The organism is Vicinamibacterales bacterium, from assembly GCA_036496585.1.
Taxonomy (GTDB): Bacteria; Acidobacteriota; Vicinamibacteria; order Vicinamibacterales; family 2-12-FULL-66-21; genus JAICSD01.
On sequence record DASXLB010000036.1, the window covers coordinates 1 to 57,671 of the forward strand.

Here is a 57,671-nt window from a genome sequence, read left to right on the forward strand (position 1 = left end):
GCAGGCGTTTTTCTTGACACATCCGTGTAACGGCGGCTAGTATTTCCACGGCGCTGGCGGGCCAGCGTCGAAAGCCGAGGCCGCGCACTCGCGGTCTTTTTTTATGTTCAGGCCCATTGCAAGGCAGGAAAAGTACGATGCGTATCACAGGCAAGGTCAAGTGGTTCAACAACGCCAAGGGCTACGGTTTCATTGAGCGAGACGGCGGCTCCGACGTGTTCGTGCACTTCTCGGCCGTCCAGGGAAACGGCTTCCGGACACTCGAGGAGGGTCAGGCGGTCGAGTTCGAAATCGTTGACGGCCCGAAAGGCCCGCAGGCCGGTAACGTGACCAAAGCCGCCTAGTTTCGCCCGGAGAGGCGGTGTCCACGCCGCCTCTCCCCTCCGACGATTCAGCCCTTCTCTCCGTCCTTCAAGCCCCGCACCGTAAAGTTTACCTTTCCTTCGCTGACCGTCACGCGGAAACCGACCTCGGCCGTGCCATCGGCGCGCACCTTGGTCACCTGATCCTTGACCAGCGCCGCGAAGCGATGGAACGGCACGATGTCGTCGCCGGCCTCGCGTCGCGCGTCCATGAGGGAGTCGTACAGGGACTGGAGCTTGTCCATCTCCCGCATCGGGTCCTGGAAGGACGTCGTGTGGACGACCTGCGCCTTCGACCTCTCCTCGCGCCGCGGCATTTTCGGCGGCGGCGCGGCAAACGGACCGGCGCGGCCTTCTTCGCGCGAGCGCAGTCCGCGGTCCCAGAGATCGACGAACGTCATGAAGCGGCGCTGCAGCGTGTCGAACTGGAACCGGTCCGCGGCGGTCTGGATGTGGCCGCGATCCCATTTCTTCACGAGTGCCTGGATGCGGTTGCGCGTCTCCAACGGCGGCCGCGCCAACCGCCCCGCGAAGAACATGTTGTATTCCGCCTCGAGCTGCTTGAGGCCGGCGGCGAGCAACTGCAGATCCTTCTGGACCTCGGTCAGCTCTGGCATCGCGCGTCACCGAATCAGGAACCAGATCAAGGGCAGCCACAGCTCGCGCGCGTGCGGCACCGCCTTGTCGTCGATCAGCACGTCGGTCGAGTCGAACCGGCCAACGATCTGAAACAGGTCGCGGAGCGCCGCGGCGTCCTTCGGGTAGAACCGCGCGCGGTGGCGCAGCCGATCCGCTGGACCGACCTCGCGGTATTCCGCCGAGGCGCGCGCCAGCGCCAGCGCCGCGTCGTAGTCGGCACCGCTGAAGACCGGGAACTCGAGCGTCACCGAAAACGGCAGCTTCGGGGTGCCGAAGAGCGCTTCGCTCAGCTCCGGGCTGAGCGCCGCAAGCTCCTCGTCGGTCGGCTGCTCCGACAGGTCGGCATAGGGCCAGAACCGCTCGATCGGCCGATAGTCGGGCACCGGCACGCGCGGCGGTTCGTTGGGGTCGGCGGACATGGACGTCGGAAGTCAGATGGTATCCTGAATATTTGGAAATTTGGAAATGTTGAAAATTGGAAATGTGGAGATGTGGGTCTGTCCGATTTCCGGGTGATCCCCTCCGTAGAACAACTGCGCCAGCGTGACTCGATGCACGCGCTCGAGACGCGCTACGGGCGCGCGGCGCTCGTGGACGCGCTGCGCGCCGAGACAGCCGACCTGCGCCAGGAACTGGCCAGCGGACTTGTCGCCGCGGTGACCGTGGAAGACGCGGTCGACCGCCTCGAGCGCGGGGCCGAGGCGCGCCTGCGCGCCGCGATGCGGCCGTCGCTGCTCCGCGTGATCAACGCCACCGGCGTGATCGTGCACACCAACCTCGGGCGCGCGCCGCTGGCCGAGGCGTCGCTGGCCCGCGTCCTCCAGGTCGCCGCCGGCTACACCAATCTCGAATACGATCTCGCCTCGGGGACGCGCGGACGGCGCGACACCCATGCCGAGAAGCTGATCGCCCGCCTGACCGGCGCCGAAGCGGCCGTCGTCGTCAACAACAACGCCGCCGCGACGCTGCTGCTGCTCGCTTCACTGGCGCACGGACGCGAGGTCATCATCTCGCGCGGCGAGCTGGTGGAGATCGGCGGCGGTTTCCGCGTACCCGACGTGATGGCGCAATCGGGGGCGATCCTGCGCGAGGTGGGGACGACGAACCGGACGCGCGCGGCCGACTATGCCGCCGCGATCAGCGACCGGACCGCGCTGATCCTGCGCGTCCACCCGTCCAATTTCAAGGTCGTGGGCTTCACCGAACGCGCCTCGCTCGAGGAATTGACGGCGCTCGGGCGGCGATTCGGCGTCCCCGTCGCCGAGGACCTCGGCAGCGGGTGGCTCGGCTGGCCCGATCGCGCCGACCTGCCAGAGGCGCTCCGCGACGAGCCCATCGTCTCGGCGAGCGTCGCCGGCGGCGCCGCCGTCGTCTGTTTCAGCGGCGACAAGCTGCTCGGCGGACCGCAGGCGGGGATCATCGCGGGACAGCGCGATGCGCTCGACACGATCCGACGCCATCCCTTGATGCGCGCGCTGCGCGTCGACAAGCTGACCTATGCGGCGCTCGAGGCGACGCTCGAGGAACACGCGATCGGGCGCAGCCACGACACCGTGCCGGTGCAGCGCATGCTGCGTATGAGCGCGGCGGAGATCGGGGCCCGCGCCGAGATGCTGGCGAGCACGCTCGCCGCGCGCGGCTGGCAAACACGCGTCGTCGACGGCATGTCGACCGTCGGCGGCGGCAGCGCGCCGGGCGCGGCACTGCCGACCAGGCTCGTCGAGCTGACGCGCGATGGCCTGACGGCGGATCACATCGAGCAGCACCTGCGGTCCCAGGACCCTCCCGTCATCGCCCGTATCTGCAACGACCGGGTCGTCCTCGATCTGCGCACCGTGCTGCCAGACGAGATCGACGCGCTCGCCGCGGTGCCCACCCCGTAGGCACCCGCTTTCCCTGGTCTAACCCAGCCCTCCGACCCTGCCGCTCCACGCTCTGAGCGCGCCCTCGCCGCTCCGCGTACACAAGAACGGGGGCGGCATCCTGAAGATGCCCCCCCGATCACTTCGTGTTCCCGATCCTTCGCGTCCTTCGCTGTCCTTCGCTTCCTTCGTGCTACCAATTGAATCGGAACACGAGCTGCACCGTTCGGCTGGTGTTCGTTCCGCTCAGCGCCGTCAACTGGTAGTTGGTCAGGGACGCAGCGTTGGTCGACGTCGTGCCGGTGCCGCCCGGCGTGAAGTTCGCGTGGTTGAAGGCGTTCAGCATCTCCAGGCGAAACTCGCCCGTCGTATGGCCCACGACCTTGGTGCGCTTCGCGACCGTGATGTCGTGCTGCTGGAAGAGCGGCCCGGCAACGACGACGCTGCCGGCGCCGCACTTGCCGACTCGCGAATTCTCGACCTCGATGCAGTCCGGTCCGTTGGCCGGCGCGAAGTAGCGGCCCGTCGGCGCCGTCCCGGCGTAACCCGAAGCGGACGTCGCGCTCACGTTGAACGCGTTGATCGTATTCGTGATGACGTCGGCCGGCAGCATGTAGACGAGACCGGCTCCTGACGGATCGAAGCGCAGCTGGACCATCTTCTGCACGTCGCTCGTCGACATGCCGACGAGGCGGACGTTGCCGAAGTCCACCAGCTGGCCGCTGTGGATGACCGACGACAGCGCCACCTGCCAGCCGCCGATCAGCCGATCCATCGCGCCGCCGGCGCCGCTGCCGAATCGCCGGCCCTGCCCGAACGGCAGATCGTAGCTCACCAGCGACTTGTACTGGTGCGTCAGGTCGCCTTCATTACCGGTCGGACGCCGATAGACGGCGCCGTTGACGAACCCGAGATAGGTGGTGGCCCACGCATGATCGAGCGAGTAGCTCACCTGGAACTGCAGACCCTGCGAGAAACGGCGGCGGAACTCGGTCTGCAGACCGTTGTAATAAGTCGAGTCGCGGTTGCCCTGCACGTTCGCGTTGGTGACGTCGGGATTCGCCTGGAAGTAATTGGCCGGGATGCCGGCCGTGAGGCCGTTGGCGCGGAACGTGGTGCTCCCTGCGAACCCGCTCGTCGTGTTGGTCGAGGCGAAGCCGAAGGGATTCGGGTTGTTCGCGGCCAGGAACGCCAGGAACGTCGTGCTGGCGAAGTTCGCGCTCGTATACGCGGCAGGGTTGCCCGCGTTCGACGCATTCAACCCCTGGAAGAAGCCGAGGAACGTCGGCAGCGGTGCCGTGCCCGGCGCGCCCGTGTAGGCGAACGTGCTGCCGCGGTTATTGGCGAGGTTCGCCTGCAGGTTTGCCTGAGCCTGACGGAACTCGCTCAGGAAACCGTTGCTGGTGATGTTCAACTGGTTGTAGTTGAAGTTGCCCCAAATGTCGTAGCCGTGCGTACCGACGTAGCGCACCTCGAGCGCCATGTCCTTGCCGATCGAGCGCGTGAAGCCCGTCTGCCAAGTGTCAGAGTACGGGATCTGGATGCCTTGATTGAACGCCGCGATCGAGTTGGTGTTGCTCGTCGGCGGGAATGGATACGACGGCGACGCCGGGAAGCCCGGCACCGGCAGCTGCACGAGCGGATTGCTCAGCAGGAGCGCGCCCACCGACGACTGACCGCCGTTGGCGAGAATCGTCGCCGCGCTCGGCTGGTTGGTCAGCCGGACGCCCGGGTTGGTGTTGAAGATCGCCGTGAAGTCGCCGATGGCGGGACGGCTGAACGAACGGGCGTAGCCGCCACGGACCACGAAATCGTTCGGGCCCATCAGCTTGCCGAGGAAGCCCGGACGCGACTGCGGCGTCCAGGCCATGCCGACGCTTGGCGCGAAGTTGTTCCAGTCGGTCTTCGCCGAATCGGTGCCGGCTGTGTACTGCTGCAGCACCGTGTGCTGACCCGGCATGACGCCAGGCTGGAACAGGTTGCAGGCGCTGTCCCCGTTCGCGCCGGAAACGCCGCACAGGTTCGCGGCGTCGACGTAGGAATAGATGCTGTTCGAGGCGCTGAAGGGCTGCTGCAGATCGTAGCGCACGCCCATGTTGAGGGTCAGGTTCGACTTCAGACGCCACTGATCCTGGATGTAGGCGGCCTGCTCATGCAGCGCCCCTTCCTGGAGACCGGTGCCCATGTAGGCGTACTGGCCGGTCGACGCGTCGATGCGCGCGTCGCCGAAGATGTTGCTGACCCGCCCGGTCAGCATCGAGAACAGCCCTTGCGCCGCGATCAGCTGCGAGCCCGAGGCGCCAGGAAAATTCGCCGTCGTGAAGAACGCCGCCGCCGGATCAGTCGATGGCAGGCCGGTCGTCGTCGTGCAGCACAGCGTCACCTGTGGCACCGCCGTCGAGTTCTTCGCCCAGATGCTGTAGGTCGACACCTGGCCGCCCATCGTGATCGAGTGGGAGCCCTTCAGCCACGTCAGGTTGTCGGTGATGTCGAGCGTATCGGCATTGCGCGACTGCGGCGCCGGGAAGGAAATAATCGGCGAGGTCAGGCTCGAGTCGACCGAGCCGAACCCGATCGCGTTGCCGTTCATGTTGGCCACGCTGCCGTTGAACTGGTCGACGCCCTCTTCCGGGAAGAACGAGATCGGCGCCCACGCGTAGGCGACGGTCGCTTCGTTGACCATGTTCCGGCTCAGCGTCGAGCGGAGGCTGTTGCTGAAGGCGAGTCGTTTCGAGGTCTGGCTCGCCGCCGAACCGGGGAAGCCGGGGAAGGCCGGCTCGTGCTGGTTCAGCGTGTCCGGGAAGTCATAGAAGTACTGATAGTTCACCGACGACGAAATGCGGTGATTCTGCGAGATGTTGTAGTCGACGCGGCCGGTCGGATAGCGGCGCAGCGACTGCACCGGGATATTGAAGTTGTAACTCTGCTGGTTGGCGTTGCCGTTGCCCGTCAGCGTGCCGGTCGAACCCATGGCGGAGTTCATGTCGCTCAGCAGCTTGGCAATCGTCGGGTCGATGTTGGACATCGGCGCGTTGAGCTTCAGCACGTTGACGCACGTCGAGCCATAGCAGTAGTTGCCCGTCTGCGCACCCTGGTTGAGCACGGTGCGCGTGCGCGACACGGCGGACGGCGCGTGGAACTCTTCGTAGTTGACGAAGAAGAACGCCTTGTTGTGGCCATCGAAACCCGGCAGCACGATCGGGCCGCCGAACCGGAAACCGGGCTGGTTCTGCTTGAGCGGCACCTTGGCGACACCCTTGGCGTTGTTGAACCAGGTATTGGCGTTGTACTTGTCGCTCCTGAAGTACTCGTAGGCGCTGCCGGTGAAGTTGTTGCTGCCGGCGCGGGTCACGAACTTGATCTGCGCGGCGCCGTCGGCATTCGCATCGGTGCCCTGCGCGGCGGTCGACACGGTCACTTCCTCCACCGCGTCGAGACGCGGGTTGACCTCGGCGAAGAAGCCGTCGTCGCCGCTCGTGCCCTTGTTGGTGTTGTCCTGGATGTTGACACCGTCGAGCGTGATGTTGATCGCGGTGCGCGGCAGGCCGTTGATGGAGGCCTGGCGGTTGCCGTTCGGCGTCGTGACGCCGGGCAGCAGGTTGACGAAATCCATCGCGCCGCGCGAGGTCAACGGCAGCTTGACGATCTGGTCGGCGTTCACCGTCTGCGCCACGCCGGCGGTCTGCGTCTGGATGATCTCCGACGACGAGGCCACCGTGACCTGCTCGGAGACGCCGCCCACTTCCATGGTCGCCTTGACGTCGGCGCCATGTCCCGATGTCAGTACGACGTTTTCGATGACGACGGTCTTGAAGCCCTGGAGCGACACGGTGACCGTATAGGTGCCGCTGGAGAGCGCCGGGATCGTAAAGATGCCGTCGCTGTTCGACACGGTGCTGTTGGCCACGCCTGTGCCGTTGTGTTTGACGACGACGTCGGCGCCGGGAATCACCGCGCCGGACGAATCGACGACCGTGCCCGAGAGGGGCTGGCTGGTCGAGCCCTGCGCAAAGGCCAGGCGGCCGCACGCACAGAACACCACCGCGAACAGGACGACGAGTCCCAGCCGCAACCTACTGCGATTCATTGAACCATCCTTCCACCGCCCGTCGGGGAGCGACGGGGGTTGCCACAGGGCCTGCATCCACTCTGTATCCACGGACAAACCGACGACCGGCCGTCACGGTTTGCCGAAGTCGGGCCCACTCCCAGCCCGACTCGCGGCCGCACAGTCCGAGAATGGGAAAACCTAAACTTGTGGACCTGTTCCGGTCAAGAACAGTGTTTTGGAGGGCTAAAATTCAAGACTTTGGATCTTGCTCTGGGGAGTATCTCGTGGTACCAAAAGTTCCCGCACCCACTTCGACCAGGACCGAGCAGCACGTGACGCCACCTTCAGCCTTGGCGAGCTCGACCGCCGGAACCGTGATGGTCGCCGCGCCCTGCGCCTCGAGACGCCGGCGCGTGGCCGGAAACGACGCCGCGCAGATCACGCAACCCCCGATCGCCAGCACGTTCGCCGCGTGCGGCTCCCCCGGATCCACTTCGAGGACGTCGAAGCCTTCGAAATGAGCGGCATCGATCCAGGCAGGGTTGAGCAGGATCGTCGGCAACGCCGCCGCCGCGCGCAGCCAGACCGCCGCGCTCTTCAGATGGAGGCACTCACGCACCGGCAGCGGCACGACGCGCACGCCGAACGGCGTCAGGATCGCTGCAAGCTGCCGAACGCCCTCCGCGTTGGTGCGGCCGCTGACACCCACGAACACCACGCCGGGCGTCTCGATCACGTCGCCACCGTCGAGCGTGCCGGGCGGCCGAATCCACGCGAGCGGCCGGTACACGGCGAGCGCCTTGGCGGTCGACGCCCGTTCCCCTCGCCGCGACGCCGCGCCCGGACGGGCGATGACCGCGATCCGATCGAACACGATCGCCGTGTCCTCGACGAACACGGAATCGGGGTGGTCCGGCAGCGGCGGCAACCGCTCGACGCGGCAGCCAGCCTGGCGCAGGACGTCCTCGTAGGCGGCGTGTTCGACGATCGCGCGCGCCCGATCGATCGGTTCCCGCTGCAGGTGCGTCAGCTCGCAGCGATCGATGGATGGCGGCACTTCCCTGGTGAACGCGACGAGCATCGGGTGCGGAGATTGTACGCCCGCCCGAACGACGATCGCGCCCATGATAATTCGCCGGAACTAGCCGCGCATCCGCGAGGCAGCGGCCGATCGATTGTCACGCGCAGGTGGCGCCGGTGTACTCAGTGGCTGACACGCACGCACTCGACAGATGTGGCAACGCCGTGGCAACGCGTGAACACGCAGCCCCTGAACGGGATACGGCCGGCTCACGGGAGCCCCGAAGCGGTGCGAGTCTTGCTCGCCACGACAGTGTTATCGTGTGCGCGCGCTCATCTTCGAAAAGGACTTGACATGTTCAGTTCGCGGCGACTCGTCTTCATCCTCTCGGCGCTCGGTGCGCTTGCCGCTGCCGGCTGCGGCTCGAGCTCGTCCGACACGTCTTCCTCGACCCCCACCACGCCGACGCCGACGGTCATCACCGAGACCTTCAACGGCACGGTCACCCAGAACAGCAGCACCGTCTTCAATTTCACGGTGAACACCAACGGCAACTCGCTGCTGGCCGGCTACACCAGCATCTCGCCGGCGACGGTGACGGCGCTCGGTCTGGGCATCGGCGCGTGGGACGCCTCGGCCCAGACGTGCGGCCTCAACCAGATGCAGAACGACGCATCGCGCAGCGGCAGCACCGCGATCACCGCCACCGCCGCCGCCGGCGCGTACTGCGTGCGTGTCTACGATGCCGGCAACGTCGGCCCTGGCGTCACCACCTCGTTCACAGTGCAGGTGCAGCACTATTAGATTGTGCCGGTAAGGTGACCGAGCCGCGGCACCGCAGCCGCCCGGTGATCAGAAAATCGTCTGGATCGACTGCAGCGCGTAGTCGAGGACGCGGGTCGGCAGCACGCCGAGATAGAAGGTCGCGGCGACAGCCAGCGTGAGCGCGATCATCGAGGGGGCCGAGATGCGCGGGCGCGGCGCGGCGACCGCTTCGTCGGTCATATACATCATCACCACGACGCGCAGGTAGAAGAACACGGACACGACGCTGGTCAGGACGCCGATGATGGCCAGGGCGAAATGTCCTTCCTGCACAGCTGCGTTGAAGATGTACCACTTGCCGATGAAGCCGGCGGTCGGCGGAAACCCGCCGAGCGAGAGCAGGAACACGGTCATCAGTCCGGCCAGTCCGGGACGGGACCGCCACAGGCCCGCGAAATCGCGCAGTTGATCGTGCTGGCGCTCCTCGGTGCCGAGCAGGGCCACGATGCCGAGCGCGCCGAGATTGGCGACCGCATAGGCGAGCAGGTAGAACAGGATGGCCGCCTTGCCCGCCGCGTTCGCCGAGACGATGCCGAGCATCAGGTATCCGGCGTGGGCGATGCTCGAGTAGGCGAGCATCCGCTTGATGTTGCTCTGCAGCACGCCCAGCACCGATCCGCCGATCATGGTCAACGCCGCGATGCCCGACAGCACCGGCATCCAGTGCCCCTGCAGGGGCTGCAGCGTCGACAGGAACACGCGGGCGAATGCCGCGAACGCCGCGGCCTTGACCGCCGTCGACATGAACGCGGTCACCACGGTCGGCGCCCCCTCGTAGGCGTCCGGCGTCCACATGTGGAAGGGGATGGCCGAGACCTTGAAACAGAAGCCGACCGTCAGCAGGCCGATCGACAGCAGCGCCAGCGTCCCGGTCGGGCCCGAGGCCATCGCCGTCGCCACCGCGTCGAGACGGGTCGAGCCGCTGATCGCGAACGCGAAGGCGATCCCATAGAGGAAGAACGCGCTCGAGAAGGCGCCGAGAAGGAAATACTTGAAGGCCGCCTCGGCCGACTGCGCGCTGTTGCGGCGGAGCGCCGTCAGCACGTAGACCGCCAGCGACAACACCTCGAGCGCCAGGAAGATCACCAGCAGGTCGACCGCCGCCGCCATCAGCATCATCCCGGCAATCGCAAACAGCGTCAGCGCGTAGTACTCGCCGGCGGGCAGGTTTTCCCGCTCCACCACGTCGTTCGAAAACACCATCGTCAGGATGCCGATGATGCAGAGGATGACGTTGACGAACAGCGCGAAGTTGTCGGCGCGGACCACGCCGAAGCTGACCGCGTCGGTGTCCCAGAGGAAGCAGGAGGCGACCAGCGCCCCGGTCAAGCCGATCAGGCCGAAGCCGGCGAGGTACATCCGTTCGCCCGGATGGCGGATCGCTTCGGCGAGCATCGCCGCGATCGCCGACAGGACGACGATCAGCATCGGGATGGTCGCGGCAAAGCCGTTCATCGGCCCATCCCGTGGATCAGATCGAGCACCCGGATGATCGAGGGCTCCATCGGCCGCAGGAAGATCGCCGGCGCCACCCCCATGAGGATGCACATCGCGATGGTCGGAATCATCATCGCCCATTCGCGTCCGGAGAGATCCGACAGCCCGCGATTCTTCTCGTTGGTGACCTCGCCGTAGTTGACCCGCTGGAACATCCAGAGCATGTAGACCGCCGACAGGATGACGCCGGTCGCCCCCACCGCGGTCAGCCACGGCCAGACGCGGAACGCGCCCAGCAGAATCAGGAACTCGCCGACGAAGCCGTTCATGCCCGGCATCGCGATCGACGCGAGCGTCACCAGCAGGAAGCACGCGACCAGGCGCGGCGCGACGGCCTTCAGCCCGCCGTACTCCGAGATCAGCCGGGTGTGCCGCCGATCCGAGAGCATGCCGACGATCATGAAGAGGCCGCCGGTACTGACGCCGTGGTTGAGCATCTGGTAGACGGCGCCCTGGACGCCGTTGACGTCGATCGCGCACAGCCCGAGCACGACCACGCCGAGGTGGCTGACGCTCGAATAGGCGACGAGCTTCTTCATGTCGGGCTGCACCATCGCGACGAGCGCGCCGTAGACGATGCCGATGACCGCGAGCCCCGCGAGATAGGGGGCAAAGTAGGCCGCCGCCGAGGGGAACAGCGGGAACGCAAAGCGCAACAGCCCGTAGGTGCCCATCTTCAGCAGCACCCCCGCCAGGATCACCGACCCGGCCGTCGGCGCCTCGACGTGCGCGTCGGGCAGCCAGGTGTGGAACGGGAACAGCGGCACCTTGATCGCGAACGCCAGCGCAAAGGCGAGGAAGAACCACTTCTCGGTGCTCCACGGCAGGTGCAGCTTGTAGAGATCGACGACGTCGAAGCTGGCCTGCCCGGTCGCCGCCTGCTGCGCCCAGGCCAGCCCGATGATCGCCAGCAGCATCAGCACGCTGCCGGCCATCGTGTAGAGGATGAACTTGACGGCCGCGTAGATGCGGCGGTCGTAGCCCCAGATCCCGATCAGGAAGTACATCGGGATGAGCATCGCGTCCCAGAACAGATAGAACAGGAACAGGTCGAGCGAGACGAAGACGCCGAGCATCGCCGTCTCGAGCGCCAGCATGAAGAACGAAAACAGCTTGACGCTGTTGTGGACGCCGGCCCACGACGAAAGCAGCGCCAGCGGCGTCAGGAAGCCGGTCAGCACGATCAGGAACAGGCTGATGCCGTCGACGCCGAGGTGGTAGCTGATGCCGAACTGCGGGAGCCAGACGTGCCGCTCGACGAACTGAAACTCGGCGCTGGCCGGGTCGAAGACCCACCACAGGTAGAGCGTCGCGGCAAAGACGACGAGCGAGGACACGAGCGCCACGGCGCGCACCGCGCCCTCGCGCTCCGGATTGTCGCCCCGTCCACCGGCCAGCAGCACGAATATCGCGCCGAGCAGCGGGAGAAAAACGATAGTCGATAACAGCATCAATCCCTGTAGGCGGACCTTCGGATCCGCCGGACGCCTTGTCTGAAGACCCGGCCTACCGCAGTAGGTACCATCCCAGAATCACCACTACACCCAGCAACAGCGACGCCGCGTAGGCCCGAATCGAGCCGCTCTGCAGTCGCCGAAGCGAACTGCTCGACCCGCGTACCAGCCCGCCGACGGCGTTGACGAGCCCATCGATCACCCCGGTGTCGATGCCTCTCCACAGGAGCAGCGTCGAGATCCCCTTGATCGGCTGGACGACGACCGCGTCGTAGATCTCGTCGACGTAGTACTTGTTGAGCAGCAGCGCGTAGACCGGCGTCGCGACGCGCGCCACGCGGGTCGCGGCGGCGCGGTTGCGCAGCCAGAAATAGGCAGCCAGCCCGATGCCGGCCAGCGCGAGTCCCGACGACAGCCCCATCAGCAGCAGCTCGGTGCGCGTGTCATCTTCCTGCACCGACCTGGACTCGTTCGGGAGCTCAACGCGGCGGTCCTCGGGACGCGCCTGCGTGACCTGGAACTCGGGGTTGGCGGGCGCCGTCTGGTGCGCTTCGAACGACGGCTCGAGGAACGCTTCGATCAGGTTGCCGCCGCCGAGCGAGTGCGGCACGCCGACGAAGCCGGCGACGACCGAGCCGATCGCGAGCAGGACGAGCGCGAGCGCCATCGCGGGGGGCGCATCGTGGAGAGGGTGCAAGTCGTGCTGAGAGTGCGAAGGGTGCCCGGCTTGCGCGGCGGGCTCTTCTTCTTCGGGATGCGCCGGCGCGGCGTCGGGAGCTTCATGACGCCGCTCTCCGTGGAACGCCAGGAAGACCAGGCGGAACATGTAGGTGGCGGTCAGCAACGCCGTGAGCATGCCGATCGTCCAGAGCAGGGTGTGGCCGCCGGCATAGGTGCGCCACAGGATCTCGTCCTTGCTGAAGAACCCGGCGAGCGGCGGCACGCCGGCGATCGCGATCGCCCCGATCAGGAACGTCCAGTAGGTGATCGGCAGGGCCTTCCTGAGCCCGCCCATGTTGCGCAGGTCCTGCTCGCCGTGCAGCGCGTGGATCACCGCGCCTGATCCAAGGAAGAGCAGCGCCTTGAAGAACGCGTGCGTGTAGAGGTGGAAGATGCCGGCCGCATAGGCGCCGACCCCCATCGCCAGGAACATGTAGCCGAGCTGCGAGACGGTCGAGTAGGCCAGCACCCGCTTGATGTCGTTCTGCACGAGGCCGATCGTGCCGGCCATCAGCGCGGTCGCCACGCCGATCCCGGCGACGACGGCCAGCGTGATCGGCGTATGGCTGAACAGCACCGCGTTCCGGCCGATCATGTAGACGCCCGCCGTCACCATGGTCGCCGCATGGATCAGCGCCGACACCGGCGTCGGGCCCTCCATCGCGTCGGGCAGCCAGACGTAGAGCGGAATCTGCGCCGACTTGCCGGTCGCGCCGAGGAACAGCAGCAGCGTCGCCGCGGTCAGCACGCCGAGCGACGCCTCTGGCGCGCGCGCGGTCACCGCCCAGCCGACCTCCTGGAAATCGAGCGTGCCGAAGGTGACGAACAGCAGCAGCATCCCGAGGATGAACCCGAAGTCGCCGATGCGATTGACGATGAACGCCTTCTTGCCGGCGTCGGCCGCCGACCGCTTCTTGAACCAGAAACCGATCAGCAGGTACGAGCACAAACCGACGCCTTCCCAGCCGACGAACATCACCGGGAACGTCGAGCCGAGCACCAGCACCAGCATGAACGCCGCAAACAGGTTCAGGTAGGAGAAATAGCGGGCGTACTCGCTGTCGCTCTCCTCCTGCATGTAGGCGGTCGAGTAGATGTGGATGAGCGAGCCGATGCCGGTGATCACCAGGATCATCAGCGACGACAGCGGATCGACGAGGAAGGCCACCGGAATCTGCAGGTCGCCCGATGCCAGCCAGCGGAAGAACGTCTGCTGCACGAAGTGCTCGGCGGCGCCGTGCGCGGCGACCACGCTCATCAGCGAGACGCCAAAGGCGCCGAGCATCGCCGCGCAGGCGACCCCCCCGGAGATCGACTTCGGCAGCCGCTTGCCGAGCAAGCTGTTGAGGCAGAAGCCCAGAAGCGGCAGTAACGGAATCAGTGCGAGCATCTCACCATTTCAGAGACGTGAAGGCGTCGGGGCTGAGCGTCTCGCGGTGCCGGAAGAGCGCGATCACCAGCGCCAGACCGACCGCCGCCTCCGCCGCCGCGACGGTCATGACGAAGAACGTGATGATCTGTCCGTCGACCGAGTTCTGGTAGCGTCCCACCGCCACGAACGTGACGTTGACCGCGTTGAGCATGATCTCGATCGACAGCAGGATCGTGATCAGGTTGTGGCGCAGAAACACGCCAGCCGTGCCAATCGAGAACAGCACCCCGGAGAGGACGAGGAAGTGGTTCAGCGTGGCCATCAGTGCTCTCTCCGCGCGACCACGACCGCGCCGACCATCGAGACCAGGATCAACACCGAGGTGACCTCGAAGGCAAACGCGTGCGTCGTGAACAGCGCCGTGCCGATCCGCGCGACGCTGCTGATCGACGCGGCCGCGCCGGGCTCCTGGTTGAAGCCGGTCGGCCCCAGGCGCGACAGAGCCCAGGCCACCTCGCCCGCCAGCAGGATCGACAGCAGCACCGCCGCGCGCAGGTTGATGCCGCGCAGCGACGCCGGCACGACATCCGGATCGTCCTCGCGATGCTGGTTGAGGAGCATGACGACGAACAGGAACAGCACCATGATCGCCCCGGCGTAGACGATGATCTGGGTGACCGCGGTGAACGGCGCGTCGAGCAGCACGTAGAGTCCGGCGAGCGCGCCGAACGACACGATCAGCAGCATCACGCTGTGCATCGGGTTGCGTGACGACACCACGCCGATCGACGCGACGACCGCGAGGGCGGCAAAGACGTAAAAAGCAACTAGTGACATAGGCCTGCCGGCCGGGTCAGCACGTCCGGCACGTGTGTCTCCGGCACCTTATCCTAACCAGATGACCAGCGCCGCCGTGGCGATGAGGTTCAGCACCGCCCCTGGCAGCAGCCATTTCCAGCCGAACTCCATCAACTGGTCGTAGCGGTAGCGCGGCAGCGTCCAGCGCATCCAGACGTAGAAGAAGAGCAGCAGCAGCACCTTGGCGATGAAGTACATCCAGCCGACGCCGAGCCGCTCCGAGAACGGGCCGAGCCAGCCGCCGAGATAGAGGCTGGTCGCCACCGCCGACACCGTCACCATGTTGATGTACTCCGCCATGAAGAACAGCGCGAAGGACATGCTGCTGTACTCGGTGTGGTAGCCGGCGACGAGCTCCTGCTCCGCTTCCGGAAAGTCGAACGGCGCGCGATTGGTCTCGGCGACCCCCGCCGTCATGTAGATGACGAAGCCGAACGGCTGCAGGAACAGGTACCACTTGGGGATGACGTGCCACCAGTAGCCCGCCTGATTGGTCACCACGTCGCGCAGCGACAGCGACCCGGCGAGCATGACCACCGCCGCCAGCGCCAGCCCGTACGACAGCTCGTAGCTGATCATCTGCGCGGCGCTGCGCAGGCCGCCGAGCAGGGAGTACTTGCTGTTGGAGCTCCAGCCGGCGAGCACGATGCCGTAGACGCCCATCGACGCCACCGCGAAGATCACCAGCACCGCGACGTTGACGTCGGTGGCCTCGAGGCGCAGCGGCTGATCCAGCAGCCCGAACAACGTCGTCTCGCCGCCGAAGGGCACCACCGAGAACGCCGCGAACGCCGTCGCGGTCGAGATGATCGGCGCGATCGCGAACAGGAAGGCGTCGGCCGCCTTGGGCTGCAGGTCTTCCTTGAAGACCAGCTTGATGACGTCGGCGAAGGGCTGCAGCAGTCCCGCCGGCCCGACCCGGTTGGGCCCCTCGCGGTCCTGGATGTAGGCGCACACCTTGCGCTCCATCCACACCATGAAGGCCGAAGTCAGGACCAGCGCCTGGAAGACGACGACGATCAGCACCACGTGTGCGATCAGCGCCTGGCTCAGTCCGAAATCCGCGAGTGTCAGTTGGCCCATGACGTCAGTGCGCCGCCGCCAGCGTTCCGCGCGATCGCCACTCGGCCGGCACCGTGCAGCGTCCCTCGCGGATGTGGGCCTCGTATTCGGCGCGGAAGTGCTTGAGGGTGGTCAGCGGCGGCGTCGCCTCGGCGTCGCCGAACGCGCACAGCGTCTTGCCGGCGATGTTGTTCGAGACGCTGGTCAGCAGATCGAGGTCGCGCATCTCGCCGTCGCCGCGCTCGATCTTCGACAGGATCTTGAACAGCCAGTCGCCCCCTTCGCGGCACGGCGTGCACTTGCCGCACGACTCGTGCTTGTAGAAGTGCATCAGGTTCATCGCCGCCCACACCATGCACGTGGTCTCGTCCATGACGATGATGCCGGCCGATCCCAGCATCGACCCGGCCTTCTGCACCGAGTCGAAGCTGGCCGGGATGTCGAGCTCGTGCGGCAGCAGGATCGGCACCGACGAGCCGCCCGGGATGACCGCTTTCAACTGGTGGCCGTCGCGGATGCCGCCGGCGCGCTCGAAGATCAGCTCGTTGAGCGTCGTGTTCATCGACGCCTCGAAGACGCCCGGCTTCCTGACGTGGCCGCTGACGCAGTACAGCTTCGGGCCGCCGTTCTTCTCGGGACCGAGCTTGGCGAACCACTCCGGGCCGTTGGTGATGATCGCCGGCAGGTTGCAGAGCGTCTCGACGTTGTTGACCGCGGTCGGCTTCTGATACAGGCCGGCGACAGCCGGGAACGGCGGCTTGATGCGCGGCTGGGCGCGCTTGCCCTCGAGCGACTCGATCAGCGCCGTCTCCTCGCCGGCCTCGTAGGCGCCGGCGCCGCGGTGAAGGACGATGTCGCAATCGAAGCCGGAGCCGAGGATGTTCTTCCCCGCGTAGCCCTGCGCGTAGGCCTTGGCCAGCTCCGCTTCCATCACCTTCTGCACGTGATAGAACTCGCCGCGGATGTAGATGTAGGCGACCTTGGCGCCGATCGCCCAGCACCCGATCAGGCAGCCTTCGAAGAGCAGGTGCGGGTTGCGCTCCATCAGCACGTGATCCTTGAACGTGCCGGGCTCGCTCTCGTCGGCGTTGCAGCAGATGTAGCGCGGCTCCGTCTTCTTGTCGACGAACTGCCACTTCAGGCCGGTCGGAAAACCGGCGCCGCCGCGACCGCGCAGCCCCGACGCCTTGACCGTCTCGATGACGTCGTTCGGCGGCATGGCGAGCGCCTTCTTCAGCGCCTGATAGCCCTCGTGCTTCAGGTAGAAGTCGAGCGCGTAGCCATTCGGCTCGCTTACGTACTTCGTGAGAATCGGGTCCATTGTTCACCTGGGCAGACCTAAAGGTCTGCGCTACAGCTCCAGAACGCGCCCGCCGCTGCCGTAGCGCAGGGCTTCAGCCCTGCCTCCGTTACCGCAGCGCAGAGCATCAGCCCGGCCGCCGCCGCCGTAGCGCAGGGCTTCAGCCCGGCCTCCGTTACCGTAGCGCAGGGCTTCAGCCCTGCCTCCGTTCGACATGCAGGTGGCAGCCAGACAGTGCGGGCAGGCCACTCGCTTTCAAATCATCCACCAGCTTCGAACAATTCTCGGGAGTCGCGCGCTCGTGCCAGTGTTCGTTGTTCACCATCACCACCGGCGCCCGGTCGCAGGCGCCGAGGCACTCGAACTCGAGCAGGGTGAACATCCCGGACGCGTCGGTCTCGCCGACTTTCAGTCCCAGCTTCTCGCTGAGCGACTCGGTCACGCGCTCGGCTCCCGCCAGCGCGCACGACAGCGTGCGGCACACCTGCAGCACGTAGGTGCCGACCGGCGCCTTGAAGAACATCACGTAGTAGCTGGCGACGTCCTCGACGTCGGCCGGCGTGATGCGCAGGAACTCGGCGACGTGACGGACGGCGCTCGCGGTGAGGGAGCCCTGCTGCTCCTGCACGAGGTAGAGCGCCGCCAGCACCGCCGACTTGCGCCACTCCGGCGGATACTGGCTGCAGATCTCCTCGAGGCGGGCGGCGCGTTCCGCGGTGTAGACGAACGGCGCGCCGGCCGCGAGCAGCACGCGCTCCGAGCGATGCCACCGATCGGTGCCGTACGGAATCAACGGATGGAAACTCATCGATCCACGTCTCCCATGACCACGTCGGTCGACCCGATCACCGCGATGACGTCGGCGATCATCCCGCCCTCGATCATCTTCGGCAGCGCCTGGCAGGCATAGAACGTCGCCGGCCGCATCTTGATCCGGTAGGGCCGGTTCGATCCGTCCGACACGATGTAGACGCCGTGCTCGCCGCGCGGCCCTTCCACCGGCACGTAGGCCTCGCCAGCCGGCACGGTGAACCCCTGCGAGTAGATCAGGAAGTGCTGGATCAGCGCCTCCATCTCCGTATAGACCTTGTCCTTGGGCGGCGGGACGATGCGATAGTCCTTGATGTCGAAGTCGCCGCGCGGGCTGATGCGGTCGAGCGTCTGGCGGCAGATCCTGACGCTCTCGCGCATCTCGGCGATGCGCACCAGGTAACGATCGTAGACGTCGCCGTTCTGCTGGACCGGCACGTTGAAGTCGTAGGTGTCGTAGCCGATGTAGGGAAACACCTTGCGGACGTCGTAGGGCACGCCGATCGCGCGCGCCATCGGGCCGACCAGGCCGTACTGGATATGGTCGCCCTGGGAGATCACGCCGACACCCTTGGTGCGCTTCAGCCAGACCTGGTTCTTGGTCAGCAGCTTCTCGTACTCGTCGACCCGGCCCGGGAAGAAGTCGAGGAAGGCGCGAACCGCTTCGTGGAACCCCTGCGGCAGATCCTCGCGCAGGCCGCCTACCCGGATGTAGCTCGGGAACATGCGGAACCCGGCGATCATCTCGTAGATGTTGAGGATCCGCTCGCGGTCGCTGAGGCAGTACATCAGCACCGACACCGCGCCGACCTCGAGCGCGTGCGTGCCGAGGCTCACCAGGTGGCTGGCGATGCGCTGGGTCTCGGCGAGCAGGATGCGGATGTTCTTCACCCGCTCCGGCATCTGCGGCTCGACGCCGAGCAGCCGCTCCACCGACAGGCAGAAGGCGAGCGAGTTCGACTGCGCGCCGAGATAGTCCATGCGCTCGACGAGCGGGATCACCTGCTGCCACTTTTTCTGCTCGGCGGTCTTCTCGATGCCGGTGTGCAGGAAGCCGATGGTCGTGTCCGCCTTGACAATCGTCTCGCCGGAGAGCTGCACCACGAGGTTCAGCACGCCGTGCGTGCTGGGGTGCTGCGGCCCCATGTTGACGGTCATCGTCTCTTGACGCAGTTCAGGCATTGGCCTCAATCACCTCGCACAGCACGTGCAGCAGGGTCTGATGCACCTCCTGCACGCGCTGCGTGTTCTGGTCCGGCACGTTCACGTGGATGTCGGCCACCCGACCGACGGTGCCGCCGTCGCGGCCGGTCAGCGCCACGGTCTTGAGCCCCTGGGTGCGGGCGGTCTGCAGCGCCGCGACCACGTTCGGCGACTCGCCGCTCGTCGAGATGCCGAGCGCGACGTCGCCCGGCCGCCCGAGCGCCTCGATCTGCCGCGCGAACACGTGCTTGAACGAATAGTCGTTGGCCACGCTCGTCAGCACGCTGGTATCCACCGTCAGGGCGATCGCCGGAAAGGCGGCGCGCTCCTTCTGAAACCGTCCCACCAGTTCCGCCGACAAATGCTGGGCGTCGGCGGCGCTGCCGCCGTTGCCGAACACCAGCAGCTTGCCGCCCGCCCGCAGCGCCTCGGCGATCGTCTGCGCGGCGAGCAGTGCCGGCCCGAGGTTGCCGCGCATCCGTTCGTGCAGTTTGGCGGCCGCCGCCAGCGCCTCGTCCGCGATCCGGGCGACGTCCATCAATTTCCTGACCCCGCCATGGTCAGTCCCGCTGCGCCCGATCGCGCTGCTGCTGCATGTTGGCCGCGAACTCCTGCGCCGTCACCTGCAGCGGCTCGTAGACCTTCGGCGTCATCTTGATCTGCACCGGATAGTCTTTGCGCGCCGGATGACCTTCCCAGTCGTCGGGCATCAGAATCCGGCGCAGATCGGGATGCCCGTCGAAGTGGATTCCGAAGAGGTCGTAGACTTCGCGCTCGGCCCAGTTCATCGACTTCCAGACGCCGGACAGTGTCGGCATGCGGGGATCGGCGCCAGACAGGCGGATCTTGACGCGCAGCCGCTTCGGCGTGTCGCCGTAGGGAGCGATGCCGAGCGACACGAGATGCACGACCACCTCGAAGCGCGGCTCGCGCGGCAGATAGTCGACCGCCGTCATGTCGACGGCCAGCGCGAACTGCAGCGCCGGATCGTCGCGCAGCGCCTGACAGACGGCCGGCGCGTGCGCGGCCGCGACGTCGATGGCCGGCATGCCGTCGGCCGCCGGCGCGGCCTGCACGGCGCCGTTGGGCACCAGGCCGCGCAGCGTCTCGAGGATGTGCGCGCTATCCATGACGGCGATCATCCATTGACAATCAGGGCTCGCCCGGGCAGGCGCGACGACTCGCTCGACAACTCGCCGAGCCGCTGCTGGTCGATCTTCTTCTGCAGCTGGACGATGCCGTAGATGAGCGACTCTGGACGCGGCGGGCAGCCGGGCACGAACACGTCGACGGGCACGATCTGATCGACGCCCTGCACCAGCGCGTAGTTGTCGAACACGCCGCCCACCGACGCACAGGCGCCCATCGACAGCACGTATTTCGGCTCGGGCATCTGGTCGTAGATGCGGCGCAGCACCGGCGCCATCTTCCGCGACAGCCGCCCGGCGACGATCATCAGATCCGACTGGCGCGGTGAGCCGCGGAAGACCTCGGCGCCGAAGCGCGCGATGTCGTAGCGCGACGTGCTCATCGCCATCATTTCGATCGCGCAGCAGGCGAGGCCAAAGGTGACCGGCCAGATCGATGACCGGCGCGCCCACTGCACCATCTTCTCGACGGTGGTGGTCAGAACGGGAATCTCGAACTCAGACATGGTTCACGCTCGTGGCTGCCGCTCGTGGCCCCAGTCGAACACGCCCTTGCGCCACACGTAGACGTAGCCGGTCAGCAGCAGCAGGAAGAACACGATCAGCTGGAAGAAGCCGACCCAGCGCAAGTCGCGCACGGCCAGCGCCCAGGGGTAGAGAAAGGCAATCTCGATGTCGAACAACAGGAAGATCATCGCCACCAGGTAGAACTTGACCGGGTGACGGTCGCGGGCGTCGCCGACCGGCGGCATGCCGCACTCGTAGGGCGCTTCTTTTTCCGGAGTGGGCCGGCGCGGCGCCACCAGCTTGCCGAGGCCGATGTTGACCACGGCGAAGCCGCCGCCCATGCCGAGCATGATCAGGACAGGAAGCCAGGGGTTCATGTCATTGCCTCAGTGCCGAGGCACGTCGTCCTCGAGCTCTCCCACACGCCGAGTCGCCGGGCCCAGCGCTTGTGAATCTTTTCTCAATCGCCCAGCCTCGGAATGCTATCACACTCGTTTTGCGGCGCGAGCGTGGTACGCTCCGCGGCAGCCAGGGATATGTCCACTGCGATCGTCACCGGTTCGGCCGGGCTGATCGGATCCGAAACGGCCCGTGTGCTGTGCGGCCACGGCGTCACCGTGGCGGGCATCGACAACGACATGCGCCGCCGGTTTTTCGGCGACGAGGCGTCGACGGCCGGGGTTCGCCGCGAGCTGGAAGCGCTGTCCGGCTATCGACACTACGATCTCGATATCCGCGACCTCGCGGCGCTCGAGCCGGTGTTCGCCGGGTTCGGCGCCGACACCACGCTGGTCGTCCACACCGCCGCGCAGCCGTCGCACGACTGGGCCGCCCGCGATCCGCTGCTCGATTTCGAGGTCAACGCGGCCGCCACGCTGCGGCTGCTCGAACTGACCCGCCGCCACTGTCCCGAGGCGGCCTTCGTCTACACGTCGACCAACAAGGTGTACGGCGACACGCCGAACCGCCTGCCGCTCGTCGAACGCGACACGCGCTGGGACATCGACCCGTCGCATCCGTTCGCGGCCGGCATCCCGGAGTCGATGTCGATCGATCAGTCGCTGCATTCGCTGTTCGGCGCCTCGAAGGTGGCCGCCGACGTGGCGGTACAGGAATACGCCCGCTACTTCGGGATGAAGACGGCGGTGTTCCGCTGCGGCTGCCTCACCGGACCGCGCCATTCCGGCGCCGAGCTGCACGGTTTTCTCGCCTACCTGATGAAGTGCGCCTGTACCGGCCGGCCCTACACCGTCTTCGGCTACCAGGGGAAGCAGGTCCGCGACAATATCCACTCAGCCGACGTCGTAGCGGCGTTCCTGGAGTTCTGGCGGGCGCCGCGCGGCGGCGGCGAAGTCTACAATCTCGGCGGCGGGCTCCACAGCAACTGCTCGATGCTCGAAGCGATCGGCCTCTGCGAGACGATCGCCGGCCGGACGCTGCAGTGGACCTACTCGCCGACCAACCGCATCGGCGATCACATCTGGTACGTGAGCGATCTCCGCAAGTTCCAGGCGCACTATCCGCAGTGGCGCATGCAGTACGACCTCGAGGCGCTGCTGCGCGACATCTACGAGAGCAACCTGACGCGGTGGCGGCGCGAGCCGGCCTGAATGACCATCGCCTGGTTCAGCCCGATGCCGCCGGTCGCCTCGGGCGTCGCGGCCTACAGCGCCGACGCGGTCGCCGCTTTGCGACAGCGCGGCCACGACATCGACGTGTATCCCGAGGCCGCCGCGCACGACTTCCCCTGGCGCCATCAGCAGCGCCCCTACCAGCTGGTCGTCCACCAGTTCGGCAACTCATCGCATCACGACTATCAATGGCCGTACGCGTTTCACTACCCGGGGCTGGCGGTCCTCCACGACACGCGGCTGCACCACGCGCGCGCCGCGCTGCTGCTGCGCGAGCGGCGTACTGCCGACTACCGCGCCGAGTTTCGCTGGAACCAGCCTGACGCCGTTCAGGACGCGCCCGACATCGCCATCGCGGGCCTCGACAGCTCGCTCTACTACGAGTGGCCGATGTGCCGCGCCCTCGTGGAACGCTCGCGCCTGGTCGCGGTCCATGGAGAGGGGGCCCGGCGCGAACTCGTCGAACGCCTGAGCGAGCTCGGAGGGTCGACGTCGGATGACCGATCCGCGTACGCCGGACGGATCGCGGCGATCAGACTGGGGCACGGACAGCCGGTGACCGGCGAACAGGCGGCCGCAGCGCGCGCCGCAATCCGCGATCGCTATCGGATTCCTCACGACGCGGTCGTCTTCGGCGTGTTCGGCGGACTCACGCCGGACAAGCGGATTGCGCAGGTACTGGCGGCCTTTCGGGCGACGCTGCCGTTTGCGCCCGGCGCGCGCCTGTTGCTGGCCGGCGCGCCGGCGGAGCATCTCGACATGCCGCTCGACGACCCGGCGCGCGCCGGCGCCGTCGTCGTCACCGGCTATGTCGAAGGAGAGGATGCATTCACCGCCCATCTCGCGGCGGCCGACGTCACCCTGCATCTCCGCTGGCCGACCGCCCGGGAGACGTCCGGCCCCTGGGTCCGCGCGCTGGCGGCCGGCAGGGCCACCGTCACCACGGACCTGGTGCAGGCGGCGCGCATCCCGTCGCTCGACCCGCGCACATGGACGACGCGCGGCGACGGCGCGGCGCCACCCGTGTGCGTCGCGGTCGACATCCTCGACGAAGACCATTCGCTGCGCCTGGCGATGCGCCGGCTCGCCGCCGACGCGGCGCTGCGCGACAGCCTCGGCCGCGCCGCCCGCGACTACTGGGCGCGGGAGCACTCCGTCGCCGCGATGGCCGACGACTACGAGCGGCTGGTCGCCCGTGCCGCGGCGACACCCGACGGTGATCCCGAGCTGCCCGCGCACCTGACCGCTGACGGCGCCGAACGTCTGCGGGCACTACTGGTCCCGCTCGGCCTCGAGGTCCCGTGGTGACCATCCAATTGAACGGCGAACCGCACGAGGTCGGCTCGGACACGACTGTGGCGGGCCTGCTGGCCGCGCTCGACATCGATCCGCGGCGCGTCGCCGTCGAGCGCAACTTCGTCGTGCTCAAGCGCGACCTCTACGCGACAACCACGATCGAGGCGGGCGACCAGATCGAGGTCGTCAATTTCGTGGGAGGAGGCTAGGCAGTCTGCGGAATGTGGAAATGTGGGAATGTGGAAATGTAGAAAAGTTATCGAGTAACCTGAACCGTCACATTTCCACATTTCCCAATTTCCACATTTCCATGCCTCCATTGACGATCGCCGGCCGCGAGTTTCAGTCGCGGCTGATCATCGGCACCGGCAAGTACCCGACCTTCCCCGTGATGCAGGCGGCGCACGAGGCCTCGGGCGCCGAGATGGTGACGGTGGCGGTCCGCCGCGTCAACCTGACGGATCGATCGAAGGAATCGCTGCTCGACTACATCGACCCGGTCCGCTACTTCCTGCTCCCCAATACCGCGGCGTGCTATACCGCGGAGGATGCGATCCGTACGGCGCGGCTCGGCCGCGAAGTCGGGCTGTCGCACTGGGTGAAGCTCGAGGTGATCGGCGACGAGAAGACGCTCTTTCCCGACAACGAGGCGCTGCTCGAGGCGACGCGGGTCCTGGTCAAGGAGGGCTTCGTCGTCCTGCCGTACACCAGCGACGACCCGGTGATGTGCCGCAAGCTGGAGGACGCCGGCGCCGCGGCGGTGATGCCGCTCGGCGCGCCGATCGGCTCCGGCCTCGGGATCCAGAACCCGAACAACATCCGCATCATCAAGGAACAGGCGCGGGTGCCGGTGATCGTCGATGCCGGCGTCGGGACGGCGTCCGACGCGACCTTCGCGATGGAGCTCGGCGCCGACGCGGTCCTGATGAATTCCGCCATCGCGCTCGCGGATGACCCGGTCGCGATGGCGAGGGCGATGCGGCTCGGCGTGGAGGCCGGACACCTCGCCTGCGGCGCCGGCCGCATCCCGCGCAAGTCGTACGCGTCGGCCAGCAGTCCGCTCGCCGGGGTGATCTCGCCGGCGGTGCGCGGGTGACGGTGACGTCAGCGAGGCGACGCGTCGCGGCCGCGGCCGCCGCGGTGCTGTGCTGCAGCGGTGTCGCCGCGGCGCAGCGCGCGGCGTCCGCCAGGCCGGCGCCGGCGCCGCCGAAAGAGCTGACGGTGCCGTTCAGCGTCGGCGAGACGCTGAACTATGACGTGTCGTGGTCGTCGACGCTCACCGCCGGAACGGCGACGCTGCGCGTGCTTGAGAAGCGGCCGTCCTACAACTCGGTCGCCTATTACATCGTCGCGGAGGGCCGGCCGTCGACGCTCGTCGGGAAGCTCTACACGCTCTACTACAAGGTCGATTCGCTGCTCGACGTCTACACGCTGCTGCCGCAGCGCGCGTCGATCTACAGCGAGGAAGGCAAACGTCACCGCATGAAGACGACGATGTTCGACCATGCGAAGAAGACGGCGGAATACCAGGTCGAGGCGCACACGGTGGTCAAGAAGCCGGTCGCGATCTCCGCGGTGGCGCAGGACCCGCTCGGCGCGATGTTCGTGCTGCGCTCGATCCCGCTGAAGCCGGGGGAGAAAATCACCATGCCGATCTGCGACAACGGCGTGAACTACCACATGCTCATCGAAGCGGGCGCGGTCGAGACCGTCAAGACCGGGGCCGGTCCGATTCCGGCACAGAAGCTCACCCTGACGGCGCAGGGAGCCGACGTCGGCGCGCACGGCCTGACGCTGTGGCTCTCGTCGGATCCGGCGCACGCGCCGGTCAAGATGTCGGCGCAGCTGCCGGTCGGCGCGTTCGTGCTGACGCTCGCGTCGCGACCGTGATGGCATACGAGCCGCTCGAGGCGCGGCTGGCCCGCCTCGCGCGCGAGCGCGAGGCGGCGGACCGCGCCTACAATGGCGCGCTGACCGCCGTCGACAAGGGCGCGATCGGCGACCCGGCCCTGCCGGCGGCGCCGGCCGAATTCGACGACCACCAGACTGCCGCGCTCAATCAAGCGTGGAACACGCTGACGGCCCCTGCGCCTGCCGCCGGGCTGAGGGGACGGCTGGCGGCGTTCGTCTGGCGCCTCGTCGCGCCGACGCTCGAACGGCAGAACGCGTTCAACTCGCGGCTGGTCGATCACCTCAATCGAAACGCCCGTGCCGAACGCGAGACACGGGCGGCGCTGGTCGAGACGCTGCACGCCCTGCGCGGCCATTTCGACGCGCTGCTCGCCTTTCAGACGCGGCTGCTCGTCTGCCTGCAGCAGATCACCGCGTACGTCGACACCAAGGATCGTGACGCGGCGGGCGGCGCGCTGGTGGTCAACGCCGCCGTCAACGCGCTCGCCGACGAGAGCGCGAAGCGGCGCGAGTCGGCGGCGGCGCGCGAGGACCGCATGGCGGCGCGGCTCGACGAGATCGGCGCCGCGCAGGACGATCTGCGGCAGATGATCGCCGTCGCCCAGCAGGCGGCGCTCGCGGTCAAGCGGGAACTCCAGCGCACGGCTTCGGCGCCCACGCCCCAGGCCACGGCTCCCAATCCCCAGGCGACACCCAACCCCGACAACCAGGCCTCTACCCCGCAACGTCCATCCTCCAGCCTCGACGACTACAAGTACGTCGGGTTCGAGGATCGGTTTCGCGGCTCGCGCGAGGTGATTCGGGCGCGGCTCGCGAGCTACGTCCCGTATTTTGCGGGCGCGACGGACGTACTCGACGTCGGCTGCGGACGCGGCGAGTTCCTGGACCTGCTGCGGGCGGCCGGCATCGGAGCGCGCGGCATCGACCTGAATCACGAGATGGTCGAGGTCTGCCGCGCCGCCGGCCTGTCGGCGGAGCACGCCGACGCCGTGTCGTATCTGTCGGCGCTGCCGGACGGATCGCTCGGCGGGCTCTTCGCGGCGCAGGTTGTCGAACATCTGGAGCCGGCCTATCTCCTGCAGTTCCTCGAGCTCGCGCACCACAAGCTGCGGCCCGGGGCGCCGCTCGTGCTCGAGACGCTGAACCCGGCGTGCTGGGTCGCGTTCTTCGAGAGCTTCATTCGCGACATCACGCACGTCTGGCCGCTGCATCCCGACACGCTGCGCTATCTGGTCACCGCCAGCGGCTTCGTCTCGGCGCGCCTCGAGTACCGTTCGCCGGTCCCGCTCCAGGACACGCTGCAGCACGTCGCGCCGCTCGCCGGGCTGCCCGAGGACGCTGCCGAGATCCTCAACGCCAACGCCGACAAGCTGAACGCCCGCCTGTTCACGTTCCTCGACTACGCCGTCGTCGGCGTCAACGCCTGAGTCGATGGCCGGATCGAGCCGGATCGGCCGGGCGCTGTCACGCAAGCTGACGCGCGTGACGCTCGACCGCTTCATCGCGTCGCATGCCGGCGACGGGCTGACGCTCGACGTCGGGGCGCAGAACGGCCCCTACGCGGCGCTCTTTCCGCGCCGCATCGCCCTCGACATCCAACGCGGGCGCGGCGTGCAGATCATCGGCGACGCGCAGGCGCTCGGCCTCCGCGACGACTGCGTCGACGCGGTGCTGTGCACCGAGGTCCTCGAGCATCTTCCCGAACCGCAGCGCGCCGTCGACGAGATGTTCCGCGTGCTGCGGCCGGGCGGCGCACTGATCCTGACGACGCGGTTCCTGTTCCCGATTCACGACGCGCCGCACGACTACTTCCGCTTCACGAAGTACGGGCTGCGGCATCTGCTGCGGCGCTTCGAAATCCTCGAGGTGGAGGACGAGACCGACGCCGTCGGCGCGCTCGCCGTCCTGACGCAGCGTCTGGGGATGCAGGCCGAGACGCTCGGCTGGACGCCGCTGCGCGCGGCGTGGCTGCTCGCCGCGCAGGCGCTGCGGCCGTTCTCGTTTCTGATTACGCGGGAGTTCGGCGACAGCCGGCGCGAACGCCCCGAGCGCGGCATCATGACCAGCGGCTATCACGTCGCCTGCCGCAAACCGCCCGCATGAAGACGTGGATCGCGGCGGCGCTCGTCGCCGCGGCCGCCGTCGCCGTCTACTGGGGGGCGCTCGCCTCCGGATTCGTCGGCGACGACTTCATGATTCTGCACCGGCTGCGCGCCGGCGGTTCCGTGCTGCGCTTCTTCCGCGGCGAATTCTTCGACTACTACCGCCCGCTCGGATTCGTCGCCCACGCGGCCGACTGGCGCCTTGCGGGTGCCGATGCAGTGCAGTTCCACGCCACCAATCTGCTGCTGCACGTCCTCGCCGCCTGGCTCGTCCTGCTCATCGGCTCCGCCCTCGCACCGCGGACGCTGGCGGGCCCGCTGGCGGCGATGCTGTTCGCGCTCCACGCGTCGAACCACGAGGCCGTGGTCTGGATCTCGGCTCGCTTCGACCTGCTGGCGACCGTCTTTTCGCTGCTGGCCGTCTACCTCCTCGTCCGCAGCCACGGCGCCGCCCGCGACCAGGATGGGGACGGGGGGCAGCCCGGAGCTGCCATCCTGGCCGCGACAGCGTTTCTGGCCGCGCTGCTGTCGAAGGAGGCGGCGGTCGGGCTGCCGATCGCGGCGGCGGGGTATGCGGTTTTTGGCCGGCACGCGTCGGCGCGCGCGACCGTCAAGCGGCTGCTCCCCTGGATCGCGGCGCTCGCGTTCTACAGCGCCGTGCGTCACCTCGCCGGCGGCATCTCGACGATCGGCGGCGCTGGGAAGTTGCCCAAACTGGTCACGTTTGCCGCGATCCTCGCGGCGCTCGTCGCGCTCGCCGACGACCGCTGGATCGGCCTGCGGCGCCGGCTGGCCGCGCACGGGGGCGTCGTTCTCGCCTGCGCCACCGGTGCGATCGCGGCGCTGGCCGTGCTGGCGGCAGCTGCACACGGCACCGGGCTGGCGGCCGACAAGCTCGCGGTCGCGGGGTTTGCGGCGTTCAACCTGATTTCGCCCGTCCTCGACGTATTCGATCTGCCCTTCTACCTGGACCCCGGGACTACGGCCTACTGGGCTGGCGGCGCCGCCGCGCTCATCGCCGCCGCGCTGCTCGTCGCCCTCGTGTGGCGCCGCGCGCTGCAGGACGATCGGGTGTGGTTCCTCGCCAGTTTCCTTCTCGCCGCCCTGCTGCCGATCTCGGCGCTGACCGAAGGGACACGCTATCTCTACCTTCCGTCGGCCGCGCTCGCCCTGATCGTCGCGCTGCTCGTGACCGAACTGCCCCGGCCGGCGCGCACGGTTACCGCGGGCGCCCTGGCGATCCTGATGGCGGTTTCTGCCTGGCAGATCTCCCGGAAGGTGCGCGACTGGCAGTGGGCCGGACGCCTGACGGGGGGCGGCGCTCGGATGGTCGACGCCGCGCTCGCCCCGTCGTGCGGCCAGGGGCATGTCGTGTTCCTGACCGAGCCGGTCGCGCTGCGCTCGGTCTACACCCACTTCCTCTACGAAACCTTCGAGCTGCCGCGCGGCTGCATGCCGGCGCAGTTCGACGTGCTCGCGCGCCTCGTGCGGATCGATTCGGCGGTCGAGGCGCACTGGCAGACGCCGCGGGACATCGTCATCGTCGCCCCCGAGTACCAGGGCAATCTGTCGTTGTCGGCCGACCTGCGCAACTTCGGGCCGCCGATCCGTTCGACCGCGCCGCTGACGCTCGACACGCCGCTTGGGAGGCTGCGGGCCGAACGCGACGGCGCGGCCGAGCGCCTGACGCTGTCGCTCGCGCCCGGCCTCGATCCGCGCCAGGTGCTCTTCTACTACTACAGCCAGGGCGCCATGCGCCCGCTGCAATGACCGGCGGGAATTCGCGGCAGGCTCTATAATCGCGGCATTCCGCATGCTGTCGCTCGTCATCCCCGTCTACAGGAACGAGGAGAACCTGCCGCGGCTCTTCGGCGAGCTCGAGGCGTTCGCCGCCGGGTTTCCAGCGCCGCTCGAAATCGTGTTCGTGGTCGACGGCTCGCCCGACGGCTCGCTGCGACTATTGCGCGAGCGGCTGGCGGCGTGGCCGGTGCGCTCGCAGCTGCTCGATCTGTCACGCAACTTCGGATCCTTCGCGGCGATCGCCGCCGGCATGCGCGCGGCGCGCGGCGACTACATGGCGGCCCTCTCCGCCGACCTGCAGGAGCCGCTCTCGCTGGTTACGGAGTTCCACCGTCTGCTGTCGGCGGGTGAGGCCGACGTGGTCTTCGGCCACCGGACGGGCCGCGCCGATGCGCGATCTTCGAGCCTGATGTCGGACGTGTTCTGGCGGCTCTACCGCCGCTTCGTGGTGCCCGAGATGCCCAAGGGAGGCGTCGACATGTTCGGCTGCACGCGCGCGGTGCGCGACGTGTTCGCGGACATGAAGGAAGTGAACACGAACCTGATCGCGCTGCTGCTCTGGCTCGGCTTCCGCAGGGCGTTCGTCGCCTACGAACGGCAGCCGCGCCGGGAAGGGCGGAGCGCCTGGACGCTGTCGCGCAAGCTGCGCTACGCCCTCGACAGCGTCTTCGCGTTCACCGATCTGCCGATTCGCGCGCTGCTCGCGATCGGCGCCGCCGGCACGCTGTTCGCGCTGGCGGCTGGCGTCACGGTCTTCATCGGCTGGGCCACCGGTCACGTGCCGGTGCTGGGCTATACGCCGTTGATGCTGGCGATCACCTTCTTCGGCGGCGTGACGGCGCTCGGCCTCGGCATCACCGGCCAGTACCTGTGGCTGACGCTGCAGAACTCGCGCGGCCGGCCGCCCTACATCGTGCGCGAGACGCAGGCGTTCGAACCGGCAGCCGCGGCTCAGGCCCGGGCCGACGCCAGCGCGCGGAACTCGTCGTAGTCGCGGATGTAGTCGGCCGGATCGTAGAGATCGGACGCGAACACCAGCAGCAGCGCGTCCGACGAGTACTTGAACTGGGCGGCCCAGATCATCGGCGGCAGATACAGGCCCAGATTCGGCGCGTCCATCGCCACTTCCTCGCTGTCCGTCCCGTCGTCGATCAACACCGAGACCGAGCCGCGCGCGCAGACGATGAACTGATGGCAGCGGCGGTGCGCGTGCTCGCCGCGCACGTCCCTCCCGGGCACGTCGAACACCATGAAATAGCGCCGCGGCGCAAACGGCACCTGCGCCTCGAACTCCCCGGCCGACAGCGTGCCGCGGAGATCTTCGACGAGGACGAGCCGGTGCAGCGTGACGCCGCGCACGCCGGTGTCGATGCGCGTCGCGCCCTGCGGCACGACGCTCGTCCTTTCCGGCGCCGGCCGGCCGGTGGCGTCGACGTAGCCGACGATGCGGGCGGGGGTGCCCGAGACGATCGCCCGCGGCGGCACGTCGCGGGTGACGACGGCGCCGGCGCCGACCATCGCGCGCGAGCCGATCTTGAGGCCGGGAAGGATGTTGGCGCCGCTGCCGATCGACGCGCCGCTGGCGATGTGCGTCTGCAGGACGCGCGGCTGATATTTCTTGCTCTGCGGATACTTGTCGTTCGAGAACGTCGCGTTCGGCCCGATGAACACGTCATCGCCGACCCGCAGGCCGTCCCAGAGCTGGACGCCCGACTTCACGGTGACGCGGTCGCCGAGGACCACGTCGTTCTCGATGAACACGTGGTCGCAGATGTTGCAGTCGGCGCCGATGCGCGCGCCGGACAACACGTGCGCGAACGCCCAGACGCGCGTCTTGGCGCCGATGGTCTGGCTCTCGCAGAGTCCCTGCGGGTGCACGAAGAAATCAGGCATGGGTGTTCGGTCAGATCCTACATGAGATACTTCACGGGTTGAGCTCCGAGTCGTGGCGATCGAACCGGCGGGCCGCGACGCTGTTGCTGGCGGTGGCGGCCGCCGCGCTGCTCGCGCGCATCGTGACGATTGCCGAACCGCTCGGCATCGATCAGAGCCTGTGGGCGTCGGCCGCACGCGGCATGGCGCACGGCCAGCGCCTCTATCGCGACGTGTGGGAGCAGCGTCCGCCGGGCATTTACTGGACGTATCTGGCGGCGTTCCGCGTGTTCGGCTGGACGCCTGGCGCCGTCGCGTGGCTCGATCTGATCGCGGCGTCGGGCACCACGGCGATGCTCTACCTGCTCGGCCGGCGCCTGGCGGATCGGATCACGGGCGCGGCCGCGGCGGCGATCTACGCGGTGTTGACGCACCCGGCGTGGATGTTCGGCCACGGCGGATTCCTCGAGCGCAGCGTCTGCGAAACGTTCACACCCTGGTGCGTCGCGACCGCCGCCTACGGTGCGGCACGGTTTCGCGACCGCCAGTCGGCTGGCTGGGCCGCGCTCTGCGGGCTGTGCGGGGGCGCCGCGGTCGTCTACAAGCCGAACGCCGCGCTCTACCTTCCGGCGCTGCTCCTCTGGCTGGCGCTCTACCGGCGCGAGACCTCGTTGGCGCCGATCGTGCGCGGCGCGATCGCCGCGATCGCCGCGTCCGCGATCGTGCCGCTGATCGCGCTGCTCTGGCTCTGGCGACTCGATCTCCTCCACGACGCGAAGGTGGCGGTGATCGACTTCAACCGCTTCTACGTTTCACAGGGATTCTCGGTGGGCGCCTACGCGCTCGACTTCTCGAAAGCGGTCTGGCTGCGGATCAAGACGGACCCGCTCTGGTTGGGAGGCGCGGTCGGCGCGGCCGCGGCGCTCGCCGAACTGGCACGGACGCGCCGGCTGCCGCCGGCCGCCGGGCTCGCCGTGCTCTGGGGTGGCGCGGGCGCGCTGGTCATCGCGGTCAACGGCGCCTGGCTGTTCAACAGCTACTTCATGCAGGTGTCGGCGCCGCTCGCGCTCCTCGCCGCGTGGCTGCTGACCGGGCCCGGACGTGAATCGGCGGGTCACCGCGTCCTGGCGATCGCGGCGGCGGCGGGGATGGCGCTTCTGCTCGTGTCGCGCGACTACCCGGCGCGGGTGCTCGAATACGCGCGCGCCGACCTGGCGGCCCTGCGCGGCCACGTGGCAGAACGGGACTATTACGAGCAGTATTTCGGGGGATATGGCAACGACCGCGGCTACTCGGCGCGCGCCAACGCCGAGCTGGCCGACTACGTCGGGCAACACACCGGTCCCGACGATCGCATCTTCCTGTTCGGCATCAACGGCGCGGGCGTGTACTTCCTGTCCGACCGGTTGACGGCCCAGCGCTTCCTGCGCGTGAACGACTTCGTCGCCATGTCGTTCCCTGATCCGGCGTTCCGGCTCGGCGCGGTGGTTGACGAGTTGCGCGCGCGCCGTCCGCGCTATCTGATCTTCGAGCGGCTGCACTCGGCCTCGGCGATGGGGCAGGAGGTGGATCGGCTGGAGGACGACCCCGCGGTCCGCGGGCTCCTCGCCGCCTACCAGCGTGACACGGTCATCGAGGACTTCACGCTGTACCGCGTCCGCGAATGAACGGGTGCTCGCGCAGGACGGGCGCGTCGGCGTCGCGCGCAGACAGCCGCGGCGCGGGGATCGGCCAGGCGATGGCCAGGTCGGGATCGTTCCAGGCGATCACCGCCTCGGCCGACGGCGTGTAGAACGCGGTCGACTTGTACTGCACGTCCGAACCGTCCTCGAGGGCCTGGAATCCGTGGGCGAAGCCCGGCGGAATCCACAGCATGCGGCGGTTGTCGGCCGAGAGCTCGAGGCCGCCCCATCGCCCGAAGGTCGGCGAACCGTGGCGGATGTCGACCGCGACGTCGAAGACGCGGCCGGCGGTGCAGCGCACCAGCTTCCCCATCGCGTGCGGATCCTGCTGGAAATGCAGGCCGCGCAGGACGCCGCGCGCCGAGCGCGAATGGGCCTCCTGGACGAAGCGGACGTCGAGGCCGCCGGCCTCGAACGCGCGCGCGCTCCAGGTTTCCATGAAGAACCCGCGGTCGTCGGCAAACACGCGCGGCTCGATCACGATCAGCCCCGGGACGGCGCCCGGCGTCAAGGTGAAGTGGGGGGCGCTCGTCACGCGACCCCGGCGCGATCGCCGTCTGTCATGAGCATCGGCGCTGAACTCTCCAAAATCGTCATCCAACCACGATTTGGGTGTCCCCGCGACCGCTCCCGGCGGCGCGGATCGTGGTTGATTCACCCCTGTAACTGAGCTACCTTATACCGCGTTCCCTCAACTGCGGATGGCACGTGGCTTCGCTGCCGCCACGCCTGCTCCACCCGTTCCGAGCACAGACGGTAACCGGGATAGTTTCTTGTTCTTGACGCATGTCCCCGCTCGCATGTTCGTGGTCGTCGTTCTGACGACGGTTCTCGGGGCCGGCCTTGGTGCGCCGACCGCCACCGCGCAGGCCGTGTCTCTCGCGCCGACGCTCGCCGAAGGCTGGACGGCGCTGGCCGCCGGCGATCTGCCGCGGGCGACCTCGTCCGCTGACCGGGCTCTGACGGACGCGCCGCGCAGCGCGAATGCGCTGGCACTGCGGATCGAGATCGACCTCACCCGGAACGGCGCTGCGGCCGCGCTCGACAGTTACGAGCGGTGGCTCGGCAGCCGCAAGGTCGAAGCCCCGTACATTCTGAGACAAGTCGCGCGGGGGCACCTTCGAGCCGTCGCCACCGCACGAAAGCCGCCGGCGTCGGTCGATGCCCTCGCCGCACTCGCCGCTGACGGCGATCAGGACGCGCTGACGGATCTCGGTCGGGCTGCCGAGGCCCCGGGGAGCCAGGAAGCAAAGCTGCTCGCCGCCATGGGGGACCCGCGTGCCGTTCAAGCGCTGATCGGCCAGCTGCGACAGCCGGTCGCCAACAAACTGGGAATCATCAGTGCGCTCGGCGACAGCGGAAGCCCGGCGGCTATTCAACCGCTGGTTGAGCTACTCACGGATCCGCACGAGGAGTTGCGAGCGGGTGCGGCCGAGGCGCTTGGCCGGCTTGGCGCGTCGGACTCGATCCCGAAGCTCAAAGGTTTGCTCCAGGATCCGGTGCCGCCGGTCCGGCTGGCGGCGGCCGCGGCCCTGTACCGACTGCAGGACTACAGCGGCGCCGGCCTCTTGCAGCCGCTGATGGCGTCGGATATCGCGTCGGTCCGCCTGAGCGCAGCGCAGGCCATGGCGGTGACGCCCACCCCCGAGTGGCAGGCGACCGTGCGCGCCCTTCTCGCCGATCCCAACGAGCTGGTGCAGCTTGGCGCCGCCCGCCTGATGGCGCCGCACGACCCGCAGGCATCCGCTGAGGCCTTCGAGCGCCTCGGGCGCTCTGACAACATGGCGATTCGCGAGCAAGCCGCTCGCTCCTCGATACGAACCCTCACCAGCGACTTCACCGCACTGCGGCGCTATCTCCGCAATGCCGATCCGTCCACCTCGGTACAGGCGGCGAATCGGATTCTGGAATTGACGCGCTGAGCTAGCATGCGCAAAACAAGGCAGGAATGTTAATGACGCCGCACAACACGACCGATACACCGTTGGCGACGCCCAGCAGTCCGCCGCCGTCGATGTCCGGAGGGATCGCCGTAGCCATGCGCATCAATCGCCGTTCCATCTTCCATGCGGTGCAAGCCCGGCAGGCCGTATTCCTGGCCGCGTTGGCCGTCGTCGCGGGGTATCCGCAGGCGGCGCGCGCGCAGATCACGCAGGTCGGCCTCAATCCGCTCTTGGTCACGACCGCCGTGCGCGGCAGCGACGTCGCCTACGACCCGGTCAACAAGGTGTATCTCGTCGTCGGTGCCTATGGCTCGGTCTGGGGCTCGTTCACGACCCTCTCGGGCGACCTCATCTCCGCATTCCCGATCAACGCACCAGGGCCGTTCGCCCATTTCCCACGCGTGATCTACAGTCCAGACGTCAGCAACGGCGTCGGCGGCGTCGGCGGTTTCATCGTGACGTGGCATGAGAGTCCCGGCGGTGCGAACTTCGTGAATACGCGCGTCGTCGCCTACCCGGCCGGACCCGTGAGCTTGCAGCAGACGATCGCCGCGCCCGTGGGCACCTGGTGGGAATCGGGCGCATCGATCGCCTACTCGACCACGAGCCGGGTGTCGCTGGTCACGTGGCGCTCTGCCGATTATTTGATCTGGGGCGCACGGCTCGACGTGAACGGCAACCTGATCGGCACGGCCTTCCAGATTTCGCAGACCGGGCAGGGTGCGCGCGATCCGAGCGTCGCCTGGAATTCCGCGACCGATCAATTCGGCATCATCTACGACGGGTGGGGTGCCACGAGCACGCAAACTACCTTCACGCTCGTCACGTCCGGCGGCGCCGTCGTCGCCAATAACATCTTCAACTTCGCCGGCTCGGCTGGCACTTACATCACCGACCTTGCTTACAATCCGGTGACCGGACGATTCGTCGGCGTGTGGGTGCAGACGGGCGCCGGCACGCTCGGGGCGGAATTCGACGGCGCCGGGACCGTGGTCGCGAGCGGCCTGGTCTCGTCGACCACCGGAGCCGTCGACGGTCTCGGGCTTTCCTACAATCCCGTGACCGGCACATTCCTGCTGGTGGGCATGGGCCCGAGCTACAACATCTGGGGAGCGGAACTCAACGCGCACGGCGCCAAGACCTCTATCGATCAGCAGATCACTGCGGCAGCGCTGCCGGCCGGCGAAGTCGGGTCATTCTACCCGCGTGCCGCCGCTCGCAGCGACGCGGCACAGTGGAACGTCTCCTTCTCCCACAACTACACCGAGCTGCATGATCAGATCGTCTCCTCGACCAGCACCGGCGGCGGTCCTGGCGGCAGCCTGGGCGCGGTCGTCGGCGGCACGTCGACGCCGCCAGCGCCGCAGCCGCTCGCCGTCACGCTGACGCAGACCCCGGCGGCGACGGTGTCGGAGGGCACACCCATCACCTGGACCGCGACGTCGACCGGCGGCACGGCGCCGATTCAATACGAATTCATCACCCTCACCAAGGGCGTGTGGACGATTCTGCAGCCGTACGGCGCCTCCAACACATTCACGTGGTTCCCGACAGAGGGCGCGCACGCGGTGCAGGTCTGGGCGAAGAACGGCGGCTCGGCAAACGACGCCGGAACGTATGATGCGTACGCGAGTTCGCAGTTCACCGTCGCCTCCCGATACGCGTCGATCGCCTCCCTCCACGCCGACGCCACCATGCCGGTCGATCTCAACATCCCGGTGACCTGGACCGCGACCGGGATCGGCGGGACAGGCCCGCTCCAGTACAAGTTCCTCGCCACGTCGAACGGCGGCGTCACCTGGCGCGTGATGCAGGACTACAGCGCCAACAACAAGTTCACGTGGTTCCCGCCGCTTGGCGTGACCTCGAATGCCGTGCAGGTCTGGGTGCGCAGCGCCGGCGTCACCACCGATCCCGAGGGCTGGATGTCATCCGGCCTGTTCACCACCCGCAGCACGGGCGCGCGGCTGATGGGCGTCTCGTCCGATGCGGCGGCTCCCGTGACGCCGTTCACCAATGTGACGATTACCGCCGCGGGCGCGGGCGGCAGCGGACAGCTCGAGTACAAGTTCTATCTCTACAACCCCGGCACGGGCACGTGGTCGCTGGTGCGCGACTGGGGCACGAGCCCGCAGGCCAGCTGGAATCCGAGCGGCACGACGGGACTCTTCCTCGTGCAGGTCTGGGTCCGAACGGTGAACTCAGGCGTGACCTATGAGGACTGGCGCAATACGGACTACTTCTCGATCACCACGTCCACCAGCTTGACCCTCACGAGCGATCGCTCGCTGACGACGCTGCACCAGGGAGACATCGTGACCTTCACCGCGACCGTGCTCGGCGGATCGGGGGCGTGGGAGTACCAGTTCTTCACGTTCGACGGGACGAGCTGGATGCGGCAGCTGCCGCTCTACAAGTCGGCCAACACCTTCGGCTGGTTCCCGGCGGCTGGGACCCGTGCCGTGCAGGTGTGGATCCGCCAGGCGGGATCGTCCGCGCCATGGGAACGCTGGGCCGGTTCCGGACTCTTCGTCGTGAATCCGTAGCGGCACCTGAGTATCCCGTTCTCTTCACATTCTGAGTAGGCGCGCGCCTCGACTGTTCCGATCAGTCGCGGCGCGGCCGCCGTTTTTCCACATTTCGCCTCCGAAATGGCAATACGGCTGGGCATTCGCCTTGCCTGAGCTCTCCCACCGTGGAGGGCGCAACAATGGTAAAGGTCCGATTCCTGGCAGTGTCAGGAATCCTGCTACTCGGCTCCGGCCGAGCTGCGATAGCACAGGACATCGATCTCGCGACGAATGGAGCGGACGTACGCTGGCGCGGCACGACCGCGTCGGCTCTCGCGGGCAGTTATCTCGACCACGGCACGATGAGCTCCGACGATCGCCGTGATCTCATCATCGGCGCACCGGGACAGACGGGGTCGTCGACTCCCGGCAGCGTCTACATCCTCTTCGGCGGTCCGATACCGACTGCCGGCGAGCATCCGCTCGACACCGCGAATGTCGTCATCACCGGTGCGGCGAACGGAGACGGATTCGGCGCCGCGGTCGCCGCGGCGAATGTGTTGAACCGGGAAGGGGTCAATCCTCGCAATCTTCTCGTGTCGGCGCCGAACGCCGATGGCGGGCGGGGCGTGGTCTACCTGTTCACTACGAACTATGCGGGCGGCGAGCGTCTGACGTCGAGCTCGGCGGTGTTCACCGTGCGAGGGGCACCCAACGATCATCTCGGCGCGGCACTGGCGAGCGCCGACCTCGATTTCGACGGCTACCGCGACATCATCATCGGCGCCCCCGGAAACAATCACGTCTACGTGATCTGGGGTGGGCCAGGGCTCTCCGGCACCGCCAGGGACATGGGGAACACCGATGCGACCGGACCCGACATCACGATCACCGGGTCGGGCATCGGCGGCGTGCTGACGGCGGGCGCGTTCACAGGGGACAGCGTCTATGACCTGTTCATCGGCGCACCGTCGGTCAACCTCGTCTACATGATCCAGGGGCTCGGTAACCGCAGTTACCAGCGCAACATGATCGTGCAGCGCGACGAGACCGCGTACTTCCTGGGCGTCACCGGCGACGCCGCCGGAAGCAGCCTGCGCATGGGCGACTTCGACGGCGACGGCCGCACGGATCTGTTGATCGGCGCGCCGAACGCCGGCGGCGCGCAGCAGGGCGCCGCCTACGTCCTCTGGGGCAAGAAACCGACCGACCCGGCGCCGATCTCGATCAGCCTCGCGTATGCCGACGTGATTCTGCGAGGGCCGGCACCCGGCGCGAAGCTCGGACAGATCGTGACGAGCGGCGACATCAATCGCGACATCGGTGAAGACGTCGCGCTCGTGGCGCCTGGCGCGACGAGCGGCGGCGCCGTCTACATCTACTACGGCCGCGGACGCAGCACCTACGGAACTCCGCAGGCCGCCGGCAACCGCGCCGTCGATCTCAGCGATCCCGCCCAACTCAGCCTGCGTGTCCTCGGCGACGCCACCGCCGGCGGCATCGCGACGGCCTTCGTCTACGAAGTGACCGGTGAAGGCGCGCGTGATCTGATCGTCGGGTCGCCCAAGGCCTCGACCTCGGCCGGCGCCAACTCGGGCCGCGTGTATTTCGCGATCTCACCCAAGATGGTGCTCTCGGCACCCGCGGTGGTCATGACCGCCGTGCAGAACGCGACCAGCCAGGCGCCCGACTCGGTGCTCAACGAGAGCCCGACCACGATCACCTTCGACGCCGTCTCGCAAACGAGCTGGCTGTCGACATCGCCGGTCTCCGGGTCCGCGCAGGACGCGGCGCCGGGGTCGTTCGCGTTGAACGCAGCCGCGTCCGGCATGGCGCCGGGCGACTATGCTGGCGCGTTCACGGTGACCTCGACGAGTCCGCATCTGACAATGTCGGTGCCGGGCACGGTCGCGCTGACGGTCATCACGCCGCCAACGCTCGCGGCGAACACGTCGATGCCCGCATTCGTCGGCACCCCGATTACCTGGACGGCGCAGTCCATGGGCGGCGCCGCCGGCGTGCTCTACGAGTTCTTCCGCCTCGATGGATCGACCTGGAAACTCGTTCAGGGCTGGAGCGCGACCAACACCTACTCGTGGACGCCGACGGTGAACGACGCGGGCACCCATGCCCTGCAGGTCTGGGTCAAGACGCCGCAATCCACCGCGGTCTACGACGCTTACGTCGGCAGCGCGACGTTCGCGATCCAGAAGTCGGTGCCGATCATCACCGCCTTCACGAACACGGGTGTGTTCCCGATGGCGCCGAATACGCCCGTCCAGTTCAGCGTGGCGGCCGTGGGCGGCAGCGCGGCGCTGCAGTTCCGGTTCCTGCTCTACAAGGAAGGGACCGGCTGGAGCGTGCTCCAGGACTACGGCGTCGGCACGCAGGTCAGCTGGACGCCCACCACCACGGGTAACTACGCCGTGCAGGTCTGGGTGCGCAGCACGGGCGTCACCGATCAGTACGAGGCCTGGGCAGGCACGCCGATGCTCAAGGTGTCGACGACGGATCCGGTGACGGTGCAGTCGGTCAGCGCGGACAAGCCGTTCCCGGCCAAGGCCGGCCTGCCGATCACGTTCACCGCGGCGGCGTCAGGCGGGTCCGCGGGGCCGCTCCAATACCAGTTCGTGCGCTACGACGAACCCACCGCGACGTGGTCGATCGTGCAGGCCTATGGCGCCGCGCGCACGTATAGCTGGACGCCAGGGGCGAATGCGGTCGGCAACCACGTCGTCCAGGTCTGGGTGCGCAGCGCCGGATCGTCGGCCACCTACGAAGCCTGGGGCACGACTGGCATGTTCGCCGTCAGCGTCGATCCGATAGCGGTCACGCTGATGTCGGACGTGGCCTTCCCGGTGCCGGCGGGCACGCCGGTGCGGTGGACGCTGAACGCCTCGGGCGGCATCGCGCCGCTCCAGTACCAGTTCTCGGTGTACCGGCAGGGGGTCGGCTGGACGCTCGGGCAGGACTTCAGCACCTCGAACACGTTCAACTGGACGGCGCCCGCCGACGGGACCTACGTCATCCAGGTGCTCGTGCGCAACGCCGGCTCGACGAACACCTACGATGCGTGGACGAACAGCGGCTACTTCACCATCGGTCCGAACGGCGCGGCGCAAATGGTGCGCGTCACCGCCGACCAGCCGATGCCGGTTGTCGCCGGGACGACGGTCACGTGGACGGGGGTGGCGACCGGCGGCACCGCCGGGCCGCTGCAGTACCGGTTCGTCCGCTACAACCAGGGCACCGGACAGTGGTCGGTGGCCCAGGAGTACAGCACGTCGGACCGATTCACCTGGACGCCGTCGACATCGGAGCGCGGTTCGTACGTGCTACAGGTGTGGGTGCGAAGCGGAGGCTCCGCGGCGGTGTACGAGGGCTGGATGTCGACGGGTTTCTTCACCATCCAATGACGTCGTCGCGCGGAAAGCCACTTACCGGCATTCCGCGCGGCGGCCGTCGCGTTGGCGTCGTCTCGTGCCTGACAGCAATCGGCACGTCGTTCGCGCCGAACGCCTACAGCGTCGCCGCCCTGTCTACTTGGGGGGCGCTTGCGTTGATGCTATCCTCCGCTGGCAGATAACTGCCAATATGCCCTCGACACACGGAAAACTCGCGCCGGAATCACAGGGGGATCCGGGCGGCGCCATAGCACACGTCCCGGCGCTCGATGGCCTTCGAGGCCTGGCGATCCTGCTCGTGCTGATGGAACATTTCGGGGTCGTCGCTGATCTCCCGCATCGGATCCCGTTCCCGGGTGCTGCTTGGATTGAACGCATCTTCTACGTCGGGTGGTCGGGTGTCGATCTGTTTTTCGTGTTGTCGGGTTTCCTGATCACGAGCATTCTGCTGGAATCACGTGATCAGCCGAACTACTACCGCCGATTTTACGCTCGACGAATCCTTCGGATCTTTCCGCTCTATTACACCGTTCTGATTCTTTGTCTGCTGGTCCTACCGGCGCTCTTTCCTTCGCGAGCGACGGCGCTTCTCGGGCAGGCCCTTGGCGGTCAGATCTGGCTGTGGACGTACACTCTCAACATTGGGATGGCCCTCGGCTACATCGCAAACGCCGGCATCCTTGGACAATTCTGGACGCTGACGATCGAGGAGCAGTTCTACTTCTTCTGGCCGTGGCTCGTGAAGACCTTCTCGGTGCGAGCGCTGGTTCGCATCTGCGTGTTGCTATCGCTCGGCGCCCTTGGCCTTCGGTTCTGGTGGCTGCGATCCGGGGACTGGGCCGGTGCGTATCGCTTCACGTTGACTCGCGTCGATGCGCTCGCACTGGGCGCGCTCGCCGCGATTCTGGTCCGGGACGCGGGATGGCGAAGGCGCCTCGCGCAAATCGCACCGGCGGGGTTAGTCGGTGGCCTCACGATTCTCGCAGTCATATTCCTGAAGGTGCCTCACTTCTATTCGAGCGAGTGGATCGTGGTGACGGCGGGGCATTCGATCGTGGCGATGACATTCGTATGCGCCCTGATTATCGCCTTGCGGGAGCCTGCACCACGGTGGTTGACGAGCAGCGTGATGCGGGCGATTGGAAAGTACAGCTACGGCATTTACGTCTGGCACTGGCCGTTTCGACAGATCCTCCTAATCGGGTGGTACGGACCGCTGACCGCGACTGCTTCAGGAGTCGCGCTCGCTGACGTAGCGATTTTTACCATCGGTGGCGTGGGAGGTTCGATATTTCTGGGGTGGGCGAGCTACCATCTCCTTGAACGGCGGTTTCTCGAGCTGAAGAGCCATTTCAGATACGAGCCCAGGCAGGGAACCTCGGTTTCGGCGAGTGTGCAGCCCGTGCCGTAGAGCGCGGTTCGTACGTGATGCAGGTGTGGGTGCGCTGCGCCGGTGCATCGGCACTCTACGACGGCTGGCTCTCGACGGGGTTTCTTCAGCCATCCAATGACGGACCCGCTGCTTCGCGGGTTCGCCCGACTCGGGCCAGCGCCCTGCTGACTTCGCGCGAACGTTGGACTAACATCCGCACGGCATGCCCACCGTGACCAGCCGGACGACCTGGATCGTGGTCGTCCTTCAGCATCTCGTCTACCTGTTCGTCCTCCACAGCCGGAGTGGACGCGGAGCCGCCGCGCTCGGGTTGATCGCCGCGGCGTTCCTGGTCGGCGCGCGTCCACGGCTCCGCTTCACCTGGGCCCCCTTGGCGATCCTGGCGGCGTTCGTGCTGCCGGCGGTCTCGCTCCTGCACGTACCGCAAATCGCGTTCGTGTCGCTCGACGGCCGCCTGTGGGTGATCGCCGCGTGGCTGTTCGCGGCGTCGATGCTGCAGAGCGTCGAGCAGCCCCGGTGGCCATGGCAGGCCAGGCTTCCCTTGTTCCTGGCGGTGATCTGGTCGTCGTTCTTCTGGCTGGCCCTCGTCTCCGACATCGGCGTCGGCGGCTACCTGTTCTCGACGGATCGGATCGTCTACAAGGAGTGCCAATCCGATCCGCTCGCGGTGGCGTTCTCGATCTGGGAAACGCATCCGGTGAGCGAGCATCTCTTCCTCGGGTGGAGAACGTTCCAGAGTCTCGAGGAGCACCACCCGTATGCCAACCACGTCCATCCATACCTGTTTGCGATGTACGGGTGGGCGCTGCTGGTGCGGGCCGCCGCGGGCGTGCCGCTCTTCGTGGCCACCAACACCGTGCCGGTGCTCTACATGGCCGTACTCGTCGCCGCGGTGTTCACCCTGATCCGTCGAGCGCGCCTCGTCGGCGATACGCCGGCGCCGCTGCAACTGGCGGCGCTGTTCACGGCGTGCGGGCTGGTCGTGACGACCTACCGGTTCTGGAACGACCTGCTGCGCTACAGCAGCGACAATCCGTATCCGCTGCTGGCCGGCGTGTTGATCTTCGTCGCCGCAGGTTTGATCGAGCCGGTGAATCGGCGGATGGTGCTGGCGGGTACGATCGCCCTGGTCGCCTTGAGTCCCGTGCACACGCCGATGGTCATCACGGCGCTCGCCTGTCTCTTCTGGTTCCGGTCCGGCGCAACCAGGCAGGGTGCCGGCGGCGGCAGTCTGGTCGTACGGGCCGCTGGACTCGCGCTCGTCACCGGAGCCGTCGCCTACATGCTGCCGTGGCTGCTCATCAGGTGGCACGGTTACACGCCGGTAGGCAGCCCCTTCCTGTTCCGCTCGGGGCTGGACGGCGACACGCGATACTTCACGAATATGATCCAGGCCGTGGTCTCGCCGTGTGCCAACTGCTGCTGGGGCCGGCCCACCACCGACCTGCTCTTTCCTGCCTTCGTACCGCTCGTCGCCTTCGCGGCGTTGCGGGGCACGCGGGCGTGGCGTTCCTCGATCGATCTCAGCCGGATCCTGTTGTTCCTGCTGGCGCCCTACTTGTTTTCGCTGGTGCTCTTTCCTCAGTCGATCTCTATCCACCCCTACATGTACGATCACATGCTGATCCTCCCTCTCACCCTGGCTGGCATCGTCCTCATGTTCGAGTGGGTGAACGATCGAGCCGGCGATCCTGGACCAGCCCTGTTCGGGCTCATCCTGATCGGCGGCGGGGTCGCGATGTCGAATCTGATTGCGGTGGCGCAGGGGCTCAGTCGAATGCCGCTGCGCTGACGCTCAGAGCAGGCGCTCGAGCACGGACACGATCCGGTCCACGTCGCCCGCGCTCATTCCGACCCACAGCGGCAGTCGAAGCAGTCGCGCACTGGCGAGGTCGGTGACGGCCAGCGCACCGGCGGCTCGCCCAAGCCGCCGTCCGGCTGGCGACGAATGCAGCGGCACGTAGTGAAACACGGCGTTGACGCCGGCGTCTGCGAGCCCGGCGATCGCGCGGGTCCGCACCGCTTCGCTCTCGAGCAGCACGTAGAACATGTGCGCGTTGTGGACGCACCCGCGAGGGATGATCGGCCGCCGGAGGACGCCGCGGCGGTGCAGCGTCTCACAGCGCTGGTAGTAGCTCTCCCAGACGCTGCGCCGGTCGGTGGTGATCCGCTCGGCCTCTTCCATCTGGGCCCAAAGGAACGCGGCGGTGATTTCGCTCGGCAGGAACGACGAGCCGACGTCGACCCATGTGTATTTGTCGACCTCTCCCGCGAGGAACCGGCGGCGGTTGGTCCCCTTCTCGCGCACGACTTCTGCGCGCTCGACGAAGCGTTCGTCGTTGATCAGCAGCGCGCCACCTTCCCCCGAGATGATGTTCTTGGTCTCGTGGAAGCTCGTCGCGGCCAACGGTCCGAACGAGCCGAGGGGGCGCGCCCCGAACGTCGAGCCGAGCGCCTGGGCCGCGTCTTCGATCAGCAGCAGGCTCCGGTCATGCGCCAGCGCCGTCAACTCGTCCATCGCACAGGCGACGCCTGCGTAGTGGACGGCGACCACGGCGCGTGTGCGAGGACCGACCGCTGCCGCGGCCGCTGCGGGATCGATCGTCAGCGTGTCGGGATCGACGTCCACGAAGACCGGTACGCCGCCGCGCAGCACGAAGGCGTTCGCCGTCGACACGAACGTGAACGACGGCATGACGATTTCGTCGCCGGGCTGGATGTCGGCGAGCAACGCGCACATTTCCAGCGCCGCCGTACCCGAATGGGTGAGCAGGGCCTTTCGACAGCCGACCTGCCGTTCGAGCCAGCCGTGACAGAGGCGCGTGAACCCGCCGTCCCCCGACAGGTGAGCGCGCTCGGCGGCCTGCCTGACGTATTCGAGCTCCCGGCCCGTCAGGTATGGCCGGTTGAAGGGCAGGAATGGATTCATCGGCGGCGCGCGACCAGGAGCAGAGAGCCGCCGGCGGGAAAGTTGACGCCCGCGTCGATCGCGGCCCATTCGAGGTTGGTGATGGACTTCAGCGCGGCATTCATCGCGCCGGGAATCTGAAACTCGCGCGACGGGACGAATGTCCGCCGCTGGCGCAGGCGCGACGCGAGCAGCACCGGCAGCGTCAGCGAGAAGATGGACGTCATACGCTCGATCCGAAAGCCGGCCGCTTCCACCACGCTGCGAAGCCGTCGGCGGGTGTAGCGGCGGCGATGGCAGCTGAACACGTCCACCTCGCTCCAGAGCCAGCGATGCTGCGGCACGGTCAAGACCAGACCGCCGCCGGGCCGCAGCACGTCGTGAATCGCCGCCACGCCGCCCAGGTCGTCGTCGAGGTGCTCGATGACATCGAGCGCGAGCACCAGGTCGAACGCCGCCGCGAACGGCAGCCGATCGACCGCCCCACGCACGACGGTGACGCCACGCTGCCTGGCGACCTCGAGCGATGCGCGGTGCTGATCGCACCCGACACAGCGGCAGCCAGGCAGAGCCCGCCGCAGGCCGTCGAGCACGAACCCGGTGCCGCAACCGAGATCGAGGCAGCGCCGGGCCTGCGCGAAATAGGTCTGCGCCATGCGCGCGATGACGCGCCGGCGCGCATCGAACCAGAAGTGTCGCCCTTCCGCCGCCACGAGCTCGGACAGCAGGTAATCCGCATCGGTCATACGCCGACGGCGAGCCCGATCCCGCTCGCGCCGTAGCCGTTGCCGTTGTAGAGCATGTGCAGACGGCCGCCGCGGCGCCAGACGCAGGGATAGGCCGTCATCTCCGAATCCCACCCGGCCGCGGAGGGCGCGAGCCCCCCGGCCGCATCGTCGCGGGTCCACGACAGGCCATCGTTCGACTCCGCATACCCGATTCGGTACCGGCTGCCCCGTGATGAAAACCACATGCGGTAGGTGCGGCCCTCCTTCAGGACGCAGGGGCGGCCGAAGGCGTACTCCCGCGGCGAGGCGTAATCGAGACAGACGTGGCCGCGCCGACGCCATGCCACGCCGTCGGCCGATTCGGCGTATTTGATGTGGTAGCGATGTCGGACGGCGCTGCCGCGGCGCTGCCAGCCGGTTCCCGAGACGTACCACATGCGCCAGATCCCGTTTTCGACGAGCACCCACGGCGACGCGTTCAGATAGGGATCGACGTCGCAGCGGTCGAGCAACGGCGCAGCGGAGATCCGGTGGAAGCGGCGGCCGTTGTCGCTGACGGCAACGCCCGACTGCAGGTAGAACGGAACCGAGACGCCCAGGCTCCAGCCGGTGTAGAACAGGAAGGTCTGCCCGCCCGCCTGGATCACGCAGGACGAGGTCACGCCGGCATCGTCGAAGGCACCGAGCGAACCCGGTCGCAGCACCGGCGACGCGCTCACCGGCGAGACGCGAAGCGGGTCGAACGAGAGAGCCGCCCGTGCGACATGCGATCGCCCGCGGCCATCGCGGCTCGTGAAATACAGCACGCTGCCGGCGGGACTTGACGCGACCACGGGGAGCGCCACGTGTGTCCGGCTCCACGACGGCCGCTTGCCGGGGACGACGACTTGGCCTTGCTTCTGCCAGCGCCCGCGGGTCATAGGTCGATCTGATCGCTGCGCTTCGGGAACTTCTGCGCGCGCGTGCCGAGGTAGGCGCTGTCGGGCTCGGTGTCCTTCATGATCACCGCGCCGGCGCCGATCAGCGTCCGATCGGCGATGCGGATGGAATTGCGGAGCGTCGCGTTGACGCCGATGAAGCAGGCCTCGCCGATCGTGACGTGCCCGGAAATCACGACATGGGAGCTGATGAAGCAGTGATCTCCGATCGTGGAGTCGTGGCCGATGTGGTTGCCGCTCCAGAGCGTCACGTTGTCGCCGATCCGCACGAACGGCTGCACGGTGTTGTCTTCGAGGATGAAGCAGTTGGCGCCGGGCGGATCCTTCGCGAGGTAGCTGCAGCGGGAGCTGACGTAGGTGGCGCACGCGTAGCCGAGCCGGCGGACCATCTCGAACTTCGCCCGCCGCAGGGCGTTCATGCCGGCGTAGCTGAGCGCGACGAACGCGTCGACGCGGCCGGGGGGAAAGAGCCTGGGCAGATCGTCCACCGCGACGAGGGGCAGGTCGAGAAACGAGTCGGCGCTGCGGAATTCGGCGTCGACGGCAAAGGCGGCGACCTTGCGATCGGAGTCGTGCGTGAAATAGAAATGCGCCAGCCTGGCGATGTCGCCGGCGCCGAAGATCACCACGTCTGACATGCGGCTACTTCCTCACCAGCACCGTGAACTCGAACAGCGGGTAGTCATGGAGCAGCGCGACGCGGCCGAACGCGCGCCGGCAGTGATCGAACATCTGCCGCGGGTCCTCATAGTAGAGATCCGGGCGCCGCCGCTCGGGATCCGAATAGCTGGTCAGCATGTTGAACGCAAAGCCGCGCGTGCTCAGCCCATGCAAGTCGACCAGGGTGTCGAGCACGTACTCGCGCCAGTCGCCTGCGGCGTGCTGCAGCTTCACGTTGAAGATGCCGCTGGCGAGCGTGTAGTCGGCGGGCGCGACATCCGGTCGCGCGGTGAATCGCGCGTTCGCCGTGCCTCCATGCCGCGTCTGCGCCGCCGCGATCATCGCCGGACACACGTCGAACCCGGTGTAGGTGAAGGCGGCTGGCCGTTCCAGCAGGAAGTCGAGGAGCGCGCCATAGCCGCAACCGTAGTCGTTGATCGAGAACGCGTCCGCCCCCTCGACGAGGCGCAGGAGCTGGGCGAAGCGCAGGCGCTGCGATTCCGTCGAGTTCCAGTCGACGCCACGGGCCGTCGGTCCGAACTCGTCAAGCCTGCCCTGGTAGTAGGTCGACACGGACCGGAGCACCGGCGCGTGCCTGCCCGCATCACTCGCGGCGCTCATAGACGTCGCGGACTATCGTATACGGCCGCTGTTTCGTCTCGATGAAGATCTTCGACAGGTAGATGCCGAGGATGCCGAGGCAGAAGAGCGTCAATCCGCCGAGCAGCCAGACCGAGACGATGAGCGACGGCCAGCCCGCGAGCAGCACGCCGAAGAAGAGGCGCCTGACCAGCAGATAGGCGGCCGCGGCGATCGCGAGCAGGCTGATCCCCAGCCCCAGGTAGAACACCATGACGAGCGGGGCGTCGCTGAACGAGGTCACCGAGTTGACCAGGATCGCGACCTTGCGCCGCAGGCTGTAGGTCGTCGAATTACGGGCGTGCTTGGCGACCGTCACCGCGAGCTGCTCGAACCCGGTGATCGCCCACAGACCCGCGATGATCGTTTCGCGCTCCTGGTGCCGGAGCAGCGCCTCCACGTAGCGCCGCGTCATCAGACGGACGGTCAGGACGTTGGCCGGCAGCTCGTGGGGCGACAGGGCGTTGAAGGACGCAAAAAACAGCCAGCCGCTGAGGCGCTCGACCATGTCGCCGCGCCGCTGCGCCTGGACGCCGTAGACGACGTCCGCTCCGCTCGCCTGCATCCGCTGATCGAACTCGGCGAGGAGTTCGGGATCCTCCTCCAGATCGCAGTCGATGAGAAACACTCGGCTGCCGCCGGCATACGACAGCCCCGTCATCATCGCCTTGTGATGGCCGAAATTGCGCGCGAGGTCGACCACCCGGACGCGCGGATCGGATTCGACGAGTTGCCGGGCCACGCCGAGGGATTCGTCGGGAGAGCCGTCGTTGACCAGGACGATCTCGTAGTGCGGCGTGATCGCCGCAGCGGCGTGGCTGACGCGAGCGTAGAACTCCCGCAGATGCGGGGCCGATCGATACAGCGTGCTGACGATCGTCAGATCCACGTCAGAACGCCTTCAGATAGGCGGCCGCATCGGGGCCGACATTGAGCAGGAGATCGACCACGCTCACCTGCGATTCGTAGGGAGGATAGAGCTGTAAATATTCCGCATAGCCGGAATAATTTACATAGTCGATCCGCACACCCGCACGGTGAAACAGATCCTCGTCGAGATAGCTGGCGGCGGAGGGCCCGCTCAAATACGTGTCGGCGCCAAGTTGCTGGCAGATGCTTAGGAGCCGCTCACTCCGGCCGGGAGCCATCTCGTACTCCCAGGACCAGGATAGCGGAGTCCGAATGCCAAGCATGCCGCACAGCCCTTCGATGAAGTGCCGGTTGATCTGACTCAGGCGATGATCCGCGCAGGTCGCGAACAAATCTTCGATCGCCGGGCCGATCGACTCGAAGTGCTTCGCTTTTGAGTAGTTCCGGCGAATCACCCCCCAGTGCGCCGACGGCCAGTCGGCTCGCTCCACTTCCATGGCGCGGATCGGCGCCGTATAAAGCCCCTTCGACTTCACTGGGATAGTGAGCCAGGCGAGCCCCTCGGCCGTCTTGATTCTGTTTCTATTCCGCCAATCCCGGCGCGTGTACTGGGCGTCGTCAAACAGCACGAAATGGTCGGCCGATCTGATGAGGTCGAAATACCCCTTCCAAGGGATATAGCTCGACTGGATGATGGCGACCCGTTTTCCCGGCATTGGAATCGGCGCGCCATGTTAACAGAGGGCCTCCCGGTGTGATCCGAATCACATATCTGTGCAGATCTGCCCGGAAGCTGGGCGGTAGCGAGGTCGGCTTCCTTACGATAAGCCCTTTTTTTTCAGCAGTTATCAAGACAGGCCTGTCCTGGTATCCCGCTTGCTGTCCAGGTCGCGCACGGTTGCAGGGGGGCTTGAGATGAGTCGAGTGTACAAGGGCATCTATCTGCTGATAACTGCTGGGCTTCTTCTCGCTTCAGCAGCGACGGCTCAGGCCCAAAGCGCCACCCTTGCCTGGGACAAAAATACAGAGTCCGATGTCACCGGCTACATGGTTTCCTACGGTACCAAGACCGGAACCTACGCCCGGTCCATCGACGTCGGGAACGTCACGCAGTTCACGGTCACGGGCCTCGACATCTCGCTCGACTACTACTTTGCCGTGCAGGCCTACAACACGGCCGGCCTCAAGAGCGGCTTCTCCAACGAAGTCCAGCTGCCTGCCCCGGTTCCGCCCGGCACGACCACCATTTCCTCCTTCACCGCCAACAAGGGCTATCCGCTGCTGATCGGCTCGCCGGTCACGTGGACAGCGTCGGCCGTCAGCACGCGCGGGCCGGTCGAATACGAATTCCTGTTGTATAGCGCCTCCACGGGTTGGACCGTGGCTCAGGGCTACAGCAGCTGGCCCAGCTTCAAGTGGACGCCGAGCCTCGGCGATCTCGGTTCCCACTACGTGCAGGTGTGGGCGCGCAGCGTCGGCTCGACGGCCACCTATGAAGCCTGGGTCGGCTCGAACGCGTTCGACGTGAGCGCCACCCAGGTGCAGATCACCTCGGACGCCGACTTCCCGTCGCCGACCAACAACCCGGTCAAGTGGACCGCCACGGTCGCCGGCACGTCGGGCGCCACGCTCGAATACAAGTTCCTGGTCCTGAACCAGGGATCGGGCGTGTGGTCGGTGGTACGCGATTACGCGCAGACCAACACCGCGACGTGGACGCCGACGGCGACCGGCAACTACGCACTGCAGGTGTGGGCTCGCCGCGTCGGCAGCACGGCCCAGTACGAAGTCTGGGGCTCGACCAGCACGCTGTCGATTGCCACCACGACTGCTCTTCAGATCACCAGCTTTACGTCAAACGGCTCGTTCCCCTCGCCGACCGGCACGCCCATCACCTGGACCGTTCGGGCGAAAGGCGGCAAGACGGGTGCGCGGCAGTATCAGTTCGTCCGCTACTCCGCCGTGTCGGGCTGGTCGATCGTGCAGCCGTGGTCGACGGCGATGACCTACAGCTGGACGCCCGCGTGGGGCAGCGAAGGCAACTACGGCATGCAGGTGTGGGCCCGCAGCAACGGTTCGACCGCGACGTATGACGCCTGGGCCGGACTGCCGCTCTACGACATCGTCAGGGCTCCGCTTCAGCTCACGGTCGGGGCGCTGTCGCCGCTGCCGCCTGGCACGCCGGTGACGGTCACGGCACTCGTCGGCGATACGACGGCCAGCTTCGAGTACGCGTTCTATCTCTACAACCAGACGACCGGGACCTGGAGTGCCGCGCGCGCCTACAGCACCACCAACACGTTCGTGTGGACGCCGAGCGCCGCCGGGTCGTACTTGTTCCAGGTCTGGGCCCGGAAGGTCGGATCGACGGCCCAGTACGATCTGTGGCAGGGCACCGACTACATCAACGTGGCGAGCGGGCCGGCGCAGGTCGTCTCGCTGAGCGCCAACACGGCGCTGCCCGCGTCGGTCGGCACCGCGATCACCTGGACGGCCATGGCGAACGGCGGCACGGCGTCGCCCCTCCAGTACAAGTTTGTGCTCTATACCGAGAACGTCGGCTGGACGCTGCTGCGGGACTGGGCCACGGGAAACACCGTCACCTGGACGCCGGCCGCCGGCGACATCGGCAATCACGTGGTGCAGGTGTGGGTGCGCAGCGCCGGATCCACGCTGACCTACGAAGGCTGGATGGGCACCGCGCTCTTCGGCATCCAGCCGTAACGCCGGCGTCAGTCGATCGCGGCCGGCGTGCTCCGGACGATCGGCTCGAGCCGGAAGCGCAGCTGCATGAGGGCGGTGCCGCTCTCGAAGCAGATGCGCTCGACGGCGGCGCGACGCGCGGGATCGATCTTGTCGGTGCTGATGATGACGGCGTAAGGACGATACTCGGCAACCGCGTCGGGCAGCGTCTCGGCGCCACCGACCACCAGCAGCCGCATCATGCGACGGCGATGCTTGGCCGGGTCGTCGTCGAGGAACGCGACCGGCTCGTAGCCGCGATGCGGATTGTCACGCAGCTCCCGGACGAGCAGCGCACCGCCGTCACCGGCCCCGTAGACGATCACCGGCTGCCCCGTCCGGCGGTGGCGCCCGGCCGCGTCGCCGACGATGCGGAACGACAGGCGCGATCCCACCACCAGCAGCGCCAGCAGCATCGCGTCGATGGCGAACACGCCGCGTGAGAAGCCCTCGAACCGGTAGACGTACACCACCACCATGATGCTGCTGAGCACGGCGAGCGCAATCGCTTTGACGTAGGTCGTCGCATCGCCCAGGCCCATGTAGCGCCACGTGCCGCGGTAGACTCCGGTGGCGAAGAAGCACGTCAGCTGACAGGCGATGACGACCGGCAGCGACTTCTCGAAGAGGCCCGCATACAGCGGGAACTCGCGATCGAAGCGGATGACGTAGGCCGCGTAGTAGGAGAACGCGACGAGCACGAGATCCAGCAGGACTTCGAAGATGCGGCGCTTGTAAGCGACGTCGAGCAGCAGCGGCGTGTAGGGCCGGCGCAGCAGCAGCGAGAAATCGTCGCCGTCATAGACGCGGACGCGCGCGAGCTGAATGCCGAGGAGCACCAGCGTAATCAGCAGAAGCGGTCCGACCAGCACGGCGTCAGAAGTGGACGAATGCTGCGCCAGCACGGCCGCCAGGCCGCCGGCGGCCGCGAGCGCCCACAGAATCAGCACCGCGTCCGACTCCGAGAAGCCCATCGCCACCAGCCGGTGCGAGGTGTGGTCGCGGCCGCCTTGTGCGGCCGAGCGCGTCGAGAGCAGCCTCGAGAGGGTCACGAAGGTCGTGTCGAAGATCGGAATCATCAGGATCAGCGCCGGAACGGCCACCGACGACACGAGGCGGGTGCCGGCGCTGGCCCCGCCGACCGACGACAGCGTGGCGAGACTGATGCCGAGGAACAGGCTGCCGCCGTCCCCCATGAAAATCGACGCCGGCTTGAAGTTGTAGACGAGAAACCCGAGGCAGCCGCCCGCCAGCGCCGCCGCGTAGATCGCGACGACCGACTGCGCGCCGATCAGATCGATCGTGAACCCGCACGCCGCGATCGCCGCGATCCCGGCGCAGAGCCCGTCCATGTTGTCGAGAAGATTCAGCGCATTCGTGACGGCGATGATCCAGAGAATGGCGAAGAGGTTGCCGATGAGACCGGTGCCCGACCATTCGGGCGCTCCCCCGAGCATCACCGCCAGGCAAGCGGCGGCGGTCTGGGCCGTGAGTTTCGTGCTCGGCTTCAGATGCAGGAAGTCGTCAATCAGACCGACCGCGAACATCGCCGCGCCCGCGACGACCACCGGCAGCATGCCGGGCGACCACCGTCCCGCCGTCGCGAAGCCGACGAGCGTGCCGAGAAAGATTCCGGTACCGCCGAGCATCGGCACGGTACGCGTGTTCCAGCGATCCGATTTCGGGTGCGCCACCGCGCCAACCCGATGCGCGACGATCCGCACGAGCGGCGTCAGCGCGAGGACCACCAGGAACCCCACCGCGCCCGCGACGACCACCGAGGCGGTGAACGAGTGGAGGTTCACCATGATCGCGGCGAGTCTCTCGGGCCGCGGCGCGAGGACAGCGCATCGTCGTAGGCGCGCGAGACGTCAGCGGCCAGCCGGTCGGCGCCGAAACGCTGGACGATGGCGCGTCGAGACGCGGCAGAGGCTTCGGACCTCGAGGACGCGATCCGCACGATCGCCTCAGCAAAGGCCGCCGGGTCCGAAGAGTCGATCAGATCGACGCCGCCGCCCTCGCCCACGACGTCTGGCACTCCGCCTACGGCCGCGGCGACAGCCGGCACACCGGCGGCAAGCGCCTCGATCAGCGCGACCGGGGTTCCCTCGTTCGCCGAGGTCAACGCAAAGACGTCCATCGCGCCATACAGGCCGCGGAGGTCCGACCGCCAGCCGAGAAACTTGACATTGCCTTCCATACCCCGCTCTCGCACCAGTGCCTCGAGGCCGGCGCGCTCGTCGCCGTCGCCGGCGATCACCAGCGTCAACGCTGGAAGGCGCCGGCGCGCGAGCGCGCACGCCTCGATCAGGAGTCCGACGCGCTTGATCGGCACGAGCCGTCCGACGTAACCGACCACGACCTCTGCAGGCGAGACGCCGATCGCCTGCCGCGCCGCCTGGCGATCCACGGGGTCGAGCAGCGGCGCCAGATCCAGCCCGAGGGGAATAACCCGCACGCGAGCCGCCGGCGCGATGTGGAATCGATCGACGACGTCGCGCCGCTGTCTGTCGGAGATGACCACGACGGTGTCCGTGACCGTGCCAAGGATGCGCTCGACGACTCGCACCGCCGCGCTGCCCGCCGTGCCGAAGTATCCCTCGAACACGTGGCCGTGAAACGTGTGCACCAGCGCACAGCGTTTGCGGCGGCGGCGGGTCAGATTGTAGACGATACCCGCACAGCGTCCGAGCGCGCCGGCCTTGGCCGTATGAGTATGGACCACGTCCGGAGCCCAGCGGCGGAACGCCTGAAGCACCTGCCAGAACGCGGCAAGGTCATCGGAGACGTGAATGCGCCGGCCGAGCGACGGCACGTAGGTGAACGGCAGCTGCTGCGCCTCGACAAGACTCTGTAGCGATCCTTCCGCCGGGCCGGACGAGCCGAAGATGAGCCGGGTGTCCCAACCGTGCGCCGCCAGCCCCTGGTCGAGCAGGACCACATGGCGCGCCGGACCTCCGATGTTGAGACGCGCGATGACGCGAAGCACGCGCAGCCGCCGCTCCTGGAGCGGCTCCGTCACTGCGGCGGCACCTCGCCATAGAGACGCCAGCCGTACAGCCCGGTTTGCGACACGGACACGTTCACCAGCCCGGCCCGTGCAGCCCACCCCTTCAGATCGTCGCCATCGTAGTAGTAGCGAATCGGCGCCGACAGACGATCGAACCAGTCGGCATAGCAGACCTGGAAGGGATACTTCGCGTAGACGCGGACGCGAGGCAGGACGAACCGGTCGACCCCGGGCCCGGCGATCCGCCGCAGCAGGCGGTACGGCCAGATGAAACCCACCGTGTCGACGACGGCGCCGCACCATGACAGCGCACGGGTGAGAGGAAACGGCAGGCGTGAAGTGATCGCGCGCGCCATTTCCAGGAACGCGTTGGTCCAGCGGCGCGACTTGCTGTAGACCCACACGAAGATGGATCCTCCCGGCCGGACCAGGGCGCGGAGCGCCTGAAACGCGCCTTCCGGATCGACCGTGTGGTGCAGCACGCCGAGGCTGTAGACGAAGTCGAACGCCCCGGGCTCGAAAGGCGGCCGCAGGATGTCGCCCTGCACCAGCCGGACGTTCGCTTCGCCGCGCGTAATGTCGTGCGCGCGCTCGATCGCCCGGCTGAAATCGAGTCCGGTCATCCGGGCGCCGAACCGCGCCGCATGGAACAGATGGCGGCCGAAACCGCAGCCTGCGTCGAGGCCGCGTTTGCCGGGGAAGAACTCCGGCCCGAGCGGGTGAATGTAATTCAGGAAATCTCCGCGGAACTGCTCCGTCATCTCGCCGAACTCGGTCCATTGATAGCCGAAGCTTCGGCGCGTCTGCGTCCGCAATGCGTCTGAGTGTTCGTTCGTCTGTGCCATAGCCTCGGTCCGTGTCAGAGTCGCGCTGCCCCGCCGGAGCGTGGTCCGGTGGCGCCGAACGGGATCAGCGAGGCGGCGTAGCGCACCAGGCGCTGCAGCAACTGCCGATCCTCGGCCGTGACCCGCAGGGCCTCGCGCAGCGGCTGGCCGGCCAGCCTCGCCGTCCAGATGAAGAACAAGAGCGTGCTGGCCGTGTACGACACAGTCGACGCGAAGGACGCGCCGTACAGGCCCCATCGCCGGATCCACACGACATTCAGCAGCGCGTTGGCCGTGAGCGACAGCGCGGAAATCGCGAAAATCACGCCAGGACGTCCGGTCCGGAGCGCCGGCGCGCTGCAGACGCGCTGGACGCCCAGCGTAATCATGCCCGGCAGCAGCGCGACCAGCGGTCCGTAGGCGCCGGCATACGCGTCTCCGAATACGATTCGGATGACCGGCAGCCCCAGCACGAGCCAGCCAAGCGCCAGCGCGCCGCCGACGACGATCACCGCCCGCGACGCCCGCAGCGCCCGGGCCGCTGCCGCCTCGAGCGAACCCACGACTTGTCCCGGCAGGATGGCGATCGCGATCGATTCGGTGGCCAGCATCAGCGTCTCGCCCAGGACCGCGGCGAGCGAATAGAGACCCAATGCGGTCACCCCCAGCCAGGCCTCGACCATGAACATGTCGAGGCGGAGATGCAGGAACAACAGCAGCGACGCGCCGTACAGCACAAAGGCATGCCGCAGCGTCTCACGCAGCAACGGCGCGTCGAAGGTCAGCCGCATCGGCGCAGCGCGCTGCAGCACGATCGCGACGATCGACCAGTTCACAAGCGTCCCGAACACCGTCACCGCCAGTGCGGTACCGGGGCTGATCCGGCCGGCCAGCATCAGTCCTACTGTCGCGGCGATCTGCGCGATCGCGGCGATCGACGCTGCCCGGTACGGCCATAGCGGCCGGCCGTACAACGACAGCAGACCCGCCGAGAGCTGCAGATGAACCCCCAGCGGCACCGTCAGCCCCGCGCCGATCAGGAACAGCCGGGGCGTGGCGGCAAACAGCCACGGCATCATCCAGGGCAGCAGCATCGTGCAGCCGAGGCCGAGCAGACCCATCACCGTCGCGATCCCCGCGTTCTGTCCGGAGAGGCGTCCCGCATCCACGCCACGCGATCCGTACAGATAGATGTTGGCCTGGTCGACGCCGAGTTTGCAGAACGCCAGAATCGTGGACGCGGCCAGCAGCGGCAGGTAGTAGATGCCGCGGCCGGCCGGGCCCAGCAGCCGCGCCAGCAACGCGCTGGCGACAAACGCCAGGACGTACTGCGCCATCGAGCTGGCAAACACCGACGCGGTCTGCGCCGCAACCGACGGGGATCGCGGAGGCGGCATGCTGGACCAGCCTACGTCTTCACCATCACGATCAGGCCGCCGATCTGCGTGAGCGCAAACGCGCGGATCCAGGGCGAAGCCGAGATCAGGCGCAGCACCGTCCGCCGGAAGACACTGTTCGCGATTTGCGGGTCCTGCGGAGAGACCAGGTCGACGATCGAGTAGAAACGGCTGAAGCCCACGTCCCGGCCTGCCTGGCACAGGGCGGCATAGGTGAACCAGTGCACGGCCGGGCGGAGCGAATAGTTGGCCAGCGATGGTTTGTGATGCAGGTGCTGGAACACGTAGGCCTCCTGCAGCACCGGCGGCAGCCAGTTGAAGAAGGGGACGTTGTACTCGCCGTTGTGGCCGAGCACCGAGAACCGCCACTTGTTGGTCGTGACCAGCCAGGCGACGCCGCCCGGCTTGAGCAGGCGATACACCTCGCTCAGCGCCAGGCGCGGCGATTCCACGTGCTCGAGGATGCTCTCGCACACGACGACATCCTGCGACTCGTCGGGAATCGGCATCTTCTCGGCCGTTCCCGTAATCACCACCGCGCGACCGGCCACGAACGTCCGCGCCGCGTCGGCGAACCCCTCGACCGGCTCCACTGCCGTCACCTCGTACTGCATGGCCGCGAGCTCGGTCGCGGTCAGCGGCTTTGGTCCGCAGCCGACGACGACGACGCGCGACGCGGGTGGCAGCGGCCGGAGCCGGGAAAGACACGTGACCATCGAC

50 protein-coding genes (1 of these 50 running past the window's edge) are annotated in these 57,671 nt (G+C 67.4%); 19 read left to right on the forward strand and 31 right to left on the reverse strand.

Annotation, left to right across the window (positions count from 1 at the left end):
• The first annotated feature begins 137 nt into the window (after positions 1 to 137).
• A complete protein-coding gene (locus VGI12_11585) occupies positions 138 to 344 on the forward strand; it encodes a cold-shock protein (GenBank protein HEY2433304.1) in 207 nt (68 codons plus the stop codon).
• Between the two features lie 47 nt (positions 345 to 391).
• Here the strand turns inward: VGI12_11585 and VGI12_11590 are convergent, their stop codons facing one another.
• Both VGI12_11590 and VGI12_11595 read right to left on the reverse strand, forming a co-directional pair.
• Positions 392 to 979, reverse strand: a complete 588-nt coding sequence (locus VGI12_11590; GenBank protein ID HEY2433305.1) for a hypothetical protein — start codon at positions 977 to 979, stop codon at positions 392 to 394.
• A 6-nt stretch (positions 980 to 985) separates the two neighbouring features.
• Positions 986 to 1,420: a hypothetical protein gene (locus tag VGI12_11595; protein HEY2433306.1), complete on the reverse strand. Its 435-nt coding sequence runs from the start codon at positions 1,418 to 1,420 to the stop codon at positions 986 to 988.
• Between the two features lie 93 nt (positions 1,421 to 1,513).
• On the opposite strand from VGI12_11595, the gene selA reads away from it, so the two are divergent.
• On the forward strand, positions 1,514 to 2,884 hold the full coding sequence (selA, locus tag VGI12_11600) for an L-seryl-tRNA(Sec) selenium transferase (protein ID HEY2433307.1): 1,371 nt from the start codon (positions 1,514 to 1,516) through the stop codon (positions 2,882 to 2,884).
• A gap of 172 nt (positions 2,885 to 3,056) precedes the next feature.
• Here selA and VGI12_11605 read toward each other — a convergent pair whose 3' ends face one another.
• Both VGI12_11605 and VGI12_11610 read right to left on the reverse strand, forming a co-directional pair.
• On the reverse strand, positions 3,057 to 6,950 hold the full coding sequence (locus tag VGI12_11605) for a TonB-dependent receptor (protein HEY2433308.1): 3,894 nt from the start codon (positions 6,948 to 6,950) through the stop codon (positions 3,057 to 3,059).
• A gap of 214 nt (positions 6,951 to 7,164) precedes the next feature.
• The gene (locus tag VGI12_11610) at positions 7,165 to 7,995 is read right to left on the reverse strand and encodes an arginine deiminase-related protein (protein HEY2433309.1); all 831 of its coding nucleotides are present in this window, start codon (positions 7,993 to 7,995) and stop codon (positions 7,165 to 7,167) included.
• A 294-nt stretch (positions 7,996 to 8,289) separates the two neighbouring features.
• Between VGI12_11610 and VGI12_11615 the strand changes: the two genes are divergently transcribed.
• Entirely contained in the window at positions 8,290 to 8,739 is a 450-nt protein-coding gene (locus VGI12_11615) for a hypothetical protein (GenBank protein HEY2433310.1), read from the forward strand.
• A gap of 48 nt (positions 8,740 to 8,787) precedes the next feature.
• On the opposite strand, the gene VGI12_11620 is transcribed toward VGI12_11615, so the two are convergent.
• The 13 genes from VGI12_11620 to ndhC all read right to left on the reverse strand — a co-directional run bounded on the left by VGI12_11620 (position 8,788) and on the right by ndhC (position 21,068).
• Positions 8,788 to 10,215, reverse strand: coding sequence for an NADH-quinone oxidoreductase subunit N (locus tag VGI12_11620; protein HEY2433311.1), 1,428 nt, complete (start codon positions 10,213 to 10,215; stop codon positions 8,788 to 8,790).
• Positions 10,212 to 11,708 carry an NADH-quinone oxidoreductase subunit M gene (locus tag VGI12_11625; GenBank protein HEY2433312.1) on the reverse strand — a complete coding sequence of 499 codons (1,497 nt, stop codon included), beginning with the start codon at positions 11,706 to 11,708 and terminating at the stop codon, positions 10,212 to 10,214. Before VGI12_11625 ends, VGI12_11620 begins: the two co-directional genes overlap by 4 nt.
• Before the next feature lie 55 nt (positions 11,709 to 11,763).
• Complete coding sequence (nuoL, locus tag VGI12_11630) at positions 11,764 to 13,821, reverse strand: NADH-quinone oxidoreductase subunit L (protein ID HEY2433313.1); 2,058 nt, start codon at positions 13,819 to 13,821, stop codon at positions 11,764 to 11,766.
• A gap of 1 nt (position 13,822) precedes the next feature.
• Positions 13,823 to 14,125, reverse strand: a complete 303-nt coding sequence (nuoK, locus tag VGI12_11635) for an NADH-quinone oxidoreductase subunit NuoK (protein ID HEY2433314.1) — start codon at positions 14,123 to 14,125, stop codon at positions 13,823 to 13,825.
• Complete coding sequence (locus tag VGI12_11640; protein HEY2433315.1) at positions 14,125 to 14,640, reverse strand: NADH-quinone oxidoreductase subunit J; 516 nt, start codon at positions 14,638 to 14,640, stop codon at positions 14,125 to 14,127. The genes nuoK and VGI12_11640 overlap by 1 nt, the downstream gene beginning before the upstream one ends.
• A 48-nt stretch (positions 14,641 to 14,688) precedes the next feature.
• Entirely contained in the window at positions 14,689 to 15,744 is a 1,056-nt protein-coding gene (nuoH, locus tag VGI12_11645; protein ID HEY2433316.1) for an NADH-quinone oxidoreductase subunit NuoH, read from the reverse strand.
• A gap of 4 nt (positions 15,745 to 15,748) precedes the next feature.
• The gene (nuoF, locus tag VGI12_11650; protein HEY2433317.1) at positions 15,749 to 17,044 is read right to left on the reverse strand and encodes an NADH-quinone oxidoreductase subunit NuoF; all 1,296 of its coding nucleotides are present in this window, start codon (positions 17,042 to 17,044) and stop codon (positions 15,749 to 15,751) included.
• 172 nt (positions 17,045 to 17,216) lie between these two features.
• On the reverse strand, positions 17,217 to 17,831 hold the full coding sequence (gene nuoE, locus VGI12_11655; GenBank protein HEY2433318.1) for an NADH-quinone oxidoreductase subunit NuoE: 615 nt from the start codon (positions 17,829 to 17,831) through the stop codon (positions 17,217 to 17,219).
• On the reverse strand, positions 17,828 to 19,015 hold the full coding sequence (gene nuoD / locus VGI12_11660; GenBank protein HEY2433319.1) for an NADH dehydrogenase (quinone) subunit D: 1,188 nt from the start codon (positions 19,013 to 19,015) through the stop codon (positions 17,828 to 17,830). The genes nuoE and nuoD overlap by 4 nt, the downstream gene beginning before the upstream one ends.
• The gene (gene gmhA, locus VGI12_11665; protein HEY2433320.1) at positions 19,008 to 19,574 is read right to left on the reverse strand and encodes a D-sedoheptulose 7-phosphate isomerase; all 567 of its coding nucleotides are present in this window, start codon (positions 19,572 to 19,574) and stop codon (positions 19,008 to 19,010) included. Before gmhA ends, nuoD begins: the two co-directional genes overlap by 8 nt.
• Before the next feature lie 22 nt (positions 19,575 to 19,596).
• Positions 19,597 to 20,166: an NADH-quinone oxidoreductase subunit C gene (locus tag VGI12_11670; protein ID HEY2433321.1), complete on the reverse strand. Its 570-nt coding sequence runs from the start codon at positions 20,164 to 20,166 to the stop codon at positions 19,597 to 19,599.
• A gap of 8 nt (positions 20,167 to 20,174) precedes the next feature.
• Entirely contained in the window at positions 20,175 to 20,690 is a 516-nt protein-coding gene (locus tag VGI12_11675) for an NADH-quinone oxidoreductase subunit B family protein (GenBank protein ID HEY2433322.1), read from the reverse strand.
• A 3-nt stretch (positions 20,691 to 20,693) separates the two neighbouring features.
• Positions 20,694 to 21,068: an NADH-quinone oxidoreductase subunit A gene (gene ndhC, locus VGI12_11680; protein HEY2433323.1), complete on the reverse strand. Its 375-nt coding sequence runs from the start codon at positions 21,066 to 21,068 to the stop codon at positions 20,694 to 20,696.
• A 159-nt stretch (positions 21,069 to 21,227) separates the two neighbouring features.
• Here ndhC and VGI12_11685 point away from each other — a divergent pair, with 159 nt between their 5' ends.
• The 9 genes from VGI12_11685 to VGI12_11725 all read left to right on the forward strand — a co-directional run bounded on the left by VGI12_11685 (position 21,228) and on the right by VGI12_11725 (position 30,422).
• Positions 21,228 to 22,301: an NAD-dependent epimerase/dehydratase family protein gene (locus tag VGI12_11685; GenBank protein HEY2433324.1), complete on the forward strand. Its 1,074-nt coding sequence runs from the start codon at positions 21,228 to 21,230 to the stop codon at positions 22,299 to 22,301.
• Positions 22,302 to 23,630 carry a glycosyltransferase gene (locus VGI12_11690; protein ID HEY2433325.1) on the forward strand — a complete coding sequence of 443 codons (1,329 nt, stop codon included), beginning with the start codon at positions 22,302 to 22,304 and terminating at the stop codon, positions 23,628 to 23,630.
• Positions 23,627 to 23,827 (forward strand): sulfur carrier protein ThiS, encoded by a 201-nt coding sequence (gene thiS, locus VGI12_11695; protein HEY2433326.1) that lies wholly within the window; start codon positions 23,627 to 23,629, stop codon positions 23,825 to 23,827. The genes VGI12_11690 and thiS overlap by 4 nt, the downstream gene beginning before the upstream one ends.
• 101 nt (positions 23,828 to 23,928) lie before the next feature.
• Positions 23,929 to 24,714 (forward strand): thiazole synthase, encoded by a 786-nt coding sequence (locus VGI12_11700; protein HEY2433327.1) that lies wholly within the window; start codon positions 23,929 to 23,931, stop codon positions 24,712 to 24,714.
• Positions 24,715 to 24,716: 2 nt separating this feature from the next.
• Positions 24,717 to 25,508, forward strand: a complete 792-nt coding sequence (locus VGI12_11705) for a DUF3108 domain-containing protein (GenBank protein ID HEY2433328.1) — start codon at positions 24,717 to 24,719, stop codon at positions 25,506 to 25,508.
• A complete protein-coding gene (locus tag VGI12_11710; GenBank protein ID HEY2433329.1) occupies positions 25,508 to 26,956 on the forward strand; it encodes a methyltransferase domain-containing protein in 1,449 nt (482 codons plus the stop codon). The genes VGI12_11705 and VGI12_11710 overlap by 1 nt, the downstream gene beginning before the upstream one ends.
• Positions 26,957 to 26,960: 4 nt before the next feature.
• Complete coding sequence (locus tag VGI12_11715; protein ID HEY2433330.1) at positions 26,961 to 27,632, forward strand: methyltransferase domain-containing protein; 672 nt, start codon at positions 26,961 to 26,963, stop codon at positions 27,630 to 27,632.
• Positions 27,629 to 29,401 (forward strand): hypothetical protein, encoded by a 1,773-nt coding sequence (locus VGI12_11720; protein HEY2433331.1) that lies wholly within the window; start codon positions 27,629 to 27,631, stop codon positions 29,399 to 29,401. The genes VGI12_11715 and VGI12_11720 overlap by 4 nt, the downstream gene beginning before the upstream one ends.
• A 43-nt stretch (positions 29,402 to 29,444) precedes the next feature.
• Entirely contained in the window at positions 29,445 to 30,422 is a 978-nt protein-coding gene (locus VGI12_11725) for a glycosyltransferase (protein ID HEY2433332.1), read from the forward strand.
• Here VGI12_11725 and VGI12_11730 read toward each other — a convergent pair.
• Positions 30,383 to 31,324, reverse strand: coding sequence for a WxcM-like domain-containing protein (locus tag VGI12_11730; GenBank protein ID HEY2433333.1), 942 nt, complete (start codon positions 31,322 to 31,324; stop codon positions 30,383 to 30,385). The two genes, VGI12_11725 and VGI12_11730, sit on opposite strands and share 40 nt — an antisense overlap.
• Positions 31,325 to 31,362: 38 nt before the next feature.
• On the opposite strand from VGI12_11730, the gene VGI12_11735 reads away from it, so the two are divergent.
• Positions 31,363 to 32,970 carry a glycosyltransferase family 39 protein gene (locus VGI12_11735; GenBank protein HEY2433334.1) on the forward strand — a complete coding sequence of 536 codons (1,608 nt, stop codon included), beginning with the start codon at positions 31,363 to 31,365 and terminating at the stop codon, positions 32,968 to 32,970.
• Here VGI12_11735 and rfbC read toward each other — a convergent pair.
• Positions 32,945 to 33,520 carry a dTDP-4-dehydrorhamnose 3,5-epimerase gene (gene rfbC / locus VGI12_11740; protein HEY2433335.1) on the reverse strand — a complete coding sequence of 192 codons (576 nt, stop codon included), beginning with the start codon at positions 33,518 to 33,520 and terminating at the stop codon, positions 32,945 to 32,947. The two genes, VGI12_11735 and rfbC, sit on opposite strands and share 26 nt — an antisense overlap.
• A 265-nt stretch (positions 33,521 to 33,785) precedes the next feature.
• On the opposite strand from rfbC, the gene VGI12_11745 reads away from it, so the two are divergent.
• The 5 genes from VGI12_11745 to VGI12_11765 all read left to right on the forward strand — a co-directional run bounded on the left by VGI12_11745 (position 33,786) and on the right by VGI12_11765 (position 44,027).
• Positions 33,786 to 34,907, forward strand: coding sequence for a HEAT repeat domain-containing protein (locus VGI12_11745; protein ID HEY2433336.1), 1,122 nt, complete (start codon positions 33,786 to 33,788; stop codon positions 34,905 to 34,907).
• 116 nt (positions 34,908 to 35,023) lie between these two features.
• Positions 35,024 to 37,474, forward strand: coding sequence for a hypothetical protein (locus VGI12_11750; protein ID HEY2433337.1), 2,451 nt, complete (start codon positions 35,024 to 35,026; stop codon positions 37,472 to 37,474).
• Positions 37,475 to 37,638: 164 nt separating this feature from the next.
• Complete coding sequence (locus VGI12_11755; protein ID HEY2433338.1) at positions 37,639 to 40,854, forward strand: hypothetical protein; 3,216 nt, start codon at positions 37,639 to 37,641, stop codon at positions 40,852 to 40,854.
• Between the two features lie 178 nt (positions 40,855 to 41,032).
• Positions 41,033 to 42,253: an acyltransferase gene (locus VGI12_11760; GenBank protein ID HEY2433339.1), complete on the forward strand. Its 1,221-nt coding sequence runs from the start codon at positions 41,033 to 41,035 to the stop codon at positions 42,251 to 42,253.
• A gap of 184 nt (positions 42,254 to 42,437) precedes the next feature.
• Positions 42,438 to 44,027 carry a hypothetical protein gene (locus tag VGI12_11765; protein HEY2433340.1) on the forward strand — a complete coding sequence of 530 codons (1,590 nt, stop codon included), beginning with the start codon at positions 42,438 to 42,440 and terminating at the stop codon, positions 44,025 to 44,027.
• A gap of 3 nt (positions 44,028 to 44,030) precedes the next feature.
• On the opposite strand, the gene rffA is transcribed toward VGI12_11765, so the two are convergent.
• The 7 genes from rffA to VGI12_11800 are packed head-to-tail and all read right to left on the reverse strand — an operon-like array spanning position 44,031 to position 49,694.
• The gene (rffA, locus tag VGI12_11770; GenBank protein ID HEY2433341.1) at positions 44,031 to 45,164 is read right to left on the reverse strand and encodes a dTDP-4-amino-4,6-dideoxygalactose transaminase; all 1,134 of its coding nucleotides are present in this window, start codon (positions 45,162 to 45,164) and stop codon (positions 44,031 to 44,033) included.
• A complete protein-coding gene (locus VGI12_11775) occupies positions 45,161 to 45,889 on the reverse strand; it encodes a class I SAM-dependent methyltransferase (GenBank protein ID HEY2433342.1) in 729 nt (242 codons plus the stop codon). Before VGI12_11775 ends, rffA begins: the two co-directional genes overlap by 4 nt.
• The gene (locus tag VGI12_11780) at positions 45,886 to 46,791 is read right to left on the reverse strand and encodes a hypothetical protein (GenBank protein HEY2433343.1); all 906 of its coding nucleotides are present in this window, start codon (positions 46,789 to 46,791) and stop codon (positions 45,886 to 45,888) included. The genes VGI12_11775 and VGI12_11780 overlap by 4 nt, the downstream gene beginning before the upstream one ends.
• Entirely contained in the window at positions 46,788 to 47,447 is a 660-nt protein-coding gene (locus tag VGI12_11785) for an acetyltransferase (protein ID HEY2433344.1), read from the reverse strand. The genes VGI12_11780 and VGI12_11785 overlap by 4 nt, the downstream gene beginning before the upstream one ends.
• Before the next feature lie 4 nt (positions 47,448 to 47,451).
• Entirely contained in the window at positions 47,452 to 48,054 is a 603-nt protein-coding gene (locus VGI12_11790; GenBank protein HEY2433345.1) for a class I SAM-dependent methyltransferase, read from the reverse strand.
• Between the two features lie 19 nt (positions 48,055 to 48,073).
• Complete coding sequence (locus VGI12_11795) at positions 48,074 to 48,997, reverse strand: glycosyltransferase family 2 protein (GenBank protein ID HEY2433346.1); 924 nt, start codon at positions 48,995 to 48,997, stop codon at positions 48,074 to 48,076.
• A gap of 1 nt (position 48,998) precedes the next feature.
• Positions 48,999 to 49,694 carry a WbqC family protein gene (locus VGI12_11800; protein HEY2433347.1) on the reverse strand — a complete coding sequence of 232 codons (696 nt, stop codon included), beginning with the start codon at positions 49,692 to 49,694 and terminating at the stop codon, positions 48,999 to 49,001.
• A gap of 199 nt (positions 49,695 to 49,893) precedes the next feature.
• On the opposite strand from VGI12_11800, the gene VGI12_11805 reads away from it, so the two are divergent.
• Positions 49,894 to 51,702 (forward strand): fibronectin type III domain-containing protein, encoded by a 1,809-nt coding sequence (locus tag VGI12_11805; protein HEY2433348.1) that lies wholly within the window; start codon positions 49,894 to 49,896, stop codon positions 51,700 to 51,702.
• 8 nt (positions 51,703 to 51,710) lie between these two features.
• Here the strand turns inward: VGI12_11805 and VGI12_11810 are convergent, their stop codons facing one another.
• The 5 genes in view from VGI12_11810 to VGI12_11830 are tightly spaced (at most 44 nt apart) and all read right to left on the reverse strand, a layout consistent with a single transcriptional unit that may run on beyond the window.
• Positions 51,711 to 53,528 carry a hypothetical protein gene (locus tag VGI12_11810; GenBank protein ID HEY2433349.1) on the reverse strand — a complete coding sequence of 606 codons (1,818 nt, stop codon included), beginning with the start codon at positions 53,526 to 53,528 and terminating at the stop codon, positions 51,711 to 51,713.
• Positions 53,522 to 54,742 (reverse strand): glycosyltransferase, encoded by a 1,221-nt coding sequence (locus VGI12_11815; GenBank protein ID HEY2433350.1) that lies wholly within the window; start codon positions 54,740 to 54,742, stop codon positions 53,522 to 53,524. Before VGI12_11815 ends, VGI12_11810 begins: the two co-directional genes overlap by 7 nt.
• Positions 54,739 to 55,545, reverse strand: a complete 807-nt coding sequence (locus tag VGI12_11820) for a class I SAM-dependent methyltransferase (protein HEY2433351.1) — start codon at positions 55,543 to 55,545, stop codon at positions 54,739 to 54,741. The genes VGI12_11815 and VGI12_11820 overlap by 4 nt, the downstream gene beginning before the upstream one ends.
• A gap of 44 nt (positions 55,546 to 55,589) precedes the next feature.
• On the reverse strand, positions 55,590 to 56,951 hold the full coding sequence (locus VGI12_11825; protein HEY2433352.1) for a polysaccharide biosynthesis C-terminal domain-containing protein: 1,362 nt from the start codon (positions 56,949 to 56,951) through the stop codon (positions 55,590 to 55,592).
• A gap of 11 nt (positions 56,952 to 56,962) precedes the next feature.
• On the reverse strand, positions 56,963 to 57,671 hold the 3' portion of the coding sequence (locus VGI12_11830; GenBank protein HEY2433353.1) for a class I SAM-dependent methyltransferase. Its footprint extends 134 nt past the window's final position; only the last 709 of its 843 coding nucleotides appear in the window; its start codon lies beyond the right edge, outside the window; it ends in the stop codon at positions 56,963 to 56,965.

Excerpts from the sequence above, each read along its gene's own strand:
- VGI12_11585 (HEY2433304.1), top strand. The coding sequence starts at position 138 with ATGCGTATCACAGGCAAGGTCAAGTGGTTCAACAACGCCAAGGGCTAC.
- VGI12_11590 (HEY2433305.1), bottom strand. The coding sequence starts at position 979 with ATGCCAGAGCTGACCGAGGTCCAGAAGGATCTGCAGTTGCTCGCCGCC.
- VGI12_11595 (HEY2433306.1), bottom strand. The coding sequence starts at position 1,420 with ATGTCCGCCGACCCCAACGAACCGCCGCGCGTGCCGGTGCCCGACTAT.
- VGI12_11605 (HEY2433308.1), bottom strand. The coding sequence starts at position 6,950 with ATGAATCGCAGTAGGTTGCGGCTGGGACTCGTCGTCCTGTTCGCGGTG.
- VGI12_11610 (HEY2433309.1), bottom strand. The coding sequence starts at position 7,995 with ATGCTCGTCGCGTTCACCAGGGAAGTGCCGCCATCCATCGATCGCTGC.
- VGI12_11615 (HEY2433310.1), top strand. The coding sequence starts at position 8,290 with ATGTTCAGTTCGCGGCGACTCGTCTTCATCCTCTCGGCGCTCGGTGCG.
- VGI12_11620 (HEY2433311.1), bottom strand. The coding sequence starts at position 10,215 with ATGAACGGCTTTGCCGCGACCATCCCGATGCTGATCGTCGTCCTGTCG.
- VGI12_11625 (HEY2433312.1), bottom strand. The coding sequence starts at position 11,708 with ATGCTGTTATCGACTATCGTTTTTCTCCCGCTGCTCGGCGCGATATTC.
- nuoL (HEY2433313.1), bottom strand. The coding sequence starts at position 13,821 with ATGCTCGCACTGATTCCGTTACTGCCGCTTCTGGGCTTCTGCCTCAAC.
- nuoK (HEY2433314.1), bottom strand. The coding sequence starts at position 14,125 with ATGGCCACGCTGAACCACTTCCTCGTCCTCTCCGGGGTGCTGTTCTCG.
- VGI12_11640 (HEY2433315.1), bottom strand. The coding sequence starts at position 14,640 with ATGTCACTAGTTGCTTTTTACGTCTTTGCCGCCCTCGCGGTCGTCGCG.
- nuoH (HEY2433316.1), bottom strand. The coding sequence starts at position 15,744 with ATGGGCCAACTGACACTCGCGGATTTCGGACTGAGCCAGGCGCTGATC.
- nuoF (HEY2433317.1), bottom strand. The coding sequence starts at position 17,044 with ATGGACCCGATTCTCACGAAGTACGTAAGCGAGCCGAATGGCTACGCG.
- nuoE (HEY2433318.1), bottom strand. The coding sequence starts at position 17,831 with ATGAGTTTCCATCCGTTGATTCCGTACGGCACCGATCGGTGGCATCGC.
- nuoD (HEY2433319.1), bottom strand. The coding sequence starts at position 19,015 with ATGCCTGAACTGCGTCAAGAGACGATGACCGTCAACATGGGGCCGCAG.
- gmhA (HEY2433320.1), bottom strand. The coding sequence starts at position 19,574 with ATGGACGTCGCCCGGATCGCGGACGAGGCGCTGGCGGCGGCCGCCAAA.
- VGI12_11670 (HEY2433321.1), bottom strand. The coding sequence starts at position 20,166 with ATGGATAGCGCGCACATCCTCGAGACGCTGCGCGGCCTGGTGCCCAAC.
- VGI12_11675 (HEY2433322.1), bottom strand. The coding sequence starts at position 20,690 with ATGTCTGAGTTCGAGATTCCCGTTCTGACCACCACCGTCGAGAAGATG.
- ndhC (HEY2433323.1), bottom strand. The coding sequence starts at position 21,068 with ATGAACCCCTGGCTTCCTGTCCTGATCATGCTCGGCATGGGCGGCGGC.
- VGI12_11685 (HEY2433324.1), top strand. The coding sequence starts at position 21,228 with ATGTCCACTGCGATCGTCACCGGTTCGGCCGGGCTGATCGGATCCGAA.
- VGI12_11690 (HEY2433325.1), top strand. The coding sequence starts at position 22,302 with ATGACCATCGCCTGGTTCAGCCCGATGCCGCCGGTCGCCTCGGGCGTC.
- VGI12_11700 (HEY2433327.1), top strand. The coding sequence starts at position 23,929 with ATGCCTCCATTGACGATCGCCGGCCGCGAGTTTCAGTCGCGGCTGATC.
- VGI12_11710 (HEY2433329.1), top strand. The coding sequence starts at position 25,508 with ATGGCATACGAGCCGCTCGAGGCGCGGCTGGCCCGCCTCGCGCGCGAG.
- VGI12_11715 (HEY2433330.1), top strand. The coding sequence starts at position 26,961 with ATGGCCGGATCGAGCCGGATCGGCCGGGCGCTGTCACGCAAGCTGACG.
- VGI12_11720 (HEY2433331.1), top strand. The coding sequence starts at position 27,629 with ATGAAGACGTGGATCGCGGCGGCGCTCGTCGCCGCGGCCGCCGTCGCC.
- VGI12_11725 (HEY2433332.1), top strand. The coding sequence starts at position 29,445 with ATGCTGTCGCTCGTCATCCCCGTCTACAGGAACGAGGAGAACCTGCCG.
- VGI12_11730 (HEY2433333.1), bottom strand. The coding sequence starts at position 31,324 with ATGCCTGATTTCTTCGTGCACCCGCAGGGACTCTGCGAGAGCCAGACC.
- VGI12_11745 (HEY2433336.1), top strand. The coding sequence starts at position 33,786 with ATGTTCGTGGTCGTCGTTCTGACGACGGTTCTCGGGGCCGGCCTTGGT.
- VGI12_11750 (HEY2433337.1), top strand. The coding sequence starts at position 35,024 with ATGCGCATCAATCGCCGTTCCATCTTCCATGCGGTGCAAGCCCGGCAG.
- VGI12_11755 (HEY2433338.1), top strand. The coding sequence starts at position 37,639 with ATGGTAAAGGTCCGATTCCTGGCAGTGTCAGGAATCCTGCTACTCGGC.
- VGI12_11760 (HEY2433339.1), top strand. The coding sequence starts at position 41,033 with ATGCCCTCGACACACGGAAAACTCGCGCCGGAATCACAGGGGGATCCG.
- VGI12_11765 (HEY2433340.1), top strand. The coding sequence starts at position 42,438 with ATGCCCACCGTGACCAGCCGGACGACCTGGATCGTGGTCGTCCTTCAG.
- rffA (HEY2433341.1), bottom strand. The coding sequence starts at position 45,164 with ATGAATCCATTCCTGCCCTTCAACCGGCCATACCTGACGGGCCGGGAG.
- VGI12_11775 (HEY2433342.1), bottom strand. The coding sequence starts at position 45,889 with ATGACCGATGCGGATTACCTGCTGTCCGAGCTCGTGGCGGCGGAAGGG.
- VGI12_11780 (HEY2433343.1), bottom strand. The coding sequence starts at position 46,791 with ATGACCCGCGGGCGCTGGCAGAAGCAAGGCCAAGTCGTCGTCCCCGGC.
- VGI12_11785 (HEY2433344.1), bottom strand. The coding sequence starts at position 47,447 with ATGTCAGACGTGGTGATCTTCGGCGCCGGCGACATCGCCAGGCTGGCG.
- VGI12_11800 (HEY2433347.1), bottom strand. The coding sequence starts at position 49,694 with ATGCCGGGAAAACGGGTCGCCATCATCCAGTCGAGCTATATCCCTTGG.
- VGI12_11805 (HEY2433348.1), top strand. The coding sequence starts at position 49,894 with ATGAGTCGAGTGTACAAGGGCATCTATCTGCTGATAACTGCTGGGCTT.
- VGI12_11810 (HEY2433349.1), bottom strand. The coding sequence starts at position 53,528 with ATGGTGAACCTCCACTCGTTCACCGCCTCGGTGGTCGTCGCGGGCGCG.
- VGI12_11825 (HEY2433352.1), bottom strand. The coding sequence starts at position 56,951 with ATGCCGCCTCCGCGATCCCCGTCGGTTGCGGCGCAGACCGCGTCGGTG.